At 61.1% G+C, this 57,671-nt stretch carries 39 protein-coding genes (1 of these 39 only partly in view); 13 read left to right on the top strand and 26 right to left on the bottom strand.

Features of this window, described 5'->3' with window-relative positions:
• Positions 1–602: the 3' portion of a methionine--tRNA ligase gene (locus tag DXB53_RS07690; protein ID WP_117583995.1), read on the top strand. Its footprint begins 1,549 nt before the window's first position; the window shows 602 of its 2,151 coding nt (coding positions 1,550–2,151); its start codon lies beyond the left edge, outside the window; it ends in the stop codon at positions 600–602.
• Positions 603–753: 151 nt separating this feature from the next.
• Complete coding sequence (locus tag DXB53_RS07685) at positions 754–1,857, top strand: RsmB/NOP family class I SAM-dependent RNA methyltransferase (RefSeq protein WP_117583994.1); 1,104 nt, start codon at positions 754–756, stop codon at positions 1,855–1,857.
• Between the two features lie 24 nt (positions 1,858–1,881).
• Here the strand turns inward: DXB53_RS07685 and DXB53_RS09950 are convergent, their stop codons facing one another.
• Positions 1,882–2,052: a hypothetical protein gene (locus DXB53_RS09950; protein WP_158550943.1), complete on the bottom strand. Its 171-nt coding sequence runs from the start codon at positions 2,050–2,052 to the stop codon at positions 1,882–1,884.
• A 190-nt stretch (positions 2,053–2,242) separates the two neighbouring features.
• On the opposite strand from DXB53_RS09950, the gene DXB53_RS07680 reads away from it, so the two are divergent.
• Positions 2,243–3,334 (top strand): hypothetical protein, encoded by a 1,092-nt coding sequence (locus DXB53_RS07680; protein ID WP_117583993.1) that lies wholly within the window; start codon positions 2,243–2,245, stop codon positions 3,332–3,334.
• An 80-nt stretch (positions 3,335–3,414) separates the two neighbouring features.
• Here the strand turns inward: DXB53_RS07680 and DXB53_RS07675 are convergent, their stop codons facing one another.
• Entirely contained in the window at positions 3,415–4,305 is an 891-nt protein-coding gene (locus DXB53_RS07675) for a DegV family protein (protein WP_117583992.1), read from the bottom strand.
• A gap of 320 nt (positions 4,306–4,625) precedes the next feature.
• Here DXB53_RS07675 and DXB53_RS07670 point away from each other — a divergent pair, with 320 nt between their 5' ends.
• The 3 genes from DXB53_RS07670 to DXB53_RS07660 all read left to right on the top strand — a co-directional run bounded on the left by DXB53_RS07670 (position 4,626) and on the right by DXB53_RS07660 (position 7,644).
• Positions 4,626–6,542: a fructose-1,6-bisphosphatase gene (locus tag DXB53_RS07670; RefSeq protein ID WP_117583991.1), complete on the top strand. Its 1,917-nt coding sequence runs from the start codon at positions 4,626–4,628 to the stop codon at positions 6,540–6,542.
• Between the two features lie 78 nt (positions 6,543–6,620).
• Positions 6,621–7,016 (top strand): GtrA family protein, encoded by a 396-nt coding sequence (locus DXB53_RS07665; protein ID WP_117583990.1) that lies wholly within the window; start codon positions 6,621–6,623, stop codon positions 7,014–7,016.
• 220 nt (positions 7,017–7,236) lie between these two features.
• A complete protein-coding gene (locus DXB53_RS07660; protein WP_117583989.1) occupies positions 7,237–7,644 on the top strand; it encodes a GtrA family protein in 408 nt (135 codons plus the stop codon).
• A gap of 355 nt (positions 7,645–7,999) precedes the next feature.
• Here the strand turns inward: DXB53_RS07660 and DXB53_RS07655 are convergent, their stop codons facing one another.
• From DXB53_RS07655 to DXB53_RS07625, 7 genes are all read right to left on the bottom strand, one after another.
• Positions 8,000–8,878, bottom strand: coding sequence for a DUF4430 domain-containing protein (locus DXB53_RS07655; protein WP_233503844.1), 879 nt, complete (start codon positions 8,876–8,878; stop codon positions 8,000–8,002).
• Between the two features lie 9 nt (positions 8,879–8,887).
• Positions 8,888–16,174 carry a DUF4430 domain-containing protein gene (locus DXB53_RS07650; protein ID WP_158556508.1) on the bottom strand — a complete coding sequence of 2,429 codons (7,287 nt, stop codon included), beginning with the start codon at positions 16,172–16,174 and terminating at the stop codon, positions 8,888–8,890.
• 385 nt (positions 16,175–16,559) lie between these two features.
• Positions 16,560–18,323 carry an AarF/ABC1/UbiB kinase family protein gene (locus DXB53_RS07645; protein ID WP_117583987.1) on the bottom strand — a complete coding sequence of 588 codons (1,764 nt, stop codon included), beginning with the start codon at positions 18,321–18,323 and terminating at the stop codon, positions 16,560–16,562.
• 8 nt (positions 18,324–18,331) lie between these two features.
• The gene (locus tag DXB53_RS07640) at positions 18,332–18,748 is read right to left on the bottom strand and encodes a hypothetical protein (RefSeq protein ID WP_117583986.1); all 417 of its coding nucleotides are present in this window, start codon (positions 18,746–18,748) and stop codon (positions 18,332–18,334) included.
• 99 nt (positions 18,749–18,847) lie between these two features.
• Complete coding sequence (locus tag DXB53_RS07635; protein WP_117583985.1) at positions 18,848–20,371, bottom strand: C69 family dipeptidase; 1,524 nt, start codon at positions 20,369–20,371, stop codon at positions 18,848–18,850.
• Positions 20,372–20,472: 101 nt separating this feature from the next.
• The gene (locus DXB53_RS07630) at positions 20,473–21,327 is read right to left on the bottom strand and encodes a bifunctional 5,10-methylenetetrahydrofolate dehydrogenase/5,10-methenyltetrahydrofolate cyclohydrolase (protein WP_117583984.1); all 855 of its coding nucleotides are present in this window, start codon (positions 21,325–21,327) and stop codon (positions 20,473–20,475) included.
• Positions 21,328–21,329: 2 nt separating this feature from the next.
• A complete protein-coding gene (locus tag DXB53_RS07625; protein WP_158551663.1) occupies positions 21,330–21,962 on the bottom strand; it encodes a cyclodeaminase/cyclohydrolase family protein in 633 nt (210 codons plus the stop codon).
• Positions 21,963–22,270: 308 nt separating this feature from the next.
• On the opposite strand from DXB53_RS07625, the gene DXB53_RS07620 reads away from it, so the two are divergent.
• Together DXB53_RS07620 and DXB53_RS07615 are read left to right on the top strand one after the other, a co-directional pair.
• A complete protein-coding gene (locus tag DXB53_RS07620) occupies positions 22,271–22,858 on the top strand; it encodes a hypothetical protein (protein ID WP_117583982.1) in 588 nt (195 codons plus the stop codon).
• A gap of 304 nt (positions 22,859–23,162) precedes the next feature.
• On the top strand, positions 23,163–25,652 hold the full coding sequence (locus DXB53_RS07615; protein WP_117583981.1) for a phosphatidylinositol-specific phospholipase C: 2,490 nt from the start codon (positions 23,163–23,165) through the stop codon (positions 25,650–25,652).
• Between the two features lie 95 nt (positions 25,653–25,747).
• Here DXB53_RS07615 and DXB53_RS07610 read toward each other — a convergent pair whose 3' ends face one another.
• On the bottom strand, positions 25,748–26,017 hold the full coding sequence (locus DXB53_RS07610; RefSeq protein WP_117583980.1) for a hypothetical protein: 270 nt from the start codon (positions 26,015–26,017) through the stop codon (positions 25,748–25,750).
• Positions 26,018–26,105: 88 nt separating this feature from the next.
• Between DXB53_RS07610 and DXB53_RS07605 the strand changes: the two genes are divergently transcribed.
• Positions 26,106–26,546 carry a helix-turn-helix domain-containing protein gene (locus DXB53_RS07605; protein ID WP_117583979.1) on the top strand — a complete coding sequence of 147 codons (441 nt, stop codon included), beginning with the start codon at positions 26,106–26,108 and terminating at the stop codon, positions 26,544–26,546.
• 94 nt (positions 26,547–26,640) lie between these two features.
• On the opposite strand, the gene DXB53_RS10065 is transcribed toward DXB53_RS07605, so the two are convergent.
• Complete coding sequence (locus DXB53_RS10065; RefSeq protein WP_117583978.1) at positions 26,641–27,108, bottom strand: SHOCT domain-containing protein; 468 nt, start codon at positions 27,106–27,108, stop codon at positions 26,641–26,643.
• Between the two features lie 114 nt (positions 27,109–27,222).
• On the bottom strand, positions 27,223–28,560 hold the full coding sequence (locus DXB53_RS07595) for a hypothetical protein (protein WP_117583977.1): 1,338 nt from the start codon (positions 28,558–28,560) through the stop codon (positions 27,223–27,225).
• A gap of 218 nt (positions 28,561–28,778) precedes the next feature.
• Here DXB53_RS07595 and DXB53_RS07590 point away from each other — a divergent pair, with 218 nt between their 5' ends.
• Positions 28,779–29,960: a cation diffusion facilitator family transporter gene (locus tag DXB53_RS07590; RefSeq protein ID WP_117583976.1), complete on the top strand. Its 1,182-nt coding sequence runs from the start codon at positions 28,779–28,781 to the stop codon at positions 29,958–29,960.
• 12 nt (positions 29,961–29,972) lie between these two features.
• Here DXB53_RS07590 and DXB53_RS07585 read toward each other — a convergent pair whose 3' ends face one another.
• The 12 genes from DXB53_RS07585 to DXB53_RS07530 form a co-directional block, all read right to left on the bottom strand.
• Positions 29,973–30,962, bottom strand: a complete 990-nt coding sequence (locus DXB53_RS07585; protein ID WP_089572154.1) for a hypothetical protein — start codon at positions 30,960–30,962, stop codon at positions 29,973–29,975.
• A gap of 176 nt (positions 30,963–31,138) precedes the next feature.
• Positions 31,139–32,806, bottom strand: coding sequence for a formate--tetrahydrofolate ligase (locus tag DXB53_RS07580; protein ID WP_117583975.1), 1,668 nt, complete (start codon positions 32,804–32,806; stop codon positions 31,139–31,141).
• Positions 32,807–32,952: 146 nt separating this feature from the next.
• Positions 32,953–34,020 (bottom strand): Holliday junction branch migration DNA helicase RuvB, encoded by a 1,068-nt coding sequence (gene ruvB / locus DXB53_RS07575; RefSeq protein ID WP_117583974.1) that lies wholly within the window; start codon positions 34,018–34,020, stop codon positions 32,953–32,955.
• Entirely contained in the window at positions 34,020–34,640 is a 621-nt protein-coding gene (gene ruvA / locus DXB53_RS07570; RefSeq protein ID WP_117583973.1) for a Holliday junction branch migration protein RuvA, read from the bottom strand. The genes ruvB and ruvA overlap by 1 nt, the downstream gene beginning before the upstream one ends.
• Positions 34,640–35,161: a crossover junction endodeoxyribonuclease RuvC gene (ruvC, locus tag DXB53_RS07565; protein WP_035137351.1), complete on the bottom strand. Its 522-nt coding sequence runs from the start codon at positions 35,159–35,161 to the stop codon at positions 34,640–34,642. The genes ruvA and ruvC overlap by 1 nt, the downstream gene beginning before the upstream one ends.
• 137 nt (positions 35,162–35,298) lie before the next feature.
• A complete protein-coding gene (locus tag DXB53_RS07560; protein WP_117583972.1) occupies positions 35,299–37,284 on the bottom strand; it encodes a hypothetical protein in 1,986 nt (661 codons plus the stop codon).
• Positions 37,285–37,401: 117 nt separating this feature from the next.
• Complete coding sequence (locus tag DXB53_RS07555) at positions 37,402–37,764, bottom strand: desulfoferrodoxin family protein (protein WP_089572163.1); 363 nt, start codon at positions 37,762–37,764, stop codon at positions 37,402–37,404.
• Positions 37,765–37,914: 150 nt separating this feature from the next.
• Entirely contained in the window at positions 37,915–41,379 is a 3,465-nt protein-coding gene (locus tag DXB53_RS07550; RefSeq protein WP_117583971.1) for an SNF2-related protein, read from the bottom strand.
• A 28-nt stretch (positions 41,380–41,407) separates the two neighbouring features.
• Positions 41,408–45,211, bottom strand: a complete 3,804-nt coding sequence (gene dnaE, locus DXB53_RS07545) for a DNA polymerase III subunit alpha (RefSeq protein WP_117583970.1) — start codon at positions 45,209–45,211, stop codon at positions 41,408–41,410.
• Positions 45,212–45,386: 175 nt separating this feature from the next.
• Entirely contained in the window at positions 45,387–49,010 is a 3,624-nt protein-coding gene (locus DXB53_RS07540; protein WP_117583969.1) for a UvrD-helicase domain-containing protein, read from the bottom strand.
• Positions 49,011–49,013: 3 nt separating this feature from the next.
• Positions 49,014–52,184, bottom strand: a complete 3,171-nt coding sequence (locus DXB53_RS07535; protein WP_117583968.1) for a PD-(D/E)XK nuclease family protein — start codon at positions 52,182–52,184, stop codon at positions 49,014–49,016.
• A gap of 219 nt (positions 52,185–52,403) precedes the next feature.
• Positions 52,404–52,703, bottom strand: a complete 300-nt coding sequence (locus tag DXB53_RS07530) for a YerC/YecD family TrpR-related protein (protein WP_022094855.1) — start codon at positions 52,701–52,703, stop codon at positions 52,404–52,406.
• A gap of 323 nt (positions 52,704–53,026) precedes the next feature.
• On the opposite strand from DXB53_RS07530, the gene DXB53_RS07525 reads away from it, so the two are divergent.
• The gene (locus DXB53_RS07525) at positions 53,027–53,392 is read left to right on the top strand and encodes a phage holin family protein (protein WP_117583967.1); all 366 of its coding nucleotides are present in this window, start codon (positions 53,027–53,029) and stop codon (positions 53,390–53,392) included.
• Positions 53,393–53,529: 137 nt separating this feature from the next.
• Here the strand turns inward: DXB53_RS07525 and DXB53_RS07520 are convergent, their stop codons facing one another.
• Positions 53,530–53,958 (bottom strand): Rrf2 family transcriptional regulator, encoded by a 429-nt coding sequence (locus tag DXB53_RS07520; protein WP_117583966.1) that lies wholly within the window; start codon positions 53,956–53,958, stop codon positions 53,530–53,532.
• A 253-nt stretch (positions 53,959–54,211) separates the two neighbouring features.
• On the opposite strand from DXB53_RS07520, the gene cysK reads away from it, so the two are divergent.
• Together cysK and mnmA are read left to right on the top strand one after the other, a co-directional pair.
• Positions 54,212–55,150 (top strand): cysteine synthase A, encoded by a 939-nt coding sequence (gene cysK / locus DXB53_RS07515; RefSeq protein WP_055250951.1) that lies wholly within the window; start codon positions 54,212–54,214, stop codon positions 55,148–55,150.
• Positions 55,151–55,207: 57 nt separating this feature from the next.
• Positions 55,208–56,431 (top strand): tRNA 2-thiouridine(34) synthase MnmA, encoded by a 1,224-nt coding sequence (gene mnmA, locus DXB53_RS07510; RefSeq protein ID WP_255413309.1) that lies wholly within the window; start codon positions 55,208–55,210, stop codon positions 56,429–56,431.
• Between the two features lie 92 nt (positions 56,432–56,523).
• Here the strand turns inward: mnmA and DXB53_RS07505 are convergent, their stop codons facing one another.
• Positions 56,524–57,543 (bottom strand): M42 family metallopeptidase, encoded by a 1,020-nt coding sequence (locus tag DXB53_RS07505; RefSeq protein WP_117583964.1) that lies wholly within the window; start codon positions 57,541–57,543, stop codon positions 56,524–56,526.
• Between the last annotated feature and the right edge of the window lie 128 nt (positions 57,544–57,671).

The raw sequence follows: 57,671 nt of genomic DNA, 5'->3' as shown, positions 1-57,671 counted from the left end.
AGGTACGCGCCTGCGACGACAAGCGCGTTATCGACCCGGCCCTTAAGGAGAGCGCGCTGCTGACCGGCGTGTTCAACCGTCTGGCCCGCAGCTGCTTCTACGGCGTCGCCGTCAAGGAAGGCGACGAGAGCCCCTACCGCAACGGCTGCATCCCCGCCGGTGCCGCTTCTGACACCGTGGTCGAAGCCGCCCAGCAGGCAGCCCTCGCCTTTGAGCAGGCCATGTACAAGTTCGAGACGCACCGCGCGCTTGCCGTGTGCGACGACTACCTGCGTGCCGCCAACAAGCGCTGGAGCGACGCCTCTAAGGCCGCCAACAAGCTCGAGGGCGAGCCGGCAAACGCCGCAATGACGCAGGCCCTCGTCGACGCCTTTACCGAGCTGCGCGTGGCGACCGTCCTGATGCACGGCATCGTCCCTGCCGGCTGCGAGCTCATCTGCGAGTACTTCGACGTTGACCCGGTCGCCTTCTTTAGCTGGGATAACATCTTCGCCTCCACGGATGAGTTTGTGGAGAGCCTGGGCGAGAAGCCCGGCGAGCACCGCGTGAAGCCGCTACCCCCGCGCTTCGACTTCTTCAGCAAGCACGAGAGCCAGTACTAGGCAACAGCAACGCGCCCGGGAATGATTATTCTGGGACGGGGATTAAAAAATCATTCCCGGGCGACGCAAAGTAGTCTTTTTGGGACGGGGATCATTAAATGATTTTTTAATCCCCGTCCCAGAATAATCATTTAGGTGGAAGGAAAGACGGATGTCCAAGCCGCGTCGTCGTAAGCAGAAAAAGCAGGTCAAGGCCGAGCTCAAGCTCAGGCAGTTTGCCGCCACCGAGCTTTCCGACCAGCTTGCCGCCCTCCCCTGCGCTGCCGACCTGCCGCGCTTTATGGTCGACACGGTTGCCGGCGCCTATACGCCTGCCGATGCCGAGCTCATGATCGAGGGCTTCGGCGCCGCGGCCACACGCCCGGTCACGCTGCGCACCAACACGCTCAAGGCGACCGCCGAGGACATCGCCGCCGCGCTCGACGCAGCCGGCATCGCCCACCAAACCGTCGCTTGGTACCCAGATGCCTTCATCCTGCCCGACGCCCAGGTTTCCGACCTGTGGGACCTCGACATCTATCGCGACGGCAAGATCTACCTTCAGAGTCTGTCGTCCATGATGCCGCCACTCGTACTGGGCGCCCAGGCCGGCGAGGACATCCTGGACATGTGCGCGGCCCCCGGCGGCAAGACGACGCAGATCGCCGCCCTCACGCAGGGGCAGGCGCACCTTACCGCCTGCGAGATGAGCATTCCCCGCGCCGAGAAGCTCGAAGCCAACCTCCACCGCCAAGGCGCAAAAAACGTGCCCGTCATGCGCATCGACGCACGCGAGCTCGACGAGTTCTTCCGCTTTGACCGTATCCTGCTCGACGCTCCCTGCACCGGCACGGGCACCGTCGTCAGCGGCAACGAGAAGAGCCTGCGCGGCCTCACCGAGCAGTTGCTGAGCAAGTGCGCCCGCTCGCAGCGAGCACTTCTGGACCGCGCCATGGGAGCCCTCAAACCGGGCGGCACGCTCGTCTATTCGACTTGTTCGATCTTGCCGCAGGAAAACGAGGACGCCCTGCAAGAGGCCCTCGACAAGCATATGGACTGCGAGCTCATCCCCCTCGACGGCACGCCAAGCGAAAGTGAGGCACGCCGCGCCCAGGAAGCTGGCGAGAAGCCGCGCATCGAGTCCAACGCCCTGACCGAGGCCATTGCCGCGGGTCAGGTATCGGCCATCGCCAACGGCCTGCCCGGCACGCTCACCATTCCGCCCAGCCGCGAATTTGAGGGCTTCTACATTGCCCTGATCCGAAAACGCAGCTAGCGTACGGATCCAAAACTCAACAAGCTATCTCCGTGCGCGTTTGTCCTGCTGGTCGCGATGCTGTTTAAGCATCGCGCGCTCCTTGCGTTCGGCCCTTTTGCCCTTAATGGCCGTGACCACAAAGTAGATGACCGCGGCGGCAACGATTGCGCCCACGCATAGGCCAATCGAGCCCAACATTGCCGAAAATTCCATACCGCGTCACCTCTCTTTTAAACGGGACTTTCAAGATAGCACCTCGATCCCCGCCACCACAGCTCCTTCACGTTCGCCGCCCTTCGGTCTAACGGAGGACGCGGCGGGGAAAAATCAACTCGTCAAACGATTTAGCAAGCACAACGCTGCCGGCACCCTGCCGGCCGTCATCACATAGAATCGAGCCTCCATGGATACCCTCAACGATCTAAATGAGCGCGTCGACGCCTTCGTCGGCACCAGCTCCTTCGACACGCCTGCCGCGGCAAACGACCAAGCCCCCATCGATGTGCCCGCCGAGGTTCACGAGGACATTGTCGCCTCGGTCGATTTCTCCGAGGTCGAGCTCGCAGACGAGTTCACCGAACCCCAGGTAGCCGTGACCCCCAACGGACTGCTTCCCATGGAGCCGCTGCCCATCGACGGGCGCCTGCGCAAGGCGGCCCTTCGCATGCCTGACGAGATTGAGGAGGCCAGCGGCTTCACGCTCTTCGGCCGTCGTATCAAATCGCTCATCTACACCACCGACGTCGCGGTCATCCGCAACTCCAATGCCGATGCCGTCTTTGCCGTTTACCCCTTCACGCCGCAGCCGGCCATTACGCAGGCGCTGCTGACCGTCGCCGAGTGCCCGGTCTTCGTAGGCGTGGGCGGTGGCACCACCACCGGCAAGCGCTCCGTTCAGATGGCAGCCGTCTCCGAGATGCAGGGCGCGGCGGGCTGTGTGGTCAACTCCCCCGCCACCGCCGAGATGGTCGAGCACATCACCAACATCGCCGACATCCCCGTCATCGCCACGGTCGTACGTTGCGACGACGATGCTCACGCCAAAGTGCGCGCCGGCGCCAAGATCCTCAACATCGCGGCCGGCAAGAACACGCCACAGGTCCTGCGCGAGCTGCGCGAGCACTATCCCAACCTGCCGCTCATCGCGCCGGGCGGCAAGACGCCCGAGAGCATCCGCGAGACCATCGCCGCCGGTGCCAACGCCATCATCTGGACACCGCCTTCGGCCCAGCAGCTACAGACCGACATGATGCAGCGCTACCGCAAGATGAAAGAAGACGCCACGCCTGTCATCTCGCACGACGATGTGCCCATTATCGACCAGGTCGCCGCCGCCGAGGTCAGCCAGGTCGAGAACATGAATCCCGACGTGCCGATTCCCGACGAGGTTATCGAGCGCGTCGCTTCGATCCACGATCATATCGAGGAGCGTCGCGCCAACCGCGGCCTCAAGCCGTCACTGCACGGCTTCTTCTTCCGCGGAAAGAAACGCTAGCAAAACATCTTGGCCCGCCCCACAAACGTGAGGCGGGCCGTTTTCGTTTGAGCAATCATGCAGCGATGTGATGGGGCAAATTAATCCACGCGCTTGTCGCCCATAAAGAAGAGCGCCACCGTGCCAGGTCCGGTATGCGAGCCAATCAGAGTACCGATGTTATTGATCTCAATCTTGCCTTTAAGCTGCGGAATCTGTTCCTCGATCAGCGCCGCAACTGCCTCGGCATCCTCGCGGCACGCCGAGTGCGACATGACGCACTTACCCGAATAATCCGCACCGTCCTGCACGTGTGCCATCATGGTCTTAGCCATCTCGGAAATCGCGCGCTTCTTAGTGCGAATCTTCTCACGTGGCGACAGCCCACCTTCGCAATCGACCGTCATAAGCAGGCAAATCTTAAGCGCCGTGCCGATGATCGCGCTCGCGGCCGAAATGCGACCGCCGCGCAGGTAGCTCGACAGATCGGTCGAGAAGAACCAGTGGTGCAGGTTGAGCTTGTGCTCCTCGATCCAAGCGGCCGTCTCGTCGAGTGACGCCCCGCTATCGCGCACGTCGGCGGCATATTCCAGCAACAGGCCAAAGCCCGAAGACGCCGCCAGCGAATCGATGACGCGCACCTTGCCGCCCTGGGGATAGCGATCCGCGAGCATCTGCGCCGCAACGCAGGCCGATCCATACGTGCCCGAAATACCCGATGACAACGTCAGGTGCAGCACGTCTTTGCCCTCGGCAACAAACGGCTCCCAAAACTCCTCGTACTCACCCACGCTCACCTGAGACGTCTTGGGCATGGCGCCCGCGGCAATCTGGGCAAAAAACTTGTCCGGCGTAATCGACTGATACAGATCGTCCGTATAGACAACATCGTCGATCTCGTAATGAAAACACACGACAGGGATATTGCGCGACGCAAAGAACTCACGGGTTCGGTCGGCGGCGGATTCACAGGTCAGGACAAAATCACTCATATGAGGCTCCTTACTCATTGCTGCGCAAATTATCGCACAGTGAGCCTACATACGGTACATATGTCCACTATTTACCAAATCGAACCAAAAATAGCGAACATCTTTACCACCATCGTCTCCACCGGCCCCACGCATAAATATCTGAGAAAACACCCTCTGTCGTCTCCACTCAACCGCCATATCTACCTCCACTAAATCGATTTACCAAACCGTTCGGCTAACAATTCGGCTGCCCATCCCCAATCGAAACAAAAGCGGCGCATACTGATAAACGTTTTACGCTGTTTATCAGTTTTACCAGCCCTATCGGAAGGTGTTTCATGGTCGCATTCGATCGCAATCCGCAAGACTTCAAGTATCTGCGCCTGCTGTCGAGACAGTTTCCCACCGAGCAATCCGCGTTTACCGAGATCATCAACCTCTCGGCCATCCTCAACCTGCCCAAAGGCACTGAGCATTTTATGAGCGACGTGCATGGCGAGTACGAAGCCTTTATGCACATCCTCAACAACTGCTCGGGCGTCGTGCGCGAGCATGTCGACGAGATTTTTGGCGAAACGCTCTCCTTTGACGAGAAGGGCGAGCTGTGCACGCTCATCTACTACCCGCGCGAGAAGATCGAGCTGGTCCGCAGCCAGCGCGAGGACTCGCCCACCTGGTACAAGACGATGCTTGACCAACTCATTATGGTTGCCCGCTCGCTTTCGAGCCGTTATACGCGCTCCAAGGTGCGTAAGGCCATCCCACGCGATTACGCCTATATCATCGACGAGCTGCTGCACACGCACCCGGACGAGAACAACTATCGCGTGCGCTATCACGAGCGCATCGTGGAGTCCATCCTGGAGACCGCAAGCGCCGACGACTTTATCGAGTCGCTTGCCTCGCTCATCAAGCGCCTGGCCGTCGACCACCTGCACCTGGTGGGCGACATCTTCGACCGCGGTGGCGGCGCGGCCAAGATTATGGACCGCCTGCTCACCTACCATTCGCTCGACATCCAGTGGGGCAACCACGACCTGCTGTGGATGGGCGCTGCGGCCGGTGAGCCCGCCTGCATCGCCACGGTGCTGCGCAACAACCTACGCTACGACAACTACGAGATCCTGGAGAACGACTACGGCATCTCGCTGCGTGAGCTTGTCGCCTTTGCCGATGCCACCTACACCGACGGTGAGCCCATCACCCCGCTGATCAAGGCCATCAACGTGCTGCTCTTTAAGCTCGAGGGCCAGATTATCCAGCGCCACCCCGAGTTCGATATGACCGACCGCCTGTTACTCGACAAAATCGATCACGACACCGGCACGGTCACGCTCGCCGACGGCAGTGTGTGGCCGCTCACGACCAACGACTTCCCCACCGTCGACCCGGCGGACCCCTATACGCTCACGCCCCAGGAGCAGCACATCATCGACAAGCTCGTGTCCGAGTTTGTCACCGCCGATCACCTGCATCGCCATATCGATTTCCTCTATTCCCACGGCTCGATGTACAAGGTCGCCAACGGCAACCTGCTGTTCCATGGCTGCGTGCCGCTCAACGAAGACGGCACCTTTAGCAGCATGAACTGTCTGGGCACCTGGCACGCTGGCCGCGATTATCTCGATTTTTGCGACCACATCGCCCGCCGCGCCTGGCGCGTGGGCGACCGCGACGCCCTCGACTGGATGTGGTACCTGTGGATTGGCTTTAACTCACCCGCCAGCGGACGCCTGGTGCGTACCTTTGAGCGCGCCTATATCGCCGATAAGAGCACCTGGGTCGAGCCGATGGACCCGTACTTTACGCTTACCAAGTCGCCCTCGGTCTGCGACGACATCATGCGCGAGTTTGGCGTCACCCCCATGGCGTGCTCGCCGACGGGGCACATCATCAACGGCCACACCCCGGTCAAGACCACCAAGGGCGAGCAGCCCATCCGCGCCAACGGTAAGCTGCTGGTCATCGATGGCGGCTTCTGCCGCGCCTACCATCCCAAGACGGGCATCGCCGGCTACACGCTTATCTCCAGCTCGCGCGGATGTCGCCTTAAGTCGCACCAAGCCTTTACCACGGTTGCCGAGGCACTTACCCGCAACGTGGACATCGAGAGCGAGACCAATCGTTTTGACCAGGCCGACCGTCGCCGCATGGTGAGCGACACCGATACGGGTGCCAAGATCCGCAGACAAATCCAGGACCTGCGCCAGCTGCTCGATGCATATAGAAACGGTGCTATCGAGGAGCGCGCCTAGCCCCGCCTGCGGGGATTGGCCAAACTTGCTGAGTTCGTCATCCCCGCGGCGCTCCGGCGCCACCCTAAGGCAGGTACCATGCAAAAGCTCCTTGCGCAGATCATGAAGTTTGGCGTCGTCGGCGTCGTTGCCACCGTCATCGACTTTGGCATCATGAATCTGCTCCACTACGGTCTGGGCCTCAATATCCTGATTGCCAATACCAGCGGCTTTATCGTCTCGCTCATCTTTAACTACGTCGCAAGTATGAAGTACGTGTTTGCGCACAAGGAGGGCATGAGCCGCCGCCGCGAGTTCATTATCTTTGTCGTGCTGTCCGTGATCGGTTTGGCCCTCAACGACGGTATCGTGCTGGCGCTCAACGCCGGCCTGGGGCTCGAGGCCAATATCGCCAAGATTTGCGCCACTGCGCTTGTCATGGTCTACAACTTTGTGACCCGAAAGATCTTCCTGGAGGGCGACGAGACAAAGTAGCTCGGCCTCCTCGTTGCACTACGGGGCCCACAGACAACGTGCGTCAAGCACTGCGTTGTTCGTGGGCCTTGCTCGTTTACGGCAAGATTTGCAACGTTTGCGGATTGTCTCTTGCAAATTTGGCGAGTTCGTATAGTTCTTGGCAAAGCCCTTACGTTTCCCTTGCAAAAGCTCTAAAGTATCTCGTTGCTCGATTCATCAACGCATTGGATGTGATTACGTGCGCAAGGCACTGGCACAACCTCATACCAAGCAGTTCCTCAAGTTCGCTGTCGTAGGTCTTATCTCCTTTGGCATCGACTGGGGCATGCTCATTGCGCTCGTCGAGCTGTTCCACCTCGACTTTTTGTTGAGCACCACGCTCTCGTTTATCACGTCCGTCGTGGTCAACTACTGGCTCAGCATGAAGTACGTGTTCGACCACCGCGAGGGCATGAGCCGCAAGCGCGAGTTCACGATCTTCACCATCCTGTCGGTGATTGGTTTGGGCCTCAACGACCTGTACATGTTTGTGGGCGTCACGTTTTTGAGCATCGGCTACCAGGCCATGAAGGCCATCGCCACGTTCCTGGTCACCTGGTACAACTACTTTAGCCGTCGTCTCTTCCTCGAGGGCGCACAGTCGTAGACGCGTAGACGGCCCAACATAATCTCGCTTCGCAGCCGGCTGGAATTCACGTTCCAACCGGCTTTTTGTTTACAGAGTCTGCCGCGGAAGGCGTACGAGGCGGGCTACAGCGTAGGAATGGGACGCAGTTTCCCCGGGGGCGCCGCTCCGGAAACTGCGACCCAGATTGCGCCCTCAGAGTGGGACACAGTTTCCGAAACGCCGTCCTAGCGGAAACTGTGTCCCGGAATTCGCCTTCAGAGTGGGATGCAATTTCCGATTGAGCCTCGATTGGGAAACGGCATCCCATTCGCATAAAGACGGGCGGCTCGGATGTTTGTCCGAACCGCCCGCTTGGCGTGCTATGTCGAGGTATTTAGCCCGTTACGTAATACCAGACAACACTGTCGCCGTTGTGTAGGACGTAGTTGCTGCACGCCGTGTTGGGCGCCACACCGTTGACGGAATACATCCAGCCGCTCGTGCCACCATGCTCCTTCTCGGCCAAACCGCCAATGGCGGCGACATACGTGCCGAACGATGAGCCATGCGCATTCACGGAAAGGCCCAGAGCGCACAGGGCATCGTAGACCGTTGCACCCTCGTTAAAGGTGAAGGTGCCACTAGAAGACACAGGATTGCCCACAGCGCTCGATGTGACCGAAACCGTCACCGTAACGTAGCCGGACTCCTGCGAGCCGCCCTGATTGCCCGCAGAGGCGCCGCCACTGTTGGATGCAGATCCACCGCCAGACACCGAGCCACCGCCCGAAGAAGAGCTCGAACCACCGGCGGATTCGGAGCCCTGTCCGGCAGACGTGTTGCTGGACTTCTTGCCGCCCTTGCCTTCGGACTTCTTCTCCTTCGAATCCTTATTTGAGTCCTTATCCGAAGATTTAGAATCGTCGTTGGAGTCCGATTCATCCGAACTCTTGGACTCGGAGCCCACAGCATCAGAAGACGAGGAACCCGCTGCCCCTGCCTTGCCGGAGGTGGTGGAACCAGAGTCGGCAACGCTCTTTCCCGCCACGGCCTGAGCAATCCAATCGATAGACCAAGCGCCGCTGGTGGAAGGCTGGACAAAGCCCAGCGAAACAACGATCAAAACGATGCAGGCAGCTGCAAGAACACCAGCAAGCGTCTTGCGCCGAGGGGCGGACGCCGCCGAAGCGGCGCCCTTTTGCTTTGCATCGTCGAGTTGAATGAACGACGAGTCGGGCTGCTCGGACTCGGCGTCCTGAGGATTATTGGACACAGCCCTCACCTACCGACGCTTGGTGAATACGAACACGCCGATGACGGCAAGACCGATCACGCCAGCCGCAACGCCAACGATGGCGAGCGGGTTGAAGCCAGACTGCTGCGCGGGAGCCTCAGCGGGCTTCTTAGCGGTAGTCGCGGCGGCCGAGCCCGTATCGGACTTGGAGCCGGACTTGCTGGACTTCTTATCAGACTTCTTGCTGTCCTTCTTGTCGGACTTGTCGGAATCCTTCTTGGAATCCTTGCCGTCCTTGGTCTCGGTCGTGGTCGCGGTCGACGACACCGGCTTCTGCCCAGGCGAAACAGCGCCGCCGCTCTGCTGGCCGTTCGTACCATTGCCGGAACCGGCGCCGGCACCGGCATTACCCGAGCCGCCGTTGGAGCCAGAGCCGCCGTTACCACCAGGGCTAACAGCATTCTTGACCCACTTGGCATACAGCGTCATATCCGCCGTCACCGCAACGCTAAAGTCATACGCCTCCGTACAAGCCTCGTCGGTATACCAACCAGCGAAGGTGTAGCCCTCGCGCGTCGGATCGGCAGGCTTGGTAATAGAGCCGTTGGCAGCCGTGGTCTGGAAATCCACCTTGGAGCCCTCGCCAGCGCTAAACGAAACCTTAACGCCAGCATTCAGCTTGAACAGCGTGCCAGAGTCGTTAATGTAGTACAAGTTGCCCTGGGCATCACAAGCGATTGGCGAGTCACAGTAGTTGTTGTGGCCTGTTGCGCTAAACACACCAGAAGCCTCAGCGTCACCCAACTTGTAACGATATACGCCACCGCCCGAGGTGTAGTTAACATAATCAGAGCTCTCGCCGTAGTTAACCGTGAAGTAGACATACGTGCCATCTGCCTGAGTGCTCACCAGCGGAGCGCCCTTGATGCCACCAAGTCCGGCTGGCAGTTGAGAGCCGTCCGCCGTCGTGACCAGCGTCGTGGCAAAGTTGTTGTTCAGGTCAACGATAGCAAGCGCTGAGCCGCCATTGACTTCGCCACCGATAATCAGTTTGCCGTCGAGCATCGTAGGCGCGCATGCACATCCCGTAAGGCCAAGGTCAACTACGCGCTCCTCGGTAATACGCGAAGCGGCATCCGCATCGCGTGAGTCGCCATCAGAAATCGCCAACACGTGCAGTTTGCCGTCGCGCGAGATTAGATAGGCATGGCTGCCGTCAGCCGAAAGCACACAGCTTGAGTTGACAAGAGCACCAACCGAAACACTTCCGAGCACATCGCCCGAAGACTTGCTGAGCATCTCGACGGTACCGGCACTGGTGGGGACCAAGACATAGTCATCGCCCACCGTCGCGCCCGTCCAGTAATAACCCTCGTCGGCATTGACATGCTGCCAAGAAACAGCGCCGGTCAGGATATTAATACGCGTCAGATGACCGTTATTGTACGTACTCGTTCCATAGTTGACATCAACGGTGCCCACATAGAGGTAATTGCCATCAACCGTCAGCTGAGAATTCGACTGAGCAGTCCTGCTCACGGAGTCAGTGACCCAAACCGTTGTGAGCGCGTCAGCCGTCAGGGCCTGGACCGCACCGCCGTCAAGCGGAACGATAACCAAACCGTTCGCATAAATCGGGCGCGAGGTGTAACCGACCGCAGTCTTAAGATTCGACTCGGCAAGGACCTTGCCCGACCCGGCGTCAATCTTTAGCAAGCGCTTGTTGACGGCAAGATACACGTTGCCGTTCACGACAATAGGCTCGCTCGCGTTGGGATACGCCGAACCAGAATACGCCTTCCAATCGAACGTCCAAGAGCTCGCCAACGCACCCGTAGGCGTCGAAACGTTCTCGACCACTGCATTGGACTTACCGTCCCAATCGGACTTCCAATCGGTCGGACGTGGGGCGCTCGGATTGACTACGACCTCGTCGGGATTAGGCACCGTATCGCCGGCAGCATAGGCCCAGACGATCTCGTCACCCGACTTGAGCACGTAGTCACTATCGAGCTGAGATCCGGGAACACCGTTAACAAAGTACGACCAAGCGCCGGCCAACTTAGTGCCGTCAAGCGGAGAGACAAGGCTGTGAACACCCCAGAAGCCCAGCTGATCGTACATCTCGGACTTGATGCCCAAGGCATCAAAGTAGGCGGCAGTAGCGTCCTTGATCGTCGTGCCCTTAACGAACACCTGCGTCGAAGGATCGGTCCAGCGCTGTGCCTTATCGTCCTTCTTGCCGATGATCTCCATCGAGACAGAGACCTGACCGGGCATGGTGCCATCGGAACCATAGACCCAGGTAATCTCATCGCCGGCCTTGAGCGTGTAGTTACCGGCGCCGACATTGGCCTTCTTGCCGTTGACAAAGAACTGCCAGAATTTCCAGGTGCTTTCGTTAACCTGCTCGGTCGAAAGCGTCACTTTCTTGTCGAACGGCGAGGTCAACGAGTTGAGGAACCAGCCGTACGAGCCCGTACCCGTAGCGGCACCAATTCCTGCCTGCTTAAAGATCTGCTCGGAAAGATCGGCGGCAGTTGCGCCCTCTTCCACCAGTGCAGTCGTAGGCTGCGCCCACGTCTGCTGAGCACCCGAAGCATCCTGGCCGATAACGGTGCAGCTTACCGAAAGCTGGTCGGTGGGCGCAGCGTCACCGTACTTCGAGTAGCACCAGACGACAGAGTCACCCGCATCGAGGGGGTAACTGCCAGCGCCAACCGACGCCGCAACACCATTGATAAACAGCTGCCAATAGGCACCCGTAGCGGAATCATACGCAAGAGTACGATCAGCGTCGAAAGGCGACGTAATGGAGTTGAGCACCCAGCCCCAAGAACCATTGGGGTCGTAGTCGGCCTCGAGGCCGGCCCGCTTAAAGAGCTCTTCGGAAAGATCGGCGGCCGTCGATCCATTCTTGAGCGTGTACTGCGTCGCGGCAGCCCACGTCTGCTGCTTGCCCTTGGAATCGACGCCGATAACTGTGCACGTCGCCGTAACCTCGGGATTGTTTTGACCGCTCGTGCCCAGAACCGTGATCTTTGCCGACACGTCCTGGTTGGCAAGCTTGGCGTACGTAGCGTTGTCGGGGTAACGCTCAGCGTAGCGAGCGTACTTCTCGCTCGTCAGACGCGAGGAAACGACAACCTTCGTGTTGTACTGCGGCTGCGTGACCTTGAGATTCTCTGCGGAAACAATAGAGCTGTTGCTCGACTTAAACAGACGCCAATCCTGCCCGGACATCGCGTCATAGCCAGGCAGATCCACCGGAACGATGCCAAGGGACGTCGAATCGGTCGTCGCTTTGTTATAGCTCCAGGCAAGGTTGCCGTCGGCATCAAGATAAGCCTTCTGGAACGCGTGCATGTCCGCCGAAACGGCATTGGCGTCCTGGCCATTCAGAATGGCGGCAGCATAGCCGGCCTTCGCCTTTTCCATAAGAGAAAGCTCGGCATCGAGCTCGCCCTGGTCCTGCGGGGCAATTGCAAAATCGAGCGTCTTGCTTGCCGTGACCTCGGCGTTGGACTTATCGGTCACCGTGAGGGTGATCTTGGTCTTCGCTGCCTCGGTGCCAGGCAGCGGCTGATAGACCGTGCCCTTGTAGCCGTTGAACGTAATGTCATCGGTGCTGGCGGAGTACTTGACCTTGTAATACTTGCCGTCGATATTGAGCGTGCTCGTGCGCGGCATCTGCAGGTCGGCGGTTAAGCCGTCCTTGTCCGCAACCGTTTTGGTGCCAGAGTACTTAATATTGTCGTAGGTAAAGGCCGCATCGACCTTCTCCTGCAACGCCTTCTTGTCGGCGGCAACCTTCTCGGGATCACCCTTGACGGTCACGGTGAAGTCGTGCGAGCCCTTAACGTCAGACGGGCCACCGCTCACAAACGAAACCGTCGCGGTCAGCGTTACGGTGCGATCGCTCGAAACGCGCGTCACCTTGCCGGTGTAGTCGTCCCAGCCATAACCGGACGGCCAAACAACATCGCCGTCGGAGCTCTTCCAGCTAACATCGAACTTGCTCTTGGAGCCTGCGCGGTACGGAAGCGTGAGGTTGGACGTAACGGACTCGGCCGAATCGCCCGCAGCGTAACCGATGGCAACCTGCTCGGCGGCATCGTCGAGCATCTGCTGCACACGAGCCTCGTCCCAAGCCACCTGAACCGTCTTGTTGGGCTGGTAATACTCGGTCTTCTCGCCGTCACGCGACAGCTCAAACACCACATCGGCACTACGCAGGCCGTCGATGTTGTAACCAGCGTAATCGTTGGGGTCAATGAAGAAGAACGTCACATCGCCGTTGGTCTTATCTTGGGCGTCGGAGATACCGACCGTGGCCTTGTCATCCTCAGCCTTAAAGGCAACGCCGCCCTCAGAGATCTTGACGTCGATATCGGTGAAGCCCAAATCGGCAAGCTGCGCCTTCAGGACATCGTTGACGTTGCCGCCCTTGGCGCTGTAATCAACGGCGATCTGCTTATTGGCATCGTTGAGCTTTTGGACTGCAGCCTCGAGCGAACCCGCGGCGATAACCTTGTTGGCGGAGACGAGCTCGACCGTCGAGCTACCGCTCGTGGCGACAGCCTTCAGATACTTGCCCGCGGCAGAAGCCGAAACCGTCGCCTCGGCGCCCGACATATCGGGCAGCAGCGTCCAGTCGGCCGCGGGAGCCTTCGCGTCGTCCGCCGTATACCAGGCAACAGTCGCCTGAGCGGTCACGTCAATGCCGTTGGTGGCCGAACCGTCGGCACGCTTAGCCTGCGCCGTCGCCTTAACGCTATCACCCGAGACGAGATGGACCGAATCGCTATTGATCTGTGGGTTGGCGATCACGCGCAGCAGGTTATACTCCCCCGCCTCGGTAACAGTGTCGGGCGAAACCCATTCAACGGTGTTGTCGAGAGCACTCGCCGTAACTTTGATGCGCTTGCCGACAAGCGCATCCGAAATAGTCAGGCTGCCATCGGTCGTATCGATGCCGTCGGTAAGCTCGGTCCAATCGGCATCGCCCTCGCCCTTGGCATACCACGCCATGGTCAACTCGGCATCGTCGGGCACGTCCTTGGTCGAGCCCGACCAGCTGCCCGGCACCTGCACACTCGGCGTGATCTTTGAACCCACGCTCAGCGTAACGTTCTTATCGGCAAGCTCAATGCCCGCCAGCTTGTACTGACCCTTAAGCGTCACGGGGCCGAGCGGAGCTACGGACTGCGTGCCGCCGGAGGAGCTCTTCTTCTGCGTGCTGGAAACGGTATTTTCGCTCGTCACCTTCACGCGCAGGTACTTGCCGGCATAGGCGGCGTCAACGGTATAGGTGGCCTCGGTGGCACCGGGGATATCGGTGTAAGCGGAGTCGTAGCTCGAGCTGCTATTTGCATACTGCCACTGGTAGGTCACATTATCGGTGCGGTCGATATTGCTATAGCGCGAACCGTCCTTTTTGCGCACCTTAGTCTTGAGCGTATCGCCTACGCGCACGCCATTGGTGGCGGGAGAGCCCTCGAACTGCACGTCATAGAGCTCCACTTGACCCGCAACGGAAACAGGACCCGCCGCATAGTAAGAAGAAGGCTTCTGCTCGCCGTAACCGCCGTTGGCCTTGGCCACGACGTAGTAGCCCTTAAGGGCAGCGGTCACTGTCAGTGTGTTGCCAGTCTCACCCTCGATAGGCGTGTTGCACGAGCTTGCGGCGTTCGAGGTGCCCTTATACCACTGCCACGTGACATGTGAATCGGTGGTAACGTCGGTGGAACCCGCCTTGGCGGTCGCCGTAATCGTGGAGCCAACCTCGACTTTGCCCGAGGAGGGGCTCATGGACACTTTGGTGATATTAATTGAACCGGTAGCCGCAACGAGAGCGCCCGTCGAGTTGGTCAAGCTATAAGAGCCGATCTTCGAAGACACCTTGCACTTGAGGTACTTGCCGCCCAAAGCGTCGGTAAGCTCGAGGGTCTCACCCGTGGCACCCACAATGTCGGTATACGTGCCGCTCTTGGCGTCAGAGCTCTGCCACTGATAGTTGAGCTTGCTCGCGTCGACGAACGCGCCGTACGCGCCGCCCTTCTCCTTGGCGCGGGCCTTAGCGGTATCCCCCACCGCAAAGACGCTCGTGTTGTCCTTGGTGTTAACGATGGATACGGCCGAAATCTCGACCGCACCGGCCTGTTTGACCTTGCTGGAAGTGGTCTTGCTCACCGTGTTGACGCCGGCAGTGGCCTCAACCTTAATGTACTTGCCCTCGAGGTCGTCGCCCACCACGAGCGTAGCGCCCGTCTCGCCCTCGATCTTGGTAAAGCCCGAGGAGGAAGAGGTGGAAGCGGACCAGGTGTAGGTGACCTTGGCGTCAGACCCCGCGGGGCTCGACCAATCCTTGTACGGAGTCGCCGTCAGGGTATCGCCTATGCTCGGCACGTCGCTACTCAGCTTGACGCTGTAAAGCTCCATTTGGCCGGCGCCCAGCACGGGGCCGGGGATGTAGTTGGGGTTAATGCCCGAGCCGTACGAAACCGAGGGGCCGAAGTAATCCTTGCCATCAACCGTTACCTTGCAGATGAAGTATTTGCCTTCCATCGCGGCGGTGACGGTGAGCGACTGCTCGTGGCCTACGACCTCGGTGTAGTCGGCGACATTGCTGCTGGCCCTGGTCGTGCCGGCGAGCCAGGTGTAAGTCCAGGTGCCGGGATTGACAACGGACTCAGTCGAAGTGCCGTACCAGTCGTCCTCGACCTCATCGTACATATTTGCCCAAAGCGTCTCACCGGCCTTGAGCGCGCCCGACTTCGTGGAATAGGAGCTGTCCTTATCCTTGGTGTCCTGAATGAAGACCTTGGCCTCGCTCGAAAGCGTTGTGGCGGACGCGGCGCCAACGGCGTTCTTCTGCTCCGAAGCAGCAGACGCCGCAGCAGAGTTCTCGGACTCAGTCACGTTGTCTGCGGCGGCGTCATCGCCATTCGCGGCACTCGCAGTTGCGCCCTGATCAGCGTCGGCGCCATCGACAGCAGCGCTCGCCGCCGCACTGTTCGCGCCAGTATCGGCAGCAACGCCATCGTCTGCCGCCGCGCCCTCGCCGGCCGTCGCAGCCTGAGCCACGGCCTCGGCAATGCCCTCGGCGCCCTCGGCCCAAAGTTGCGCCGGCGTGGTGCCAAAGGCCATGGCAAAGGCCAGGAACGCCACCAGGCCGCGCTTGGCTACGCCGCGGGCAATCGCTCCATGGCGACGCCACGAGGCACGCTGGCACTCGTCCTCAAACATATCCATTTGTCTCCTACTGTCTGCACTTGGGGCATTGCCCAGCGGCTGCCCCACGTCATCGCGCACATTGCGCTCGAGTACCCCCATCGGGGTCCCCCTTCCCTCCAGAGCCCAACGCGTACCGGCGGCATGCGCCGCGGCCATGTACAAGATGGGAGGCGATCCGACTTAACCTTACCGACCCGGGAGCGCCGTCCGATCTGCGACGCGACCATCCCGGGCCAAGAGGAATTACGGTTACTGGTACAGCCGGGGACTTGCACCCCGATTCTCCCAAACGCGCAGGAAAACCGCGCATTCGTGCGTCTCCGCACCACCATCTAGGCCATCGATTATTAACGTCAATATGGTAGCACGCAAAAGGGCCCCGCACACAGGCGAAGCCCAAGGTAAAAGCTATGGTTTGCGATAGAAAAGGGTGGGGATGGGGTGCCGAGCAAAATAACCCGTTTCCCCCGACCCCGGGAAATCGTTACCGCTTGCCGCCATGGCTGTTGCGCCAAATCTCGCGGCCCAGCATAAGTGCCAGCACCAGCGCGCTCACGTAGCCCAAAAAGCCAATGACCGGAATGCCGAACACAACCGGCTCGATGCGCGCGTAGTACACCACCGACGAACCGATAAACAGGCCGGCGATCACAATAGCCATCGACATGCGGTCGATAATCCCACCTAGCTGTCGCAGCGCCTTATCGCTGCTCATGATCTGCGTGTTCACCTTAAGCTGGCCGCGCGTGAGCATACGCGAAGCCAAGCCCAGATACTCGGCCGCCTCGAGCGAGCCCTTCGCCGCGCGATAGCTGCTCGCGGCAAGATCGCGTCCCATGTCGCGCACGCGCGCATAGGTGCTTTTTTCGTTTTTGATGTGCGCCTGGATAATCTGAATCATGTTGACGTTGGGCATATACTCGGTCAGCAAACCCTCAAGCGTCACCATGCCGCGCGCGAACATCGTCACCACGCTCGGCAGCTCAACGTCGTTTTTGCGCGCCAGGTTTAACAGCGAGGTCAAAAACTCGCCGATATCCAGATCCTTCAGGTCAAGGCCCGCAAAGTCAGCCACGATAAAGTCCAAATCGGACAAAAAGGCCGAATGATCGAGCTCAGCCGAGTCGCCACGCGTCACGGCGAAGCGCATGAGCGAATCCTTAAGCTTGGGCACGTCGCCCTCGGCCACGGCGAAAATCATGTCCTTGACGATACCGCGATCGTGACTCGACATGCGTCCGACCATGCCCAAGTCGATAAAGTAAACGATGCCGTCCTTGAGAATGATGTTTCCCGCATGCGGGTCGGCATGGAAAAAGCCGTCATCGAGCACCTGCGTCGAGTAGTCCTCGACGATTGCGGCACCGATCTTTTCCAAGTCATAGCCCTCGGCCACCAAGCGTTCAGGATCGGCGATCGAAATGCCGTCGACGTAGTCCATAACCACCACGTGCTCGGTGCACAGGTCCAGATAGGATTTAGGGCACGTCACGCCATGAACACTCTTATGGAACTCGTAGAAGTCGTTGAGGTTTTTGGCCTCGGCCAAAAAGTTGGTCTCCTCGCGAAACGAGGTCCACAACTCCTCGACTACGCCGTGCAGGTCAACGAATTGATCGGTGTTGACGAACTTGGAAACGATACGCACCACCGAGCGGATGATATCGATGTCCTGCGCCATAACCTGCTGCGCACCGGGGCGCTGCACCTTGACGGCCACGTCCTCGCCCGTCACCAGACGAGCGCGGTGCACTTGCGCGAGCGACGCGCTACCGAGCGGATTGGGGTCGATCGCGTCGAACATCTCCCCCAGGCGCAGGCCGTATTCTTCTTCCAGACAACTGAGTACGACCTCGTACGGCACCGGCTCCACGTCGGAGCGCAGACGACGCAGCTCGTCGCAAAAGCGTTGCGGCAGAATCTCGGACCGGTTGGCCAGAATCTGCCCCATCTTGACGAACATGGGGCCGAGTTCCTCGAGCAGGCGGCGCAAACGAACCGGCGTGAGGTTATCCCACACACGGTACTTTTTGACCAGGCGAACAATCTGCCCGATGCGTTCGCGACGACCCGCCGGCGTGAGCTGGTATTCCTCGTCCGGCGCCATCGCGTCGGGCTCCTCGGGGACCATATCGACAGCGCGCGGCTTCTTGCGAGCGCCCGAGACGGCGGCATCGACCTCATCGACAACCGCCGCCTCGTCACCCAAGGGATCTAGATTGTTGTAATCGGTGGTGGAATCTGCCATCTGCGCTGCTACTCGGCCTCTTCGGTATCCTTCGCATCGTCGGGCTCAACAGACTCGACGGGCACCGAGGTCACGTTGTCCTCGACCGAATCGACGATGTCGCGCACATGGGCCAGGAAGGCCGTGCGCTCGGGAGCGGTCATAACGCGGACGCGAGCCAGGATGAGCTCGTCGAGCACGCGCTGTGCCGCAGTCTCGCCCTGCATGCCCAAGCGCTCGGTCAGATCGGAGATGGTACCGCCGGCCTGCTCGAACATGTCGGACACGCTGCGGGCGATATCGGGGGTGGCGGTGTCCTTGCGGACCTGCTCGCCTTTGGTGTTAAGGTCGTCGAGGACCTTCTTGCCGCCTTCGACAGCAACGGCGGCAGCGCCAAAGCCCACGTTGATGGCACCGTTAACAAGCTGATCGAGTTTCATAACCATGGTTGTCTCCAATCACAAACAACTGCATTGGCGTTCTTGTACCCAAGATTGAGTGAAAGCGACAAAGCGTTTTAGCGCTATTCGATCGACGGGAAATCCCTATCTCACGTTGTCGTTCATCGCGAAAGAGTTCTTCATGGCGCAGCTCGTGGTGTAGAGCACCTTGCCCAACAGGGCATCGGTCTCCACGCGCACGAGCTCGGCAAACTCCTCGTTGGCGCGTGCAAGCTCGGCAGGCACCTCGGCCTCGGGCAGAACGGCTACGGCAGCGTCGACGTCATGAATCTGCTTGTGGCCCATGCCGCCGACCTTCTCCTGATAATCCTCGACTGCGCGGCCGCACTCATGGAAGCGGACGTCGGCCAGCGCGCCGATCAGGCGGTTGGCCCAGTAGAAGTTTTCGGACGTCACGCGAGCCTGCGTGTCGGCATAGTACTCGGGCATGGTCTCGACGTTGGCGTACAGCGGAACCAGCGCGTTAAACGAGTTGGAGCCAAACGCCATCCACTGCACGGCGCGATAGGCCGGCTGCGCATAGGGACGCAGCTGCAGCACGGCGAGCTGGCTGTTGCGGTTGATACCGATGGGGCGATAGGCGCCGCGTGTGGCGGGCGTGCCCTTGCTGCCGTAGCAGTCGTACTCCGTGCCCTGGTAGTGGCTCGAAAGCACGTACTTGATGTCCTCGATGGTCACCTTGCGCTCGGGCACGCGGCTCCAGGGGATATCGTCGCTCTCGGGCGTGTAGTCGGCCTCGGGACCGTCCCACACATCGCTGGGGTTGAGGCAGCGCTGCATGTACCACGCGCGCGGCGTGTTGTAGACATGGTCGCTGTCGCTGTGCGAGCCAAAGGCCTCGCGCGGGTTGAAGACCGTCGCCGGACCGTCGCCCTCAACGCCCGGCGTCAGGTCCAGATGCCACTCGGCCATCCAGGCGCGCAGGTCGGCGGAGCACATGTGGTCGGCCTGGGCGCCCTCGGCGTCATCCAGGTCAAAGCTGTCGATACCCAGCTGGTTGGGCATGGTCACGTAGGCGTCATCGGGCACGCGCTTGGCGATCCAGTGGTGGCCGCCGATGGTCTCGAGCCACCAGATCTCGTCCACGTCGCTAAAGGCAATGCCGTTGTTCTCGTAGGTGCCATAGCGCTCGAGCAGGTCGCCCAGAATGCGTACGCCGTCGCGGGCGGATTTGGCATATGGCAGCACCAGGGTCACCATGTCCTCCTCGCCCAGACCGCCGGGCTGCGCCGGAACATAGCCGTCCTCGCCCTCCTTGCCCTTGGCGGGCACGTAGTCGACGAGCGGGTCGGCGCCGCGAACGCGCTCGTTGGTGGTGAGCGTCTCGGTTGCGGACATGCCCACATTGAGCTCGTTGAAACCGGCCTCCGCCCAGATGCCGTGGCCCGGGACAACATCGGGAACGCTCGTGTAGCGCATGGGGTTATCGGGCAGCTCAACGGTCAGGTGGCTCAGGACGCTCGTGTAGACGCGCGGCTGCTCGTCGGGATGCACCACGCGCATGCGCTTGGGCTCAAACACCCCGTTGGACGAGTCCTCGTTGCGGGCAACCAGCGTCGAGCCGTCGTAACTCGCGTTCTTACCAACCAAAATCGTTGTGCACGGCATGCGCATCCTCCTTGAGCGAAGAAATCAAACGGCAACAGTGTATCGCTTCGGCACAAAAAGGGCGAAACCGCGACCTCGGCAACCTCTGTGGTCAAAAACGCCTATTTCGATGCGCGCTCCGCCGCCTCAATCACGTGCTTGGCGAGAATCGCGGTGGTCACAGCCCCCACGCCGCCCGGCACGGGAGTAATGGCACCAACAACCGGCTCTGCAGCATCAAAATCAACGTCCCCGACCAGCTTGCCAGCGGCCTCGTCCCAATTAATGCCAACATCGATAATCGTCTGGCCATCGCGAACCGCATCCGCGCCAATCGTGCGCGCGCGTCCAACGGCCGCAACCATAATATCAGCCGCACGGCACTCGGCAGTCAAGTCACGCGTATGCGTATGGCACGTCGTTACCGTGGCATTGCGAGCCGTAAGCATGGCGGCAACGGGACGGCCAATCACCAGCGATCGACCGACGACCGCGACCTTGGCCCCATCCAGCTCAACGTCGTAATGGTCCAGCAACGCCAACACAGCCTCGGCCGTGCAGGGAGCAAAGCCCTCGCCTCGCCCCGAAAGCGTGGTAAGCAGCGAGGCCGGCGTCATGGAGTCAACATCCTTGGCGGGATCGAGTGCCGCGGCAACCGCATCCTCGTCAAGCCCAGCGGGCAACGGACGAAACATCAGGCAGCCATGAACAGCGGGGTCGGCATTGATGTCCTCGATGGCGGCCAACAACTCGTCCTGCAAAACATCGGCGGGAAGCAAAATGCGGCGAGCCTCAATGCCAACCTTTTCGCAGCGCTTGAGGGCGCCGCGCTCGTAGGACAGGTCGTCCTCGCGCTCGCCCACACGCACGATGGCCAGCGTCGGAACAACGCCGCGCTCGCGCAGGGCTGCGCAGCGAGCAGCATGTTCCACGGTCAAAGCGCGAGCAACGGGAGCACCCTTCAGCAGTTCAGCCATGGCTATCCCCTCTTCCTTGCAGCGTCGGAGGCGCGGCGCGCCAGCGCATCGGCGCGCGGCAACCATGTGTCGAGCAACTCATCACACGCCGTCTCGAGCTCCTCAGCACGAGCGCGATCCTTCATAGACGTGGTGTTCGCAAAGAGCGTCAAACTCGCGCCCTGCATAGCGGCACGGCAGAACACGGCGCCGCACGCCACATCGGACAGCAGCTGACGCGAACCCTTATCGGCCATGTCCTCGAGCAGCGCCAGTGCGCGCCCGCAGGCATCCATAATGCGATACGGCGGCATGGCTGCCACATGCAGCGCATCCTGAATCGCGGTCGCTCGAGCCGGATCGTCACGCGGAATACCGTACGCCGCGGACACCCGCCTGTAGGCACGAACGTCCTCGGAAACCAACTCGACAAGCTCCTGGGCCAGCTCATCAGCCTGGGCAAACGCGCGCGTCAGGTCATCCGCACGATCAGCAAGCGCGGGATTGGTCGCACCGTAGCGGGCAACCATTCCACACAGCGAGGCGCCCAGCGCGCCCACAAAGGCGCTCGCGCTGCCACCGCCGGGAACCGGCTCGCGCGCGGCCAGCGCCTCGGCAAACCCGCGACAGGTCTTGTCCATCATCTCTTGGCTCATACGCATGCACCTTCAAGTCATATAGATCGGTCGGGCGGCAACCGCCGGCCAACCGCATCAAACACGTAATGATGCTAAGTCTAGCCCATAAGCACATAAGCGTCAGCACACCTGGCCATCGCGGATTTCTATGACGAACGATAGGCGTCGGCACCGGCCCTCCCCTCTTTTGCGCCCGCGCATATTGCCACTTAACGGCGCAAATCCGGCACCCAGAATGGGACACATGGCCCACCCTAGCGAGCCGTCCGCGCGTACAGTAAAGGCAGGTAATCCATGGGCGGTTACAGATCGAGGAGGACACGACCATGAAAAAGAAGGCCTTTGCGATTCTCACCCTCTGCATGAGTCTCTTTGCCGCAGTTGCCCTGGTGGGCTGTGGCGGAAGCGGTGGAGCTACCGGCAGCGGTGGCGGTGCGGAAAAGCCAGCCGTGGATATGAGGACCGACTTCATCTGGTTTAAGGTCGAGGTCCCCGAGGGCGTCGAGGTCACCGACGTCGCAGGCGATACCGCCGACAGGGCCCAGTTTAAGTTCACCGAGAGCGAGCACGCCAGCGATCGCTTCATCCCCGTCTTCGATCCTGACAAGAACGCCGACGAGCTGTTCGACTACGAGGCAAAGTGGAATGCCAGCTTTGAGTGGACCGAGAATGACCCCGTCAAGTACAACGGCAAGACTTGGCGCAACGCTTCCTATACACACTCGGGCGGCGTGACGACTGAGTACTTCACCGAAGCAGGCGGCGGCAGCGTCTACGTGCGCATCGACAACGTCGAGGAGCACAAGGATGCCGTCGAAACCATGATGAAGTCTCTGGAATTTGCCGATGATATCGCCAAGGCCAAGACCGAGGCCATGGATGTTAAGCTCGACGATATCGAGATTAAGCGCTAAGCGACTCGCGAGCGCAACGAAAAACACGAGCGCAGCGCCAACAAGCGGCGGTGCCCCAGCGTTTCGTACTAAGGGAGGATCGGCTCGCCGGCCCTCCCTTTCTTATGCCGATAGCCGGCGAACGCGAGGGTGCCGGACGGCAAAACCACCCCCAGCGCGGTAGCAACACAAATAGACAAGCGCCCCAACGCGTCCGCCCGCCGATTAATAGCACCGCGCAGACAATTAAGCCAACACGTTTAGACATCCGGGCAGTATAGTGACCAAAACGAGCGCATAACCGCACCCCGCGAATGGAGGAGTTATGACCGAACACCACGCCATCAGTCGTCGAGCATTTACGCTGGGCCTAGGACTCGCAGCATTGTCGCCATTTGCAAGCCTGCCCGAAACCGCGGCGCTGGGCCTTCCCGTGCGCGCGGCATTTGCAGAAGACACGCCCACACCGGCGGCCACCCTCGACAAGTTCATCATTCGCCTTCGCCCCGCGGGCTATTTTCGCACCGCGAGCGTCAACCAAGACGGCAACGTTCGCGGCAACGTCTGCCACCTGTTTAATGACGGCACGTCCAGCAAACTCATCCTTGAACACGTAGTGACCGATGCAGATAATACAAATTGGTATGCCATCCGCACCTTACTCAATTTCGAAGAGCATAAAAAGACGGGCTACAGCATTTGGTCGGTCGACGGCGACTCGGACAAAGATGGAAAGGTCATCCACGTATGGAGTGGCGAGTATGACGACAAGCCCAGCCGCGCTTTTGCGTTTAAACGCCAGTCAAACGGAACCTATATCATCCGAGACCGCACGGTCGAGAAAGAAACCGAGAAAAAAGACATTAAGTACCTGGCAATAGAATCGGACGGCAAAGACCAGGACAACAATAAGATCTGCCATAAGAGTAAGAGCATTCCGTGGGAGCTCGAACTTATCGGTTACGATATGAAAAAGAACGATGCCACGGTTAGCAGCCTCGACTGGATCACGTACAGCAGCTACGTCGACGGGCCCTGTTGGATGAAATACGTCGACAACAGCAAGTTCCTCGACGAACTGAGCATCCCGGGCACGCACGATTCGGGCACCTGCAGCGTGGACAATGACACCGAGCCCCAATCCTCCCAAGCAAAATGCCAGCAGGATTACATCCCCACGCAGTTGCTCGAAGGCATTCGCTACTTTGATATCCGACTTGGAAAGAACGACGAGAACGGCGACCCCGGCATCGACCACGGAGCTTGTTACCTGCTCAAAAAAGACGGGAACTTTATGCATCTCTCCGATGTCATCGGGTACTTCAATACGTTTTTGAGCGAAAACCCGACAGAAGCGCTCATCATGCTCGTGTCGCGGGGCAATGGCGAGGCTACCAACGAAAGCCTCACGACGGCCTTTGGCAAGGTTTTGGATGAGAACCCCGACCTGTTCTACACATCGAGTCGCATCCCCACGCTGGGCGAGGTGCGCGGAAAGATCGTCCTGCTGCGTCGGTTTGGGCTCGCCGGCAACAGCGTAAGCAGCCACACATGGGGCCTCGACCTCACCCAATGGGACGACAAAATCGCAGCACACACCGACAGCACCTCCATGTGTCTCGTTCGAGACGAGCGGGGCTTTGAAGCCGTGGGGAAAACGGGTGACGAAGAGCCCTATTGCACCAAGGTATACGCCCAGGACCATTACGAATGCACAGGAACCGACAAAATCGGCTGGGTCGATATGGCGCTGCAGGAGACAACCAAGCTCGCCCGCATCATGGTGGACGTCGAGGACAATGACGGGGCCAAGGTAAAGGTCCTGGAGCACAGCTGGTGTATCAACTACACCAGCTGCACGAACTACAAGCAAGGAAGCAATCCTTTTACCGCAGCACGAGTGGTCAACGAGCATCTATACAAGAGCCAGTATATAAACAGCACCGGAAATGAGAGCACAAAGGAGGACTGCCTCAAGCACATTGGCATCATTGCGTCCGACTTTGTTGATGCGGCACTGGCCCGAAGCATCTACCAGCGCAATTACGATGCGAAGCACAAGCAGACCGTTTCGTACTACCTCCCGACCCGTATGCGCATGACATACGGCGACTCGTTGAGCGATGCCTCACTCCGGGATGGAAAGACCGTTGGCGAGGGTCGTTTCCGCCTTGTCGACAGCAGTAACGTACTCAACGTGGCAGCTTCGGGCAACACGTTTGCTATCGAATACGTGGATGTCGACGCCCTGGGCAACGAGACCGTTACGGAACTGCAGGGTTCCGTGCCCATCGATATCGACCCGCGCGCATTGACGCCCCACTTTGAAGGGCTCGAGGGCCTTAAGGCCGGCGAGGACGTGCGCGCAAAGATCGCGGCGCCGCTCGACGGCAAGCTCGAAGGCGATGCCTGCACCGCCCAGCTCGAGTTTATGCACGATGCAAACGGCGCTCCGGGCACGGCAATGGCCGAGGATGAGGCATTTGCCGCGGGGACGTATTGGGTGCGTGCGAAAGGCCTGTTGGGCGACGCGGCGCAAAACTACACGCTCGCCACCGACGGAGCCGCAAGCTTTACTGTGACGACTTCGGGCAACGCGGACGGTGCAGGCAACACCGGCACCGGCACCAACGCGGGCAGCGCCAACAAGAACGGCAGGGGCAACAAGAGCAAGGAATCGGGCGAGAAGCTCGCCGGCACGGGCGACGGCTCTGGCATCGTCGCCGGGCTCGCCGCTGCCGCCGTGGCGACAGCGGTCGCCGGCGCGGCAATGCTTGCCAACGATCGCGAAGACAGCGAAGGCGCTAGCGAATAGGCAAGCCGACCCTTTTGGACACATCGACCCGACGAGGGGCGCAGGACACCGTTCTGTGCCCCCAATTTTTACCTTGGCCCGAACGCCGCCATAGGCTACATCACCATATTCAGCACGTTAACAAACTCCTGGGCCTTCGCACGGCTGCTCAGGCTAAAGACGCAAGCAGTCAACAGCCTGTTACGCAGAAAAACATCGCGGCCTTTGATTCTATTGACGCCCGTGATGTCCTTAAGGTAGACAATCTCGGTGTGCTTGCCGCCGAAAGCGCCCTTCTTGAGCACCTCGATACGGTTAGGGTAGATCTTGACGTCTTTAAACCTACCCGAACCCTTGTCCTGAAACAGCAAGGTGTTGTTGTCCATGCGTGTCACTCCCATGGGGTTCGCTAAAACTGCCTCTATGGTCACATTTTAGTCACTTCGGGAATCCCGCACGAAGGCGCTAGGTGACATGGGAATTCGAGTCTTTGATTCGGACGGCGTCGTCGACGCTGTGCCATGTGGCTCGCTGGGCGGAGGTGGGACGTTCGGCTCCGACCTAAACGACGCCGTCGAAAGCGCCGCTGATTTTCTCGCATGTATGGTCGACGATCACCTTATGGGTGGCGTCGACCTGCCTGCGCCGGACTTTGGCCACGAGCCGCAGCACGGTGGCAAAATTATCGCCGTGGCCGTCAGTTGCGAACTCAACGATACCCCCGCCGTCACCGCAGCGGATGCCGCGCGCATGCTTGGCGTTAGCTCGGCAAGAGTATCGCAACTGATAAATGCTGAACTGTTGGATTCATGGAAGGATGGCACCAAGCGAATGGTGTCCAAAGCTTCCATCGAGGCACGACTCGCCGACGCACCAAAGGCGGGACGCCCCAAAGAGGTCCCTATTGCTGTATAAGGCGAGGCTACTGCGCACTTTTATTCCACACGATGTTTTCAGCCTGGTATAAACAAGTTCAATACCAGAATGCAAATCCAACCATCGTGTCTAACTACGAAAGGATTTTCGCCTTTTCTGCAGCAAACTCTTCCTCGGTAAGTACTCCACTATCACGCAGCGCTGCAAGTCTCTCGGGCCTTGCAACTACATCACCACTATCCACCAGCGTCTCAATAGTCTGTGAAACCTGCGGATACTGCTCGAGCTCCTTCGATAGGGCATCGACTATCTCGGCAATATTCTTTGCATTTTTGCCCCCGTTTAGTACGTTTGTCCTGACCTTAGATGACGAGTTGACAGTAACGCCAGATCCACCTTCAACTGGAACAACCGAAATACTGACATTTTCACCCCAGGACCAAAGGCTCATACCAATCTCGGCTGCAACTGTTCTTGTTGTGGGCGATGCGCTATCAACTTTTACTTTAGGTAGCTTTTCCATAGCTGCCTTCAAGGCATTAAACGTGTCGTCAGGAGAATACGGTATCTGAATCTGAAGCTGCTGATCGGCAAAACCCATAATCCGACCTCCGCTTTTGCAAGATTAAGGCTATCGGCAATGTTAGCACGTTCCCAGCACTTTTAAATTCATCTAATGACCTTGTGATGCAGCCCGACACCCCGGCACTACTCCCTACTTCCCAAATAGCGCACCCAGAAGACCACGGCGCTTGGGCTTCTCTTCTCGGTAGGAACCCTCGACGGCGGCTGTAACCTGGCGCGGTTGCTCGCCGCCTCCACGGCGCACGATCTGATATAGGAAGGGTGATTTAACGTATTTGACCTCGATGGGCGTGGCATGCACAGTGCTTTCACCGGACAGATGCAGGCTCGGGTTGAGTGGCGCCACCACATGCGTCTCGCGCTTGTCGCTAAACACCACCGCGGCCGCGCGGCCCGTCTGGCCGTTTACGGCAATGCGCACCTGCTCGCCATCGCGGCTGTCTGTCGCCGGACGATCGACAAAGTAGACCGGCACCATCAGCAAACCATCCTTGTGCTTGCGGGCCTTGCGCGCCCAGGTGCGGATGCTCTTTTTATTGAGCCCCAGCACCGCCTCGGCATCGTTGCCGGCAATGTCGAGCGCCAGCTTATCAATGACCACCTGGTCCTTGGTAGATGCATCGACGGAGACAACGCGGAAGTCACCTTCCTGCATGGCCGGGTCAAACGGCCCAACCTTGGCAAAGTCCCACGGCTCCAAAATCCCCATAAGGCGAACGTCCAGGTAGTTTGCCCTGGAATACGCCCAGTCGAGCACCTCGTAGTACACCAGGGTCTCCTTGCTCAGCCCCTTGCCCGGGAAGGACGCCATCATGCGTAGATCCGCGAGCGCCATGGGGAAGTAGAAGAGCATCATGTCATTTTGAATCGCGTCTTCCACGTCGTGCCCGGCAAAGGCGTCGGGGTACTGGCGCACCAGCTGCAGCGCGTTGGCACGTGCCTGCTGCGGCGAGATTTCGCAGGGAATACCCTGCTCAGGTACATACTCCGCACCAACGCCCATAGTCAGGCGCTTGCTAAAGGTACCGGGTTTGAGCAGGTCGGCAACGCCGATCGTATTACCGCAGGACGGGCACTCAAACACGCGCTGGGTCGATGACCCCTCAAAGGACGCACCGCAGAAGGGGCAGGGAATGCTCACGTGCGCTGCCTCTTGGAACTCTTGAGCCGTGCCGCGGTCCTCCCACAGCAGATGCTCCAGAACCGACTGGTTGCGCCAGTACGAATTGAAGAAATACCAGTCCGGGTCCTCCGGGCGCTCGAGCTGCGACACATAGGTGAGCTTAAGCAGTCCATCGACAACCGTCAGTGGCGTATGGCGAATGCCCAGGGCGCTCTTGGGCTCCCCCGCATCGGCCTGCCACGGAACGACCGTGCCGCAATAGGCGCACTCAAAGCTGCGTTTAGCCTGGTGTGAGTACATAGGGCCGCCGCAGTTTTGGCATTTAATGGCAAACATCTCGTCCATGGATACGTCCTCCTTTGCGCAGGGGCTGTCGACATTAAGTATGTCGGGCGGGCAGGCACATGCCCATACCCATGTGGCCCAAAATGGAGCACCCGGTCGGACAAGAAGCCCCACTCGTTAGCACCAGCAGACCATTGCTGCATTTTCTGAGCATCGGCGCACGGTGCGCCCATGCGAGCTACACTATCCCCTTAACCATGATTGTGAGGACGATTGCCATGCTATTTGTAAATCGGCTGGTACATACGCTTGTTCCCGGCAGTGAGGACGAGCCGGTCGATACAACTTGTCGCACCAACGCGGGCTTTGCCGCAAGCCTTATCTGCATTGGCCTCAACATTGCCCTGTGCCTAGCCAAGGGCATCGCGGGCCTGCTCGCCGGCTCCGTCTCGCTCATCGCCGACGCCTTCAACAACCTCTCCGACGCCTCGAGCAACATCGTGAGCCTGCTCGGATTCCGCCTTGCCAGCCGCCCGGCAGACGAAGGCCACCCCTATGGCCACGGCCGCTACGAATACCTCGCCGGCCTGTTTGTCGCCGTCCTCGTTTGTGCCGTCGGCATCAACCTGGTGCTCGAGTCCGTTACCAAGATCATCAAGCCCTCCCCCACCGCCTACACGCTCGTTTCCCTTGCGGCACTGGCTGCGTCCATGCTCGTTAAGCTCTGGATGGCCGCGTTTAACCGCACGCTGGGCGACCGCATCGACTCGGAGACGCTCATCGCCACGGCGCAGGACTCCAAAAACGATGTCATCACCTCGGGCTCGGTCTTAGCAGCGGCGCTTATTTCGCAAACGACCGGCTTTGACCTCGACGGCTGGGCGGGCCTGGGCGTGGGCGTCTTCATTTGCATCAGCGGCATGGGCCTGGTGCGCGACGCCATCAGCCCGCTGCTGGGGCAAGCGCCCGACCCCAAGCTCGTCCAGGAAATCCGCGACAGGATCATGTCGTACCCCCAGGTCCTGGGCACGCACGACCTCATGGTACACGACTACGGCCCCGGCCGTCAGTTTGCCAGCGCACACGTGGAAATGCCCGGCGAGGGTGATGCCTTTGAGCACCACGAGATTCTGGACACCATCGAGCACGATATCAAACGCCAGATGGGCATTGGCATTACGCTGCACTGCGACCCCATCGCAACAACCGGTGATGACCTGCGCGGCTGGGTCAAGCGCGGCGTAGCGCAGATCGACCCCGCGCTTTCCATCCACGACCTGCACGAGCACGACGGGTTCGTTTCGTTTGACCTGGTGCGTCCCGACGACTTTGACATATCCGACGAGGAGCTGTTGGAGCTCGTCACGCGCATCGTGCACGAGCGCCGACCCAATGCCTCATGCGTCGTTACGTTTGACTCGGGCTTTAGCTCGCCCGACCGTCCGGCCGAGCAGCTGTAGCCCGCTTAACAGCTAGTTTCCCTGCGCGCCCGAGATGCCGTTTTGCAGTGCATTCCAGGCACCCGTCGCCATGTCGCCCAAGTTCTGCGCGGTGTCGCCCAGGTTTTGTGCCGTATCGCCCAGCTCTTGCGCCTTGTCTCCCAACTCCTGTGCCTTGTTGCTCAAGTCCTCCAGCGTATTGGAACTCGAGCTGTCGGTACCGCTTTGGCCGTCGGGCGAGTTGCCCGAGCTATTCTTGTGCGTGAGTTGAATTTCGAGGTTGCCGCTGTCGTTATAGTAAGCAGAAGTAACGACCCAGTTGGCATCGATGACGGGCGTTGAGCCATCATCAGTCAGGACCACGGCATTCGAAAGATTGGCGCCGCGCGACTTGAGAAGTTTCTTGGCGTTGGACCAGTACTGCCCCGGGATATCGCTCAGATCGACGGTGCTAGACGAGGCGGACTCGGTTTGCTCGGCAGCGGTATCAGCCGTTGAACTCCCTCGCTTGTTGAGCATGCCCGACACAATGGCAAACACAACCGACAGCGCAAAGAAGATCGCCAGCACGATGAGGATCTTCTTGATCACGCTCGACGAACGCGACGGCTTCTTCTCCTCGTCCTCGCCATATTGCGGAATCGACTTGGGGTACTCGCGATACGGCTCGCGCGACTCGTAGCGAGACTGCGCCGTGCGAGGCATATACGTCGTCTGCTGAGGCTGCGGAATGGGATTTTGCGGCAGGTCATCATAGGGATTCGGCGTCGAGGCGGCATAAGAATCCTGCGGCGCGTAATCAAACGGGTCCGGAGCTGCGTTGCCATAGGGGCCTTGCGAAGATACGGCATAAGAATCCCGCGCTGTGTCGCCATAGCCCATAACCCGGGTTGGCTCGGCAGAAGGCTGCGTCGCGGCGGGGTCGGTATAACCGGGGTTGGGAACAACGCGGGTCGCATCGGCGCTATCGCCAGCCTGCGCGGAACCGTAGCCGCCCATCACGGTTGTCTTGTCCTGATCCATGCAACGATTCCTTTCCGTCGCCCGTAAGCATCAAGTTATCCATGCATTCTACCCGCGCAAAAGCCCGTGACGGACAGAGCCCGTCCATATCTACAAGACAAGCGCGGCTAGAAAACAAAAGCCCCGCCGGGCCTTGTGGGCACGGCGGGGCGGACAAGCAGCTATGGGCAGCAGGCTTAGAACAGGCCGGTAATGTTGCCGTCGTTGTCGACGTCGATGTTTTCGGCCGCGGGAACCTTGGGCAGACCCGGCATGGTCAGAACGCTGCCAGTCAACGCAACCACAAAGTGGGCACCGGCGGAAACCTTGAGCTCGCGCACGGTGATGCGGAAGCCCTCGGGAGCGCCCAGCGCCTTGGCGTTGTCGCTAAAGCTGTACTGCGTCTTGGCGACGCACACCGGCAGGTTGCCAAAGCCGTTCTCGCGCAGCTCGGCGAGCTGACGCTTGGCAGCCGGCGTAAAGTCGACACCATCGGCGCGGTAAACCTTGGTGGCGACGGCCTCGAGGGCATCGGCCACATCGGCGCCGTCCTCGTAGGCAAACTTGAGCTCGCTCGGCTGCTCAATCAGGCGCATGACCTCATCGGCCAGGTCGAGCGCGCCCTCGCCGCCCTTGGCCCAGACCTCGGAAAGCTTAACGTTGACGCCGAGCTGCTGGCACTCGGACTCGATGAGCGCAAGCTCGGCCTCGGTGTCCGTCGGGAAGCGGTTGATGGCGACCACGCAGGGAAGACCATAGACGTTCTGGATATTGTCAACATGGCGCAGCAGGTTAGGCATGCCGGCCTTGAGGGCATCGAGGTTCTCGTCGTTGAGGTCGGCCTTGGCAACGCCGCCGTTGTACTTAAGCGCACGGGCGGTGGCGACAATCACGACGGCGCTGGGACGAACGCCCGTCATGCGGCACTTGATGTCGAGGAACTTCTCAGCACCCAGATCGGCGCCAAAGCCTGCCTCGGTAATGGCGACATCGCCAAAGCGCATAGCCATGCGCGTGGCCATGATGGAGTTGCAGCCGTGGGCGATATTGGCGAAGGGGCCGCCGTGGACAAACGCGGGCGTACCCTCGAGCGTCTGCACCAGGTTGGGCTTGAGCGCATCCTTAAGCAGCGCAGCCATGGCGCCCTGAGCCTTGAGGTCGCGGGCGCGGACGGGCTCGCCGGCAAAGCTGTAGCCGACGACGATCTCGCCCAGGCGCTCCTTGAGGTCGTTGATGCTCGTGGACAAGCACAAGATCGCCATGACCTCGGAAGCAACAGTAATGTCGAAGCCATCCTCGCGCGGCACGCCCTGGGCCTTGCCGCCAATGCCGTCGATAACGTGGCGCAGCTGACGGTCGTTCATGTCGACGACGCGCTTCCAGGTGATGCGCTTAACATCGATACCGAGCTGGTTGCCCTGCTGAATATGGTTGTCGAGCATAGCGGCCAGCAGATTATTGGCGGCACCGATAGCGTGGAAGTCGCCGGTAAAGTGCAGGTTGATATCCTCCATGGGGATGACCTGGGCCCAACCGCCACCGGCGGCGCCGCCCTTGACGCCAAAAACGGGGCCGAGCGAAGGCTCGCGCAGGGCCACGGCGCTCTTGACGCCGCGACGGCGCAGGCCATCGGCCAGACCGATGGTCGTGGTGGTCTTGCCCTCGCCGGCGGGCGTGGGGTTGACGGCGGTCACGAGGACGAGCTTGGCCTGGTGGTCAGTCGGCTCGTTGAGCAGTGAATAGTCGACCTTAGCCTTGTCGAAGCCGTACGGAATCAGGTGCTTTACGTCGACGCCGGCGTTCTTAGCCACCTCGGTAATAGGCAGCGGCGTGACGGAACGTGCGATTTCGATGTCAGTAGGCATGGGCGGTCCTTTCGTTACCGGATGAGAAAAAGACCAATTCAGCATAGCACGGGCGCGCAATAGTAAAACACCCGTAACCGATGAATGGCGATATGTTTACCCGATGCCCAGCGATAGCCTACAGACCAGCCAAAACAAACCCGCCTCTAAACGGCTGGCTCGATGCCCAAGTGCTCAAAGGTGCGAAGCGTTGCCTGGCGGCCCTGGGGCGTGCGAATCATCAAGCCGCACTGCAGCAGGTAGGGCTCATAGACATCCTCGAGCGTACCCGGGTCCTCGCCCACCGCGCTGGCAAGGGTCGTCAGGCCCACGGCACGGCCGGAGAACGTCTTGGCAAGCGTCTCCAAGATACGAATGTCCATCCAGTCCAGACCAAGTTCATCAATCTCGAAGAACTCGAGTGCCTGACGGCAGATATCGAGCTCGATGGGGCCGTCGCCGCGCACCTGCGCATAGTCGCGCACACGCTTGAGCAGACGGTTGGCGAGACGCGGCGTACCACGCGAACGCGAGCCGATCTCGAGCGCGCTCGGATGGTCGATCGTCACGCCCAGAATGGTCGCCGAGCGCGTCACGATCTGGGCAAGCTCCTCGACCGTGTAGTAGTCCAGGCGATACGAAATGCCAAAGCGGTCGCGCAGCGGGCCGGTCAGCATACCCGAGCGGGTCGTTGCCGCCACCAGCGTAAACTTGGGGATATCCAGGCGAATCGAACGTGCGGCCGGGCCTTTGCCGATCACGATATCGAGCGCAAAGTCCTCCATCGCGGGATACAGGACTTCCTCGACCGAACGGTTAAGACGATGGATCTCGTCGATAAACAGCACGTCACCCGGCTGCAGGTTGGTAAGGATAGCCGCCAGGTCACCGGTACGCGCAATGGCCGGACCACTCGTCGTCTTGATCTGAGCGCCCAGCTCGTTGGCGATAACCGTAGCCAGCGTGGTCTTGCCTAGACCCGGAGGGCCCGAGAAGATCACGTGGTCGAGCGTCTCGCCACGACTCTGCGCCGCCTCGATGAGCACGCGCAGGCTCTGCTTGATATGCTCCTGACCGCAGTAGTCGTCCAGGCGCTGGGGACGCAGGGTACGGTCGACATCGAGGTCTTCGGGCGTCAACTCCGAGCCCACCATGCGCTCACCGTGCGCCATGGATGCCGCCGGCGAGCTGCCGGGCGTCGCCCACAGGTCCTGAGAGTCATCGGCTTCCCACATCACGCATCCATTCCGAGTCGCTTAAGCGCCGCGCCGAGCAGGTCCTCGACACGCATATCCTGCCCATCATACCCGCTCAGGGCAACCTCGGTCTCTTGCGGACTAAAGCCCATGGAAAGGAGCGCCGCACGGGCGTCATCGATCGCCGAGGGAGCGGCGGCGGGAACCGGCATCGCAACCTGACCGGGAATTACGCCGACCGGAACAAAGCCCTTGTCCTTGGCAAAGGTACTCTTGAGCTCCAGGATGAGGCGCTGGGCGGTCTTTTTGCCCACACCGGGCACCTTAGCCATGCCTTTGTCGTCCTCGGCCATCACCAGAGAATACAGCTGGCCCACGGTATAGGTGGAGAGCACGGCAAGCGCCAGGCGCGGACCGACACCCGACACGGACACGAGCCGATCGAACATCGTGCGCTCGTCCTTGGAAGCAAAGCCAAAGAGCGTCATGGCGTCCTCGCGCACCTGCATACGGGTATAGAGGCGAACCTCACCGCCGGGCGTCGGCAACGTGGCCGCAGTGCTGCCCGAGATGCCGAGCTCAAAGCCAACGCCCGACACATCGACGACAGCAGAGCTCATCGTGGCCTCGACAAGCGTTCCGTGGAGCTGGGAGATCATCAGTATCCGGTTCCTCTCTGTTGATAGAACTCGCCGCCGGTAAGCGCCCGGGTGCGGCTGAGGTTAACGTGGCAGATGGCGCAGGCCAGGGCATCGGCGGCATGGTCGGGATGCGGGTCGTGATCGAGCTGCGTGAGCGTACGAACCATATACGCGACCTGCCGTTTGTCCGCAGCGCCGGTGCCCACAACAGCCTGCTTAATCTGCATAGGCGTATACTCGCCAATCTCGAGCGCGCATTCCGAAAGCGCCACGAGCGCGGCGCCACGGGCATGCGCCGTAGGGATGGCCGAGCGAACGTTGGCGCCAAAGTAAATGCTCTCGATAGCAGCGGTATCGGGTCGATAGCGCTCCACGACACCCTTGAGGTCGCGGGCGATATGCGACAGGCGCACCGCGAGCGGACTGCCTGCGCTGGTCTCGATGCAGCCATAGGCACGGCAGCGAACCTCGCCACGCCGCTCCTCGATAATCCCCCAACCCGTATGAGCCAAACCGGGGTCGATGCCCAAAATAACCAAGCCAACCTCCCCTCGTCTTTTACCAAGCGCAAGGCAAGGCCCCGCGCACTACTCACGAACGTCTGTTCTAGAATAACACAACGGGGTCAAGATGCTTAGTTGAAGTATCGGGGTTGAGAGCGAATCCCATCCCCAGTTTAGTTCTGCGAGAAGAATGGGAACTGTCGGGGATCAACCGGCGGATGCGGCATCGGGCCACCCTGGGGCCCACCCTGCGGGCCACCCTGGCCGCCCATCATCTTATCGATGGCGTCCTGAACCTCGCCCTCGAACTTTTTCATTCCCTCGTGTAAACGACGCTGACCGTCTTCAGAGCGCAACTCCTCCATTTGTTCGGGCGAAATACCCAGTAGCTCGCCCAGCACGCCCATCATCTCGTTTCGCACGCGCTCACTCGTATCCTCGTCAGCAAAACGGCGCACCTCGGCGCGCGCCAGCGAATCGACCGTCATACGCTCCTTGCCGTTAAGCCCCAGGTCGGACCACGCGAGCATGTACGGCCAGGAGCGCTCGGCAAACGAACGGGACGAAACGATCGGCGCCGTCGGCAACATGCGGCGGGCAGCCTCACCCTGTCGAACGAGCATCAGCAGCAGCGAGCAGGCCTCAGGCTTGGCAGCGGCCATCGGGATGTCGTCAAAGGGACGGTTGCGGTCCACGTGCGACTCGAGCGCACCATCGACCTCGCCCGGCTCAAGCCCGCCAAGCAGCTGCGCCGCGCGATCGAGCATATCAACCGGGCCGGCGAGCGTCGCGAGCGCCTGCGACAGCACGCGATCCATGCAATCCTCTACCGCGTTGAGCGTCACGAGCTCTTGGGGCACCACGGCAGACGCGCGGTTGCGCACACGCGCCACAAACTCAAGCGTCGACAGGTACACATCGCCAAAGGGCGCGTAATCGCCCTGGTAGCCGCCGCAAAGCGCCGGCGCCGCCAGCGCGTACTCGGTTTTGGACAGCGGACTCAACGCCATCGCACCCAGCTCGAGCGCCGTATCCTCCAGCATGAGGCCCAGCGTGCGAGAGCGCAGGCGCTCGGCGTCGCCCGCCGACACATCGCGGTCGAGCACGCGCGCGGCATCCGGCGCATCGCGCTCAACCGTGCGAATATGCAGGCGCTCGGCAATGGCGCGAACGGCGGCACAGCGAGCAGCCTCGGCCTCCTCCTGCGCCGGCGTAAAGATGCGGTTGCGCCCCAGCACCAGGCCAATCACATTACGTGGGCCCAGAGCGTCGACGGCCAGCGCCGCCAGCAGGGACGACGGCAAGTCGCCCTCGAGTGCCACCACGGCGCGCGACGCACCGTGGGCCCGGGCGTTGTCGCGCACGGCGAGCACCAGCGCCTGCCACAGCCACTCCTCGGAACGGAACTCGGGCAGTTCGTGATCTTCCAGGGCATCGAGCATCACGCCGCGCTGAATCTCCTGAACCAGCAGGCTCTCCTCAAAACACGGCGCTTGGGCCACCACGCGACCGCAGTCGTCGAGCACAAACGAACCGCCGGTATACACCGACTCGTCATAGGCACCGACCGGCGCCATACAGGCAAACCACACGCTGCGCTTGGATGCGATCTTGCGGTAGGCGCCGCTGCGAACGGCGGCAATGGCGGCAGTCTCGCGGTCGGTCATGTCAAACGCATTGAATTGGAAATACGCAATGAGGTCAACACCGGTCGGCAACATCTCGAGTTCGCGGTCCAAGTCAAAAATCACGGCGATGCGCACGCCGTCCACGTCGAACACCGGCGGCGCCCAACGCGTGTCGTTGTTCTCGCCACGCTGCAGGGCAATGCTCGAACGCGCCGGCACCACATGACCGTCCTTGAGCATCATGTAGTCGAGCAGCGGCTGACCCTCAAACGAAACCGCCGCGGGCACGATGCAGATCATGTCAAGCTCCTGGATGCGCTCGGCGACACCAGTCAAGCCGGCAAGCATGTCGTGCTCAAAGTCGGCAGCGCCCACCAGGCCACCGGGCATGGCGCCCATAAAGAGCGGAGCCGGAACGCACAGCACGCGCGCCCCGCGCTCGTGGGCCAGACGAGCCTGGTCCTCGATGCGGCCGCAAATGCCCTCAATATCACCCAGGCGCATATCGATCTGTGCAAGCGCGAGCTTCATGGCTCAGCCCTTTCCGTCGTAAACCATCGAAATCGTAGTAAAAGCGCCGGCCGCATGATGCAGTCGGCGCTCGCATGTGCATATGCTAGCTATGATACCCCGAGCGGGGGCGCGCTCCTAGAACGTCGCGGACCACAGCCCGTGCAGGTTGCAGTAGGCATAGACGGTACCGGTCTTGGAACCGCCGGCAAAAAACGTCGCGGGCTTCATGCCGGGCTCAAGGTAATGGACCTCTAAGCGGCCCTCGGCCTCAAGGGCGATCCACTCGATATAGTGCTCGGGCAGGCTGGGGTGCTCGACCGAGCCAACGCGTGCGCGAATCACGTGACCGTCGCGCTCGGTCTCGACAACAGGCACGTGCTTCTCGTGCGCCGCGTCCTCAGTGTTTGCGGTCAGTTCCGTGCAACCGGCAGGGGTTGCAACGTCGTTGCCAAGGGCGGCAATGAGCTTACCGTCGGGGTCCTTAAAGAATTTCGCCATGATGTTCTCCTTTGCTGACGTGCCAATGTTCTTGATGGTTCTTATGCCCAAAGGCAGACAAACCATCCACGGCATTGCAAACGAACACATAACGGGCGGGGACGATGGGGCAGCGTGCGCTATCCGCCCTGGCGGCCCCACCCGAGCGGGTTAGCGCCCGTCGCCGCCCAGCAGCGCCAGAACATCTTCGCGGGTAAACAGCGCCGACGAGATGCCGTCGCCGCCGAGCACGCTGTTGACCAGGTCGCGCTTGGACTCCTGCATCTGCATAATGCGCTCCTCGATCGTGTCCTTGGCGATGAGCTTGTACACGGTCACGGTATGTTGCTGGCCAATACGGTGCGCGCGGTCGGTCGCCTGGTCCTGCGCTGCCACGTTCCACCACGGGTCGTAGTGGATGACCACGTCGGCCGCCGTCAGGTTAAGGCCCACGCCGCCCGCCTTGAGCGAAATCAAAAAGACCGGAACCTCGCCCGCTTGGAACTGCGCGACCATCTTGGCGCGGCTCTCCTTAGACGAAGCGCCCGTGAGCTTAAGGAAGGCGATGTCCTCCTTGGCCAAGCGCTTACCGATGATATCGAGCATACCCGTAAACTGGCTGAACAACAGGATGCGATGCCCGCCGTCGAGTGCGCCGTGCACGAGCTCCATACACGTATCGAGCTTGGCGCTCCCCGCCTTGTAATCCTCGTAGTGTAGACGCGGGTCGCAGCAGATCTGGCGCAGCTTGGTGAGCTCGGCGAGCACCTTGAGCTTGTCTTTCTTAAACTCCCCAGCCTCGCGGTGCTGCACCTGCTGGGCGATGCGGTCCTGGTTGGCCAGGTAGAGCTTGCGTTGCTCGCCGGTAAGCTGTGCCATGACGGTGTCTTCGATCTTCTCGGGCAGGTCGGCCACCACGTCTTCCTTAACACGGCGCAGCACAAACGGCGACACGAGCGCCTGCAGGCGAGCGGCGCTATCGCCCTCGGCATGCTCGACGGGGCTCTCAAAGCGCTTGGCAAACGACTCGCGTGTCCCCAAAAGGCCCGGCATCAAAAAGTCGAAGATGCTCCAGAGCTCGGACAGGCGGTTTTCGATGGGCGTGCCCGTCAGGGCAAAGCGCACGCCGGCAGGCAGGCGCTTGGCAGCGCGCGCCACCTGCGTGAGCGGATTTTTAATGTACTGTGCCTCATCGAGCACCACGCGGGCAAAATCCTGCTCGACGTACTCGTCGATATCGCGCCGCATAAGGTCATACGACGTCACGACCACGCTATGCTCGGCCACGCCGGCGATCTGCACGCGGCGTTGAGCCTTGGCGCCCACAATGGCGCACACATCGAGCGACGGGGCAAAGCGCTCCAGCTCGGCAGTCCAGTTGTACACGAGTGAGGCCGGGCATACCACGAGCGTGGGCTTGGTGTCCCCCGCCTCCACGCGCGCCAGAATATGCGCAATCATCTGGAGCGTTTTGCCCAGGCCCATGTCGTCGGCCAAGATGCCGCCAAGGCCCAGGTGTTCGAGCGAGCCGAGCCACTGGTATCCGTCGACCTGGTAGCCGCGCATCGTTGCCTTGAGCGATGCCGGCACCGTAAAGTCCATCTTGCCGAGCGTGTCCAGGCGCTCGACGGTACGGCGGAACGCAGCGTCGCGATCGGCCTCGAGCGCCGGCGTGCGTGCGAGCATGCTGTCGACGAACAGGGTGCTCGACGCGGGAAGCGACACGCCGTCGAGCAGGTCGACGGCATCGACACCCAGGTCCTCGGCAAGGCCAAACGCGGCGCGCGCCCCCTCGTCCAGGCGAATGATGTCGCCGGACGTAAGGCGCGCAAACGTTTGATGGCGCTTGTACGAATCGAGATAGACGGCAAGGTCCGCGGCCGAAAGCCCGCTCGCGCCCAGCTCGACATCGAGCAGATTGCTCTTAACGGTCGCACGAACCGAGAGCTTGGGCGCGGGGCGGACCGAGATCTGGCGCAGACGGTCGCTGAGCATGACCTCACCCAGTTCGGACAGGGCGGACAGGCCCTCGGTCAGCAGGCAGAACAAGCTCTCATCATCGCGCTCCTCAAACGCCAGACCGCCCTCGTAGAAATCGAAGTACAGGGCCGCCGTATCCATAACGCGAAACTCCGCCACCTCGTCGCGGGGCGGCACGCCGGAGCGCTGCTCTTCAAAGGGACTGCCCGGAGCGCCCAGGCTAAAGAGATCCGCCGACCAGTCGCCGTAGGTAACCGTAATCTTGCAGGTCACGAGCCCATCGTCGACGCCGATTGCCATGGCAAAGCTCGGCTCGGGCGCCACGGTATCGAGCGCGGCGGGCGCGGTGAGGTCGGTATAGTCGCGCAAAATGGGCAGCGCCATACGGCAGAACTCACCCACCTGCTCGGCGGCAATATGGGCGGGCGTGCGGCACGGCAGCAAGCGCGACAAAAAAGGTGCGGCATGCTGAGCAAATGCAGCGTCGGTACGGCGCGCGCGGCGCGTGTCAACCAAGTAGGCGGCATCGCCCGACGCAAAGCAGTACATATCGGCGGGCAGGCGCAGGTCATAGCCACCACCAGCCGCCGGCGCGATTTTGGCGGCAAGAAGTGGTGGGCGCTTAGCGGACGCCTCGTCCTCCCCTTGCGGAGACGGCTCAACCGCCACGTCGTAGGTGCGACGCGTCGTCGTCCCCCGCGACCAGGCGGGCTCAAAGGAGATGGTCTGGCCGCGCAGCAGGTCCAGCACATATACGATGCTATGCTCGGACAGCGGCAACTGACGCTCGGCAACAAAACCGCTGCGGGCAAAGTCGTACGACGCCGAACGCGAGCTTGTGATGTCATCGAGATAGGCAACTGTCGTCACAACAAGGTTGAGCAGCTTTGCCGATGTTTCGTCAAAGGCCTCAGGTGAATGGACAAACGTGAGCTTCTTGCCATAGGAGAACGTGCCGCCGCGCACGTAGGCATCGGCCATGCCGTCGATGTCCTTGACCACGTAGGAGACCGATCCACAGCGAATGCGGAACTCGAGCGCCCAGCTAAAGCGGTCAGCGAACAGCGGATTGTAGTACGGCACCAACGAGGGCTCCAACGCCGCTTTGGGGGCGTCGGGATCAACGGCACCGGCAAGTTTGCGGCGCATGCTCGCCAGCTCATCCATGCGCGCGTCCGAAAGATCGGAAAGCGCCGCCACAAGGCTCGGGCTCGTGGGGACGGGCGCCGGGAAGGGAAAGTTGGGGTTGACGGCCGGCGCGGCGGACGCGGCACGCGCGGGCTGTTTCGGCTGCGCCGTAAACGTGCGAACCGGCGTGCGCAGCCCCTCAACAGGCTCAATGCCGCTGGTGTCCAGGTACGCCAGCGCTGTGGCGATGGCGTGCTTGCACATACCGGGATAGCGGTATGCGGCGGGGCAGTCGCAGTCGTAGTCGACCACCTCGTGCTCGTCCATATCGAGCGCCACGTGCGTCTTGTACAGGTCGCCGCGCGAGCCGCGCACCGAGCCCTCAACCGTCACGTTTTTGGAGAAGCGCGAGCCGCTGTCCTCAATCGACAGCACGGCGCCGTTGAGCATGAGCGAGCGGCCCTTCATAAAGGTGCCGCTCAACGCCGCCTCTTTGCGAAGCGCCTGCACAAACGTCCCCTGCGCCATCACTTCCTCCAATCTCACCCGGGGTAGCTTAGATCACCGTCACGCGACCCTGGTTACCCACAATGGCCTTGGCCTCGGCCAGCAGCGGAATCGAGCGCGCGTTGACCTTGGCCGGCACCTCGGCACGTAGCACGCGCCCGTCCACCTGCTCGATAAAGATCTCCACGCGATCGCCGCCCGGGTTGGCGGTAAGCACCGTGGCAAGACGCGCCATATTGCCCTGGCTAAAGCGGCTGTTGGGCACCATGACCTCAAACACCTTGGGCTTGTTGTTCTCCTCGTTAAGCTCGAGCGGCACGATCTCCTGCGCGATGATCTGGTCGCCGCGGTCCGAGCGCTCGAGCTTGCCCTTAATGCGCACAAAGGCATCGGACAGCTGCGCGCCGGTCTCGGGATCGACCTCGCCGTACAGGTACCCCTCGGCCTCTTTATAGGTCTTGGGGAACACGACGACGGTGGCCTCGCCTTCCATGTCCTCGAGCTGCACGATGCCCATGGGGTCACCGTTTTTGGTCACGCGCTTGGACACGCTCGAGACCATACCGGCCCACCACAGCGCCTTGCCCTCGGGAATCTCCTGGTTGATGGTGCCGCCCGTAGGATTCTGAACCTCGTAGCCGGTGTCGATCTGCGAGAACGAGAAGTCGCGCGCCTTGGCTAGTGCATACTCAAACGGGCGCAGCGGGTGGTCCGAGACATAGATGCCCAGAACTTCCTTCTCCTGGCTCAGCTTAAGGTGGCGGTCCCATTCCTGGCCATCCGGATCGGGCACGCTCACCTCAAAGCCCGAGCCCTCAACGTCGCCAAACATGTCGAAGAACGACGTCTGGCCGCTCGCGCGATCCTTCTGGCGCTTCACCGCGGCATCGATGATGTTCTCGGGGTTGTTCTTATCCACAAAGTGCATCATCTGGCGACGCGGATACCCCGTGGAGTCGAAGGCGCCTGCCTTGATGAGCGATTCGATCACGCGGCGGTTGGCCTGGCTCGAGTCCACGCGCTCGACAAAGTCGTGCAGCGTCTTAAACGGGCCGCCCGCCTCGCGCTCGGCGATAATCGCCTGCGCCACGCCGGTGCCCACGCCGCGGATGCCGGCCAGACCAAAGCGCACGCCCTCCTTGGTAGCCGTGAACTCGGTACCGGACTCGTTGACATCTGGCGACAGCACGGGGATGCCGTCGTGACGGCATGCCGAGACGTAGTGCACGATCTTGTCGGTCTTGCCCGTATAGGACGTCAGAACGGCCGCCATGTACTCGTGCGGATAGTGCGCCTTGAGCCACGCCGTCTGCATAACCAGAATGGCATAGCCGGCGGAGTGCGACTTGTTGAAGGCGTAGGACGCGAACTCGAGAACATCGTCCCAAATCTTCTGGGCGACCTCGCGCGTGTAGTTATTTTTGATAGCGCCGTTCATCCAGTGGTCGTAGGTGGTCTCGTCCGAGCCATCCTCCCAGTGAAGCACCGTCGACGTGAGCAGCTTGATCTTTTTCTTAGCCACGGGCTTACGGATACGCGAGTCCGATTCGCCCTTGGAGAAGCCGCACATCTCGACGGAGATGAGCATAACCTGCTCCTGGTAGACCATGGTGCCGTAGGTTTCGCCCAGGATGTCGTCCAGGCGGTCGTCGTAGGAGACCGCCGGCTCCTTGCCGTTCATACGGTTGATGTAAGACGAGACCATGCCGGCGCCCAGCGGGCCCGGGCGGTACAGAGCGATCAATGCCACGACGTGCTTGTACTCGGTGGGCTTCATGTTCTTGATCGTGGCCGTCATGCCGGCGGACTCGACCTGGAAGACGCCGGCGGTGTGGCCGGAACCCATGAGCTTAAAGATCTCGGGGTCGTCAAAGGGAATCTCTTCCTCTTTGATGTCGATGCCGAAGTTCTTTTTGATGTTTGCCTTGGCCTTGGAGATAACAGTCAGCGTGCGCAGGCCCAAGAAGTCCATCTTGAGCAGGCCCATGTCGGCAACGGTATGGCCCTCGTACTGGGTAATCTCGACGCCGCCCTTGGTGTCGAGCTTGGTGGGCACGTGCTCGTTGACGGGGTCGCGGCAGATCAGAACGGCGCACGCGTGCACGCCCTCGCCACGGGTGAGGCCCTCGATTGAGAGCGCCGTGTCGATGATGCGGCGGGCGTCGTCGTCCTTTTTATATGCCTCGGCAAAATCGGGGTTAAACAGGTCCTCTTTGCCGGGTTGCTTTTCGAGCACCTGCTTGAGCTTGACCTTGGGGTCGCTCGAGACCATCTTGGACAGACGCTGGCCCATGTAGACCGGGTAGTCCAGGACGCGAGCGGCGTCGTTGATGGCCTGCTTGGCCTTAATGGTCGAGTAGGTGATGACGTGGGTGACCTTCTCGGGGCCGTAGAGCTGGCGAACGTGCTCCACGACCTCGAGGCGCCGCTCATCGTCGAAGTCCATATCGATATCGGGCATCTCGGTACGCTGCGGGGACAGGAACCTCTCGAACATCAGGCCGTTCTCGAGCGGATCGAACGCGGTGATGTTCATGGCGTAGGCGACGATAGCGCCGGCAGCCGAGCCACGGCCGGGGCCGACGCCGATGCCGTTGTCTTTGGCCCATTGCACGTACTCGGCAACAATCAAAAAGTAGGCGGCAAAGCCCTTGTCGCAGATGACTTTGTATTCGTACTCAAAGCGCTCTTTGATGTTGACGCCACCGATCTCGCGCGTGGCCCAGTCGTCACCGTAGTGCTGGCGCAGGCCCTTCTCGCACTCGCGGCGGAACTGACTCTCGTGCGTCTCGCCGGGGTCGAGCAACGGGAAGCGCGGCAGGATGATGGAGTCCCAGTCCAGCTCGACGTAGCACTTGTCGGCGATCTCGAGCGTGTTGTCGCAGGCCTCGGGGCAATGCGGGAACATCGCCCGCATCTCCTCCTCGGTCTTCATGTAAAACTCCGAGCCAGTCATGCGCATGCGGTTGGGGTCGTCGACCTTGGCGTTCATGCCGATGCACATGATGACGTCCTGCACGGGAGCGTCCTCGCGGCGCAGGTAGTGGAAGTCGTTGGTGGCGATGACCTTGACGCCTACCTGCTTGGCGATGTCGATGAGCGTGCGGTCCATCTGCTCATCGGTCAGGCCGTTGTCGGTGGTGATGCCGTGTTCCTGGATCTCGATATAAAAGTCGCCGGGTTCGAAGGTATCGCGGAAGGTCTCGGCCCACTTGATGGCGCCCTCCATGTCACCGCGGTCGATGTATTTGGGAATGATGCCCGCGATGCAGGCGCTCGTGCAGATCATGCCCTTGGCATGGCGGCGCAGGTTGTCGAGCGTCACGCGGGGCTTGTAGTAAAAGCCCTGCACGGCGGCCTCGGAAACCGTCTGCATCAGGTTGACGTAGCCCTCCTGGTCCTTGGCCAGGAGGATCATGTGGTAGAGCTCGGGCTTATGGTCGCGGGCAAGGGTCTCGTCCGGCGTAAAGTAGACCTCGCAGCCAAAGATGGGCTTGATGACCAGGGGCGGCTTGAGCTCGTCGATATTGCCCTTCTCGTCCCACATAGCCATGTCCTTAACGTACTGGGCATGCTCGCGCGGGTTTTCCTCGGGGTCGGGCTCCACCAGCTCGTCGCGGCGGTCCTTTTCCAAGAAGGCCTTGTCGTGGCTCCAGGTTTTGTACTCGGGCGTGTTGTGGTTAACGGCGTCGCAGGCCAGCGCCAAGTCGGGCACGCCATACATGTAGCCGTGATCGGTAATGGCCACGGCAGGCATGCCAAGCTCAACGGCACGGTTGACCATATCCTGGATACGGGTTGCGCCGTCGAGCATGGAGAAAACAGTGTGATTGTGCAGATGGACGAATGCCATGTGATGAGCTCCGATGCGGGTTCGTGTTCTGACTGAACGATTTTACCGCACGGCGCGGACGGCACCCGAACCTAGCCAAACCCACACGGCTCCTCACGCAGTTGCGGTGAAATGCGGACTGTTTGGCGGCTTTTTTGGCCAAAACAGTCCGTATTCCACCGCAAGTTATTGAGGGCTAGAGGCTGTAGGTGACCACCTGAGGCTCGCACGGGTTGGCGGGGTCGACTTGCTCCACGCGGACGAACTTGACGGTCACGGCCTCAAAGCCCGCCTTGTGCAGAACATCAGCGTAAACGCGCGCCTGCAGGGCGTGCTTCTCCTGCAGCTGTTCCGGCGTCTCGTCCGGTGTGCCGCCCGTCTTGTAGTCGATGACCAGCGCGCGTGACGAATCCGCCGGGTTCGTCGCCAAAGCATCGATGGCGCCCTCGGCATATGCACCGTAGCGAGCGATGTCCTCGTCCTCGCAGCCCAGCGAAAAGAACGGCACCTCGGCGCGAACGCACGGCCAGGCAAGCAGCTCGGCACGGACCGCCGACTTGAGCCAGCGATCCAGGGCAACGTCGAAGCGTTCGCGCTGTTCCGGCGTCAGGCGCCACAGGCGAGCCAGGGCGTCGGCACGCTCGGCGGGCAGCGCATCGGCACCCATCTCGATCAGCCACTGGCAGGCGGCGTGGAAGGCCGAGCCCAGCGCCATGGGATTGCCGGCGGGCTCGACAGCGGCCACGTCTGCATCCGCCATCTCGGAACCATCAGACTCCGCATCATCGCCAGCCTCGTCCATGGGCACATGCGCCTCGGTGGCACGGTCCTCGGACTCGGCATGCAGCGCCGCGGCAATTGACGAGTAGCTGTACGAATCGCGCACCGGATACGGGCAGATGCCCATGCGTACGCCCACCGCTTGGGGATGCACGAGCTCGAACGCATCGGGTTCGGGGTCGGCAGGACCGGGGACGATTGTACTGGCCGAATCGTCGGCAGTATCTGTATCGACATCGCCGCGAACAAGCCTGCCCTCGGCATCCAGTGAAGCGTTGGCCTCAAACGCCTGCTCGCCAAAGGAAAAGTCCGCGAGCGAAATGAGCTCGTAGTCGCCCGGCTGGGAGTTGTCGAACACCAGGCGGTCGGCATCGAGCTGCGGCATGTCCAGAGCGTCGGTAGGCAGAATACGACGCAGCACGTCATAGGTCAGATCGGTCTCGACGTCGAAGGTCGGCGCGCACAGCTTGCCGCGGCTCACGCCGGCATCCATCGCCAAGATCACCAGCTCTCGCGCACGCGTCATGGCAACATAGAGCAAGCGGGCCCGCTCCTCGAGCGAAAGCTGCAGGTCGTCGTCGCGCAGGCGGGCAAATGCCTCGGCGGGAGAGCCCGTCGCACAGACGTCCTCCATGAGCTCTGGCGGCAGCCACAACGACGTGCCCTTGCCCTTAAACGCATGCTCAAACTGCTTTTTGACGTCGTCGCCCTTCACAAAGGTTCCGTCGGCGAGCTTAACGCCGTCGAAGCGTGCCGGCAGCGCCACGATCTGCGCTCCGCCCTCGACGCGACCCATCTGTGCCGCACCCGAGGACTTACGCACGCCAAAACACTCGGCAACCGCTACGACCGGATACTCCAGACCCTTGGACGCATGCACCGTCATGATGCGTACCGCGCCGTCGCCCTCCTCGTTGAGCGCGCCCGGGGCCTCCTTGCCCGCCAAGAAGCGGTCGAAGGCGAGCGCAATGGAGCGCGGCGAGTTGCCGAGCTCGGCCTCTGCCTCGGCCACGGCGTCGAGCGCCTTGAGCACGTTGGCGGCAATGGCCTTGCCCTCGGGACCACGCTGTGCCAGACGTACAAACCAGCCGGAGGCGTTGACCACGTCGCGCGCGATGGCGGCGAACGAATCGCGGCCCACGCGACGGAGCGCATACCGCAGCACCTCGCGGGCGCGCGTCACGAGCGGCAAGTCTTGCAAACCCGGCACATCGGAATCGCTCATGATGCCCACGTCGATGTTGCGGCGCGAGGTTTCCCCCGTCTGGTCGTCCAGCTTGGTCGCCAGCGCCAGGAACTCCTGAGCGCCGAGCGCAAACATCGGCGAGGCCAGCAGCGGCATAAGACCCTGCGCCGTATCGGCCGGGTTAGCAAGCGCGCACACCAGGGCACGCACCGTCTGCACCTCGGCTGCCTGGGCAAAGACCGAGCCGCCTGCGATCACGCAGTCGAGCCCCTGGTCGCGGAAGGCCTGCGCATAGACATCGGCGTTGGTCATGCGGCCCAGCAGCAGGACCATGCTGCCCTGGGGCTGGCCCGCTTTAACGAGTGCTTGGAATCGCTCCGCAATCGCACGAGCTTTCGCCTGCGTTCGCTCCTGCGTACTGCCACCGGCAACGAAAATCGCCTGGCGGCGCGATGCCTTCGCCTTGAGCTTGTCCTCGCGTTCGTCGCTCGGTTCAAGATCCAAGAACCCCTGCATCAAACCACCGGTGTCGCCGTCAAAGACGCGCGCCACATAGCGCAGCACCTCGTCGTGGCTGCGGAAGTTGCGTACAAGCTTGACGAGCTCGCCGGCGGGGGCATCGGACGTGGCGACCGTCTCGGACGCCGTCGTCGAACCCACCTTGCGCTCCTGGCGACGGAATACCTCGACCTCGGCACCACGGAAGCGGTAGATCGACTGCTGCGCATCGCCTACGGTGCACAGTGCGCGCTCCCCCGCGCCCGTCAGGTGACGGATCAAATCGACCTGCATCTGGTCGGTATCCTGGAACTCATCGATCATGACCATCTTAAAGCGACCCTCATAGGCCGCTCGGATGGCGGGATAATCGCGCAGCGCCTCGTACGCCATGCGCAGCAGGTCGTTGTTATCAAGCGCGGACTGGTCAGCCTTGAGCGCGCGGTATTCCGCCTCCACAGCACGAGCAAGCCCCGCCAGCGCATCGAGCGCGGGACCACCGCAGGCCAGCACGATATTGATAAACGCATCGGCAGCCTCGGCCTTGAGTAGCTCCACCTGCTCCTTAGAAAACGCCTTGCTCGCCCGAGGCATGCTGCACGACATCATGAGTCGCGCCGCATCCTCCATGGTTTTGCCGCTCGCCTCAAACGCGTCGATGGCATCGAGTGCCACCTGCGCTTTCTCGGTCGCGGCCTTGCTTGCGCCCAGCGCCGCACGATAGGCATCGGCGAGTGCCGAGGTATCGGCCTGGCCGCGCGCCACGCACACGTCGTCCATACCGCCCGGCAGCTGGCTCGAGAGCTCCAGCAGCTCACGCACCAGCCCTTTAATGGTGGTACCGGCGCCAAACGGCCCACCCTCGCCCGCCATGGGATACCAAGCGTAGAGGGCCTTAAGCGAAGCGGCGAGCTCGGGGGCGGCATCGGGCGCCGTCGCGCGGGCCAGCACATGCTCAACAGCCTGGTCCATAAGCTCGTCGGTATCGGTGAGCACCGTGAACTCGGGATCGATGCCCAGCTCCAACGCATGTGCGCGCAGGATACGCGAGCACATGCCGTGAATGGTCGAGATCCACGCATCGTCGACGGTCAGGGCTTCCTCGTCCATGCCCTCGTCGATGAGCGTGCGGCGCACACGGTCACGGATCTCGGCCGCGGCGTCTTTGGTAAAGGTAATGGCGAGCACCTGGTCCAGATGCTCAACGAACGGACCGGATTCGGGCGAGAGCGCGTAGACGATGCGGCGCGTGAGGGTAAAGGTCTTGCCCGAACCGGCACCCGCCGAGACAAACAGCGGACGGTCGAGCGTTTTGACGATCTGCAGCTGTTGCGGCATCAAAGTCGAAAGATCCATGGTCTACACGTCCCTTCTTACAAACGTTCCTTCGTGGTTATACGAGCAGCGCGCATGCGCGGCCTGAGCCGACGTCGGGTCGACGGCGGCAACGTCGCCTGCCTCGAGTTCGTGCAGGCGCTCGGCGATGCCGGCCTCCACGCGATCGAGCAGGGCGTCGAAGTCCATGCTGCCACCCTCGCCGGGAAAGCCCTTCTTAAGCCCCGGGATGCGGCCGTCGCCGCGCTCTTCCTCGAGCAGCTCGGCACTCGCGGCGCCGCGCAGCGCCGGTTTGCCGCCCTTGGTCGAAAAATAGAGCGCCGCACGGGCATCCAGATCCAGCGCCCGGCGCATGGCCTGCGCATAGATAAGCGTCTGGGTATGGGGCGGCAGCCACCGCGGGTCGTCGATGGCGGCCTCGCCCGATTCCTCGTCGCGCACCGTGGGGTCGGCGAGTTTAAACTCCTCAACGCCCGTGCGATGCTTGTAGTCGATTACCACGGCGCGATTCTCGGCATCCACATCCACGCGGTCGATGCGCCCGCCGAGCGGCCAGCCGGCATACTCGACCTGGAGCTCGTTGAACGCAAACTCCAGGTAGCGCGGCGCGAAGGGCGCGAGCGCCTCGGACTCGTAGGCAAGAACGCCCTCCAGCTGCGGCAAAATCTCGGCCACCTGGCGCTCCTCCACCGGGGAGAGCGGCACGAGCGGGCCCTCGGTACCGCGCTTGCCCGCATGCTCGGCCAAGGTCTCGTCAAAGACCTCGCGCAGCAGCTCCTTCGCGCGTGGCAGATTCATGGGTGTCACGCGCTCCATGCCCTCCTGGGGCAGACGGGCATGCAAGTGTTCCAGCACGTCGTGGACAAAGTTGCCCTTCTCCATATTGCCAAAGCCAGCGTCGATCGACTGGGGCTTCACGCGGTACGAGACGAACCAGCATAGCGGGCAGGTCGAATAGGCCTCGATCTGCGAGGCAGACGTCAGGCGCGGCACCAGCGGCGCATCCTCGCCCTCGCCATCGCGACGACGCAGGACCAAATACGGAATGGCTTCATCGCTCAGGTGCTGAGGAGCTTCGCAGGTCACGCGCTCGCGCCTAAGACCTTCGCCTGCCGCGGGATCGAAGTCCCTTACGATATCGCCCTCACCCACACACTTCGCCTTGTCGGCGCCAACGGCCTTAGCGTCGTCAGCGGCCTTGTCGGCGTCAGCGGCCTTGTCGGCGTCAGCGGCCTTAGCATCGTTAGCGGCCTCGGCATGCGCCCGCAACTCGGTCCACACGGCCGCCGGATAGCACTCGCGCGCCTGACGATCGTGGGTCACACGGGCGAGCGTAACCGGACCACGCGACGCTTGTATCGCGCGGCCAAAGCGTGCGCGCAGCAAGGCCGCAGGCTCAAGCGTCACGCCCTCGCGACCGAGGCTCGCCGTCAGCGTTGCCAGCGGGCCCTCCTCATGTGAGAGCGGATAACTGTCCAGGTCGACGTCGGCAAACAGCACGGCATCGTAGCTATCGGGGCGCAGGGCCGCCGCATCGGCAAGCGAAGTAAAGCGAACCTGGGCACGTGGCGCACGGTCAACCTCGTAGGTCTCGTAATCGTAGGCGGTGCTACGCTTGTCCACCTTGGTGCGAATGCCATCGAGCACGGGCACGGTCGCGGCCTGCGACACGTCGAGCGCGCGAGCATCGTTCATAAGGATGTCGATCGCGTGGCGCAGCAGGGCCACCTCCGCCTGGCGACGGGCCTGGCCGTCGAGACCACCAAGCGCGCGATCGGGCAGTGCCTCGGCAACGGCAAGCATGGCCTTGAGCGCCGTCACGGGCTTGTCACGCCACAGCGCCTGGAACACGTCCGAGACCACGCACGGCACGTTCTTAAACCAGTTCTCGTCGCTCGCCGCCTTGCGCGCGCCCCTCACCTGGCCTTGGACGCTCTGCAGCAGGCTCTTAACGCCCGCGGTAGTCTTGCTGCGCGAGAGACGCATATTCTTATCGAAGGTACGGGCATTGACGGCATCAGCGCCCGAAAGCGGACTGTAAATCCAGTCGGTAAGCTCCGGCGCGGGCCACCACTCAGTCTTAGAAGCTGCCCCTTCGTCGGCGGCCTTCATACGCTCGATCAGGTTGGCGAGCGCCGTGAACTGCCTGCCCGCAATGGATTGAGAAAACGCCGTGAACTCAACTGTCTCGGCAGCGATATGACGGGCCGCCAGACGAGAGGCGAGCTCACCGAACAGCTGGGGTGCCCGGGCAGAAACAACGAGCACGCGCACGGGGTCAGCGGGCGTTGCAGTAGCTTTATCGTCCTTGGACTCCTTGTGCGTTTTCACCAACGTATCGATGGCGTCCGCATAAGCATGGGCACGGGCATGGGGGCCGGCGACCTCAATAAAGGCAGGCTGAGCGGCGGTCCCGCAAGCGGCATCAGACGCGACGGCGTCCTCCCTCAGCGGCGCGGCCTCGAACAGCACACCGCGGGCATCAAATGCCGCGGCAAGCTCCTCGCGCATCGCCGCCTGCTCGCAGGCAAGCAGTACGACGACCTCCCCCCCATTGTTCGCCACGGCAGACAGCAGCTCGAGCAGGCCGTGCGTAATCGACGTGATACCGCGCACGCATACGGCGCGGGTGCACGCCGGCAGGTTATCGGCCAGGGCATCGGCCATAATGTCAGCCGCCTCGCAGGGCTCGACCATATCTCGACGGTCCAAACCACCCGCGTAGGCACGCAAAAGCTCGAACACACGAGCCTCGGCATCGCTTTTTGGCTCAGGCTGGCAATTGTTGCCACGGCATCGCTCGGCCGTCGTCCCCGCAACGCCCGGCAACACGTCGCGGGCCATGCGCGCAAGCATGCGCACTGTGCCCTGGCTGCGCGAAAGCGGCTGCAGGTCGGCATCGTCGAGACGCGTGACCATGTCCGAGAACAGCATCTGACGCTGCAGGTTGTCGACGAAACCGCGCCCGTCGCCCAAAAGCTCCCAAAGCGAGCGAAGCCACGATGTAGGCGTTTTGTAGTCAATACCCAGCGAAATCCCGGCTTCCGCCGCATCATGGCGACACAGGTCGAGCTCGGCAAACGTTGACGCCAGAAGCACGGCACGTCCATGGCGGGCAATAAGGTCGGCAAGCAACGCCGACTCGGCATCGCTCAAATCCGTGCCGGCATTGGTGGTATAGATTCGAACAGGCATGGTCCTCCGCTCAAACTGTTCGCAATAATCAATGTATCCATCCTACCCGCCCACGCGGACAGATTTGCCCCACGCCAACAGATTTGATCCCTTGGGGACGGAGGAAAACGGATCACCGAAGGGGTCAGTCTAACCCGGTGATCCGTTTTCCTCCGTCCTTAAGGGATCAAAAAACCGCCCCCGGAGGAGCGGTTTTGCACAATTCGTTTTTGGCGCGGCCTACTCGCCATCCTCCAGCTTAATGAGGATTTTGCGGTAGCCACCGTACTCGCCGTTGAGCGCCTTGGACACACGGCTCACCGTGGTGGACGAAGCGCCGGTACGCGCCTGAACCTCAACATAGGGCTCGCCCTCGTCCAGATAACGCGCGACCTGCAGACGCTGCGATAGATCGCAAATCTCGCGCGGCGTGCAGATATCGGTCAAAAACGCTTGGATATCTTTCTCGTCGTCCAAAAGGCTAAATGCGTGGACCAGCTGCTTGACATCAGGCTTGTCAAACATGTTCTCGATATTCATCGATCACCGCCAAACCCGCCAAAAGGCATCGAAGTTGATACTGACATCGGGCATCGTTCGCCCGTTCTATGCAATAGGGCAACGCCTGTGGCTTTTGCCCGTAGCAGTTTAGCACACCACCAAACTAAAGCGACAAAACTCTCTGCCAGCGGCGCGTTTTCTAGGACGAACGCCGTTTTGAAACCGAATGCGCACGCAAGCTCCACGAATATCTGAGACAATGGGCGCCCAAACAGAGCCGTGCCCGAGCATCTGTCCGAGTTGCAAAGGCATGTGCCTCTCACGCTCCCTCACCACGCCATGCGCAAGAAAGGATTCACACCATGCGCTTTATGCTCAACTGGCTTTTGACCTCAATCGCCATCGCGATCGCAACGTTTCTCGTCCCCGGCATTCAGCCCTTCGGCATGGCCGACGCCTGGGTCTGCTTTGCCTTCGTGGGACTGTTCCTCAACATCGTCGACTCGCTCGTTAAGCCGTTCCTGACGGTCATCTCGCTGCCACTCACTATTATCACGCTTGGTATTTTTCAGCTTGTGGTCAACAGCTTTATGCTCGAGCTGGCCAGCTACCTGTCGGTCAATCTGCTGGGCGCGGGTATCTCCATCGCCAGCTTTGGATCGGCGTTTATGGGCAGCATCCTGGTATCCATCATGCGCAGCATTCTCGACAGCATCGCCAGGAACTAAAGCGACCGGATACGGGCCGCCACAACACGCCAAAACGAAGGCCGTCCATCGCAACGATGGGCGGCCTTGTCATTTGCCAAGCCTCAGAGGACAAGAAAATCTACCATTTCTGCCCCGTCCCCCAATAGCAGGTGGGGCTAGATGACGTAGTCGTAGCCCTCGTTGGGGGCAACGAGCGTATCGAGTGTCACGCCGTCGAGGTAGTCGTTGATGAGCTTGTCCAGGTTCTTCCAAACATCGAGTGTAGGACACTCATCAGATCGCGAGCAACCTTTGCAGTCGCCGTCCAGGCATGCGACCGGTGCTAGGCTACCCTCGGTCAGGCGCAGGATCTCGCCCACCGTGTACTGCTCGGGCGGGCGCGTGAGCACGTAGCCGCCGCCCTTGCCGCGCATGCCCGAGAGCATATTGGCGCGCACGAGCGTAGCCAAAATGTTCTCCAAATATTTCTCCGAAATCCCCTGACGCGCGGCGATCTCTTTGAGGGGAATGCGGCCTGCCGCCTGATGCTCGGCCAAGTCGACCATAACGCGCAGGGCATATCTGCCCTTTGTGGAAACCAACATATATATTGCTGCCTTTCGGTCTTTTAATTCGTAGAAATTCTAGCCGAAAAATTGGTTTTGAAAATACCTATTCCCGTCAAGATGGTTAATCGACTCGTAATAATCTTCTATTTCCTATTGCATTACTAGGCTTTAGTGCCTACTATGCTTGCCAACAGCAAAACGAACAACCCATAAGGTTTGTGGGTTTCGTTGCTACACACACCGTAAAACCACACGGTATCCAGTCATTTGAACACTTTGGAGGTTCACCATGAGCAATGTGTACACATCCATTGATCAGCTTATCGGCCACACTCCGCTTCTGGAGCTCACCCACTTTGAGGCCGATGAGGACCTCAAGGCCCGCGTGCTCGTCAAGCTGGAATACTTCAACCCCGCCGGATCCGTTAAAGACCGCGTCGCCAAGAACATGATTGACGAGGCCGAGAAGGCAGGCAAGCTCGTGCGTGGCGGCGACTACACCATCATCGAGCCCACGAGCGGCAACACCGGCGTCGGCATCGCCTCGGTGGCGGCCGCCCGCGGCTACAAGGTGATCATCACCATGCCCGAGACCATGTCCGTCGAGCGCCGCAAGCTGATGCAGGCATACGGTGCGCAGCTCGTGCTCACCGACGGCTCCAAAGGCATGAAGGGCGCTATCGCCAAGGCCGAAGAGTTGCAGAAGGAGACCCCCAACAGCATCATCGCCGGCCAGTTTGTGAACCCCGCGAACCCGGCCATTCACAAGGCCACGACCGGCCCCGAGATCTGGGACGACACCGACGGCAAGGTCGACATCTTCGTCGCCGGCGTCGGCACCGGCGGCACCGTGACCGGCGTGGGCGAGTTCCTCAAGGAGCAAAACCCCGAGATTCAGGTCGTCGCCGTCGAGCCCGCCACCTCCCCGGTGCTCTCTAAGGGCCAGGCCGGCCCGCACAAGATCCAGGGTATCGGTGCCGGCTTTGTGCCCGACGTCCTCGACACCCAGGTCTACGACGAGATCATCCCCGTCGAGAACGACGACGCCTTTGCCACCGGCCGCGCCGTGGGCCACAAGGAGGGCGTGCTCGTGGGCATTTCGTCCGGCGCCGCCGTGTGGGCCGCACTGCAGCTGGCCAAGCGCCCCGAGAACGAGGGCAAGACCATCGTGGCGCTGCTCGCCGACACCGGCGAGCGCTACCTGTCCACGGCACTCTTCCAGGACTAGAGCTCTCGTTCTTAGAACGAGTCCAAGGCACGCCGGTCTCCCCTCTCTTCTGGCAGCCTGAGCTCATCCCAACAGGGTGTCCCACAGGACGCCCGAACTTGCTACAATGTCTGCGGCGCGGAACCAGCCTCCCGCGCCGCTTTTCTTTTTTGGCCACATGCCACCAAGGAGAACCTCCCCATGCACAACAAGCGCGTGCTCGTCGCCATGAGCGGCGGCGTCGATTCCAGCGTGACCGCGTATCTGCTCAAAAGTCAGGGTTACGAATGTGTCGGTGCCACCATGCGCCTCACCTGCCCCGCGCCCGATCCCACCACGGGCATGAGTAAGGTCGACCGCGACATCGCCGATGCAAAGGCCGTCGCCGAGCGCCTGGGGATACCCCATCACGTGCTCGACTTGCAGCAAACCTTCGACCGCAACGTTGTCGAGCGTTTTATGAACGCCTACCAGGAGGGGCTGACGCCCAATCCGTGCATCATCTGCAACCGCCATATTAAGTTTGGCGCGTTGCTGGATGCGGCGCTGGATATGGGCTGCGACTACATCGCCACAGGCCACTATGCCAAAACGAGCCAGGCGCCCGACGGCACCTGGCAGCTGCATCGCGGCGAGGACCCCAAAAAGGACCAGAGTTACTTTTTGTATTCGCTCACGCAGGAGCGCCTGGCGCACACGATCTTTCCGCTGGCAGGCCTAGACAAAGAGCGCGACGTGCGCCGCATAGCCGCCGAGCAGGGCTTTACCAACGCCCAGAAGGCCGAAAGCGAGGACATCTGCTTTATTCCAGACGGTGACTACGCGGGCTATATCGAGCGCCGTTGCGAACATCCCGCTGCACCGGGCGACATTGTGTGGCGCGACGGCAGCGTGGTCGGGCGCCACAACGGCGCGCTGCGCTACACCATCGGCCAGCGCAAGGGCCTGGGCGTCGCGATGGCGCATCCCGTGTACGTAACGGGTGTCGACGCCGTCAACAACACCGTACATCTGGGCGAGGCAGAGGACCTGACGGCCACGGCGCTCACGGCCAACGACTGGATCTGGAGCGCCCCTGCCGACCGCATGGAGGCCGAGCTGGATGCCGGCGGCATCCGCGTGGGCGCCAAGTACCGCTACCGTCAAAAGGACCAGGCAGCAACCCTTACACGTGGCGAAGACGGGCAAATGCTGCTAACTTTTGACGAGCCACAGCGAGCCATCGCCCCCGGCCAGGCAGTCGTCGTCTACCGCGGCGACATCGTCCTGGGCGGCGGCACCGTTACGTCAGCCATCAAATAACAGCTCCCCGCCACCGCAAGTTATAGAGGACGCCCCGGCTGGCATCGCTGCAACAACCGGGGCGGCAGGCTCGATGAGCATTGTCGATGCGTCTAGCGCTGAACGTAGGCACGAACCAGCTCGTAGGTATTGCGCACGCCGTCGATGTGGCTGCGCTCGTAGTTGTGGCTCGCGTACACGCCGGGGCCGATCAGACCATGGCGAATGTCGTAGCCGGCCGAGAGCGTGGCCTCGACGTCCGAGCCGTAATGCGGGTACACGTCGATGGCGTAATCGAGCTCGAGCTCGCGCGCGATGTTGGACAGCGTGGTTACCAGGTCGTAGTTGTAGGGGCCACCCGAATCCTTAGCGCAAATCGAAACCATGCGCTCGGTGCAGCCCAGGTCGTCACCCACGCAGCCCATGTCCACGCTGATCATCTCGCGCGTGTCAGCCGGCACAAAGGCACCGCCGTGGCCGACCTCCTCGTACACCGTAAAGAGCAGCGAAACCTTGCGCGAAAGGGTCACCTCGCCGTCAGCAACGGCGCGGGCCAGACCCAGTAGAATCGACGCCGACAGTTTGTCATCCAGGAAGCGACTCTTAATGTAGCCGCTCTCCGTCACCGTGGTACGCGGATCCATAGCGATGATATCGCCCGTCTGAATACCCAGCTCAAGCACGTCGTCCTTACTGTCGACATTCTCGTCGAGCAAGATCTCCATGTTCTTCTCGATGGTTTTGACCGGCTCATCGGCCACATGCGCCGAAGGCTCGGTATTGAGGACCACACCCGTGTAGTTATTGCCATCGCGCGTATAAACGGTGCAGTTCTCGCCATCGGCCGTAGACCACTGATGCCCGCCGAGCGTCGTGGGACGCAGGCGACCATTGTCCTTGATGGAGCGCACCATAGCGCCCAGGGTATCGACATGGCTCGCCAGGACAAGCGGCTCGCCCTCACCACCAAGCTCAACCAACACGTTGCCCTTATTGGAGCGCTCGGGGCCAAAGCCCATATCGCGCAACGTTTCCATTAGATAGTCAGTAGCCGCACGGGTATAGCCCGTAGGCGAGGCAATAGAAGTCAGCGTCTTAAGCTGGTCAGTAATAAAACCAAGCGTAGAATCCATTTGGGACACCATCCACAACTCCAAAGTCAACATCCCGTAATCAGTAAAAGCCCCAACAACGATACCATCACGCACAAATATTTACCCAGCGAGATGACCCATCGAGCTCTTCCGAACAGCGCCCGCCA

The sequence above is a fragment of the Collinsella sp. OM04-5 genome (assembly GCF_003439125.1).
Classification (GTDB): Bacteria; Actinomycetota; Coriobacteriia; order Coriobacteriales; family Coriobacteriaceae; genus Collinsella.
Note: the sequence above shows the minus strand (reverse complement) of the source record. Positions and strands in the feature narration are given on the sequence as shown.

Excerpts from the sequence above, each read along its gene's own strand:
- DXB53_RS07635 (WP_117583985.1), bottom strand. The coding sequence starts at position 20,371 with ATGCCGTGCACAACGATTTTGGTTGGTAAGAACGCGAGTTACGACGGC.
- DXB53_RS07675 (WP_117583992.1), bottom strand. The coding sequence starts at position 4,305 with ATGAGTGATTTTGTCCTGACCTGTGAATCCGCCGCCGACCGAACCCGT.
- DXB53_RS07505 (WP_117583964.1), bottom strand. The coding sequence starts at position 57,543 with ATGGATTCTACGCTTGGTTTTATTACTGACCAGCTTAAGACGCTGACT.
- DXB53_RS07525 (WP_117583967.1), top strand. The coding sequence starts at position 53,027 with ATGCGCTTTATGCTCAACTGGCTTTTGACCTCAATCGCCATCGCGATC.
- DXB53_RS07640 (WP_117583986.1), bottom strand. The coding sequence starts at position 18,748 with ATGGTTATGAAACTCGATCAGCTTGTTAACGGTGCCATCAACGTGGGC.
- ruvB (WP_117583974.1), bottom strand. The coding sequence starts at position 34,020 with ATGTGGGAAGCCGATGACTCTCAGGACCTGTGGGCGACGCCCGGCAGC.
- DXB53_RS07610 (WP_117583980.1), bottom strand. The coding sequence starts at position 26,017 with ATGGACAACAACACCTTGCTGTTTCAGGACAAGGGTTCGGGTAGGTTT.
- DXB53_RS07615 (WP_117583981.1), top strand. The coding sequence starts at position 23,163 with ATGACCGAACACCACGCCATCAGTCGTCGAGCATTTACGCTGGGCCTA.
- ruvA (WP_117583973.1), bottom strand. The coding sequence starts at position 34,640 with ATGATCTCCCAGCTCCACGGAACGCTTGTCGAGGCCACGATGAGCTCT.
- DXB53_RS07685 (WP_117583994.1), top strand. The coding sequence starts at position 754 with ATGTCCAAGCCGCGTCGTCGTAAGCAGAAAAAGCAGGTCAAGGCCGAG.
- DXB53_RS07670 (WP_117583991.1), top strand. The coding sequence starts at position 4,626 with ATGGTCGCATTCGATCGCAATCCGCAAGACTTCAAGTATCTGCGCCTG.
- DXB53_RS09950 (WP_158550943.1), bottom strand. The coding sequence starts at position 2,052 with ATGGAATTTTCGGCAATGTTGGGCTCGATTGGCCTATGCGTGGGCGCA.
- dnaE (WP_117583970.1), bottom strand. The coding sequence starts at position 45,211 with ATGGCATTCGTCCATCTGCACAATCACACTGTTTTCTCCATGCTCGAC.
- cysK (WP_055250951.1), top strand. The coding sequence starts at position 54,212 with ATGAGCAATGTGTACACATCCATTGATCAGCTTATCGGCCACACTCCG.
- DXB53_RS07520 (WP_117583966.1), bottom strand. The coding sequence starts at position 53,958 with ATGTTGGTTTCCACAAAGGGCAGATATGCCCTGCGCGTTATGGTCGAC.
- DXB53_RS07535 (WP_117583968.1), bottom strand. The coding sequence starts at position 52,184 with ATGCCTGTTCGAATCTATACCACCAATGCCGGCACGGATTTGAGCGAT.
- DXB53_RS07555 (WP_089572163.1), bottom strand. The coding sequence starts at position 37,764 with ATGGCGAAATTCTTTAAGGACCCCGACGGTAAGCTCATTGCCGCCCTT.
- DXB53_RS07645 (WP_117583987.1), bottom strand. The coding sequence starts at position 18,323 with ATGGCAGATTCCACCACCGATTACAACAATCTAGATCCCTTGGGTGAC.
- DXB53_RS10065 (WP_117583978.1), bottom strand. The coding sequence starts at position 27,108 with ATGGGTTTTGCCGATCAGCAGCTTCAGATTCAGATACCGTATTCTCCT.
- DXB53_RS07560 (WP_117583972.1), bottom strand. The coding sequence starts at position 37,284 with ATGAAGCTCGCGCTTGCACAGATCGATATGCGCCTGGGTGATATTGAG.
- DXB53_RS07540 (WP_117583969.1), bottom strand. The coding sequence starts at position 49,010 with ATGGATCTTTCGACTTTGATGCCGCAACAGCTGCAGATCGTCAAAACG.
- DXB53_RS07630 (WP_117583984.1), bottom strand. The coding sequence starts at position 21,327 with ATGGCTGAACTGCTGAAGGGTGCTCCCGTTGCTCGCGCTTTGACCGTG.
- DXB53_RS07680 (WP_117583993.1), top strand. The coding sequence starts at position 2,243 with ATGGATACCCTCAACGATCTAAATGAGCGCGTCGACGCCTTCGTCGGC.
- DXB53_RS07580 (WP_117583975.1), bottom strand. The coding sequence starts at position 32,806 with ATGCCTACTGACATCGAAATCGCACGTTCCGTCACGCCGCTGCCTATT.
- DXB53_RS07585 (WP_089572154.1), bottom strand. The coding sequence starts at position 30,962 with ATGGATCAGGACAAGACAACCGTGATGGGCGGCTACGGTTCCGCGCAG.
- DXB53_RS07620 (WP_117583982.1), top strand. The coding sequence starts at position 22,271 with ATGAAAAAGAAGGCCTTTGCGATTCTCACCCTCTGCATGAGTCTCTTT.
- DXB53_RS07625 (WP_158551663.1), bottom strand. The coding sequence starts at position 21,962 with ATGAGCCAAGAGATGATGGACAAGACCTGTCGCGGGTTTGCCGAGGCG.
- DXB53_RS07590 (WP_117583976.1), top strand. The coding sequence starts at position 28,779 with ATGCTATTTGTAAATCGGCTGGTACATACGCTTGTTCCCGGCAGTGAG.
- DXB53_RS07650 (WP_158556508.1), bottom strand. The coding sequence starts at position 16,174 with ATGGGGGTACTCGAGCGCAATGTGCGCGATGACGTGGGGCAGCCGCTG.
- DXB53_RS07530 (WP_022094855.1), bottom strand. The coding sequence starts at position 52,703 with ATGAATATCGAGAACATGTTTGACAAGCCTGATGTCAAGCAGCTGGTC.
- DXB53_RS07550 (WP_117583971.1), bottom strand. The coding sequence starts at position 41,379 with ATGGCGCAGGGGACGTTTGTGCAGGCGCTTCGCAAAGAGGCGGCGTTG.
- DXB53_RS07665 (WP_117583990.1), top strand. The coding sequence starts at position 6,621 with ATGCAAAAGCTCCTTGCGCAGATCATGAAGTTTGGCGTCGTCGGCGTC.
- DXB53_RS07595 (WP_117583977.1), bottom strand. The coding sequence starts at position 28,560 with ATGGACGAGATGTTTGCCATTAAATGCCAAAACTGCGGCGGCCCTATG.
- DXB53_RS07605 (WP_117583979.1), top strand. The coding sequence starts at position 26,106 with ATGGGAATTCGAGTCTTTGATTCGGACGGCGTCGTCGACGCTGTGCCA.